This is a genomic window from Listeria marthii (assembly GCF_014227425.1).
GTDB lineage: Bacteria > Bacillota > Bacilli > Lactobacillales > Listeriaceae > Listeria > Listeria marthii.
Genome location: NZ_JAASWB010000002.1, coordinates 461002 through 503820, shown reverse-complemented (window position 1 = coordinate 503820; position 42819 = coordinate 461002). Strand labels below are relative to the sequence as shown.

At 39.6% G+C, this 42819-nt stretch carries 52 protein-coding genes (1 of these 52 only partly in view); 47 read left to right on the top strand and 5 right to left on the bottom strand.

Annotated elements, in window-relative coordinates; genetic code table 11:
* On the top strand, positions 1-720 hold a 720-nt coding region (locus tag HCJ55_RS05360), incomplete at its 5' end, for a LapB repeat-containing protein (RefSeq protein WP_185517350.1).
* A 44-nt stretch (positions 721-764) separates the two neighbouring features.
* On the opposite strand, the gene HCJ55_RS05355 is transcribed toward HCJ55_RS05360, so the two are convergent.
* From HCJ55_RS05355 to HCJ55_RS05345, 3 genes are all read right to left on the bottom strand, one after another.
* On the bottom strand, positions 765-1073 hold the full coding sequence (locus tag HCJ55_RS05355; RefSeq protein ID WP_185517348.1) for a carboxymuconolactone decarboxylase family protein: 309 nt from the start codon (positions 1071-1073) through the stop codon (positions 765-767).
* Between the two features lie 63 nt (positions 1074-1136).
* Entirely contained in the window at positions 1137-1952 is an 816-nt protein-coding gene (gene pdxK, locus HCJ55_RS05350; protein ID WP_008947086.1) for a pyridoxine/pyridoxal/pyridoxamine kinase, read from the bottom strand.
* Between the two features lie 25 nt (positions 1953-1977).
* A complete protein-coding gene (locus tag HCJ55_RS05345; protein ID WP_185481577.1) occupies positions 1978-2844 on the bottom strand; it encodes a Cof-type HAD-IIB family hydrolase in 867 nt (288 codons plus the stop codon).
* A gap of 173 nt (positions 2845-3017) precedes the next feature.
* Between HCJ55_RS05345 and HCJ55_RS05340 the strand changes: the two genes are divergently transcribed.
* The 10 genes from HCJ55_RS05340 (at position 3018) to HCJ55_RS05295 (ending at position 9776) form a co-directional block, all read left to right on the top strand.
* Complete coding sequence (locus tag HCJ55_RS05340; RefSeq protein WP_185517346.1) at positions 3018-3581, top strand: maltose acetyltransferase domain-containing protein; 564 nt, start codon at positions 3018-3020, stop codon at positions 3579-3581.
* Positions 3578-3841: a DUF5327 family protein gene (locus HCJ55_RS05335; RefSeq protein WP_185517344.1), complete on the top strand. Its 264-nt coding sequence runs from the start codon at positions 3578-3580 to the stop codon at positions 3839-3841. Before HCJ55_RS05340 ends, HCJ55_RS05335 begins: the two co-directional genes overlap by 4 nt.
* Positions 3842-3850: 9 nt before the next feature.
* On the top strand, positions 3851-4228 hold the full coding sequence (locus HCJ55_RS05330) for a DUF423 domain-containing protein (RefSeq protein ID WP_008947090.1): 378 nt from the start codon (positions 3851-3853) through the stop codon (positions 4226-4228).
* A 114-nt stretch (positions 4229-4342) separates the two neighbouring features.
* The gene (locus HCJ55_RS05325; RefSeq protein ID WP_185504391.1) at positions 4343-5278 is read left to right on the top strand and encodes an ABC transporter ATP-binding protein; all 936 of its coding nucleotides are present in this window, start codon (positions 4343-4345) and stop codon (positions 5276-5278) included.
* Positions 5271-6041 (top strand): ABC transporter permease, encoded by a 771-nt coding sequence (locus HCJ55_RS05320; RefSeq protein ID WP_185517342.1) that lies wholly within the window; start codon positions 5271-5273, stop codon positions 6039-6041. The genes HCJ55_RS05325 and HCJ55_RS05320 overlap by 8 nt, the downstream gene beginning before the upstream one ends.
* Before the next feature lie 256 nt (positions 6042-6297).
* Positions 6298-7182: an SDR family oxidoreductase gene (locus tag HCJ55_RS05315; RefSeq protein ID WP_185517340.1), complete on the top strand. Its 885-nt coding sequence runs from the start codon at positions 6298-6300 to the stop codon at positions 7180-7182.
* An 18-nt stretch (positions 7183-7200) separates the two neighbouring features.
* On the top strand, positions 7201-7374 hold the full coding sequence (locus tag HCJ55_RS05310; RefSeq protein WP_008947095.1) for a DUF2188 domain-containing protein: 174 nt from the start codon (positions 7201-7203) through the stop codon (positions 7372-7374).
* A 784-nt stretch (positions 7375-8158) separates the two neighbouring features.
* Positions 8159-8524 carry a hypothetical protein gene (locus HCJ55_RS05305; protein WP_185503184.1) on the top strand — a complete coding sequence of 122 codons (366 nt, stop codon included), beginning with the start codon at positions 8159-8161 and terminating at the stop codon, positions 8522-8524.
* Positions 8525-8816: 292 nt separating this feature from the next.
* Positions 8817-9227, top strand: a complete 411-nt coding sequence (locus HCJ55_RS05300; protein ID WP_185517338.1) for a DUF805 domain-containing protein — start codon at positions 8817-8819, stop codon at positions 9225-9227.
* A 147-nt stretch (positions 9228-9374) separates the two neighbouring features.
* On the top strand, positions 9375-9776 hold the full coding sequence (locus HCJ55_RS05295) for a DUF805 domain-containing protein (protein ID WP_185517336.1): 402 nt from the start codon (positions 9375-9377) through the stop codon (positions 9774-9776).
* A 38-nt stretch (positions 9777-9814) separates the two neighbouring features.
* Here the strand turns inward: HCJ55_RS05295 and HCJ55_RS05290 are convergent, their stop codons facing one another.
* Positions 9815-10024 carry a lmo0673 family protein gene (locus HCJ55_RS05290; protein ID WP_003721793.1) on the bottom strand — a complete coding sequence of 70 codons (210 nt, stop codon included), beginning with the start codon at positions 10022-10024 and terminating at the stop codon, positions 9815-9817.
* Between the two features lie 18 nt (positions 10025-10042).
* Positions 10043-10963 (bottom strand): motility genes transcriptional repressor MogR, encoded by a 921-nt coding sequence (gene mogR, locus HCJ55_RS05285; protein WP_185504390.1) that lies wholly within the window; start codon positions 10961-10963, stop codon positions 10043-10045.
* Positions 10964-11334: 371 nt separating this feature from the next.
* On the opposite strand from mogR, the gene HCJ55_RS05280 reads away from it, so the two are divergent.
* The 36 genes from HCJ55_RS05280 to flgB all read left to right on the top strand — a co-directional run.
* On the top strand, positions 11335-11649 hold the full coding sequence (locus HCJ55_RS05280; RefSeq protein ID WP_008947102.1) for a hypothetical protein: 315 nt from the start codon (positions 11335-11337) through the stop codon (positions 11647-11649).
* Positions 11642-12409, top strand: coding sequence for a flagellar type III secretion system pore protein FliP (locus HCJ55_RS05275; RefSeq protein ID WP_010989542.1), 768 nt, complete (start codon positions 11642-11644; stop codon positions 12407-12409). Before HCJ55_RS05280 ends, HCJ55_RS05275 begins: the two co-directional genes overlap by 8 nt.
* A 12-nt stretch (positions 12410-12421) precedes the next feature.
* Positions 12422-12694 (top strand): flagellar biosynthetic protein FliQ, encoded by a 273-nt coding sequence (locus tag HCJ55_RS05270; RefSeq protein WP_003718817.1) that lies wholly within the window; start codon positions 12422-12424, stop codon positions 12692-12694.
* 2 nt (positions 12695-12696) lie between these two features.
* Positions 12697-13458 (top strand): flagellar biosynthetic protein FliR, encoded by a 762-nt coding sequence (locus HCJ55_RS05265; RefSeq protein ID WP_008947104.1) that lies wholly within the window; start codon positions 12697-12699, stop codon positions 13456-13458.
* Positions 13459-13474: 16 nt separating this feature from the next.
* Positions 13475-14521 (top strand): flagellar type III secretion system protein FlhB, encoded by a 1047-nt coding sequence (gene flhB, locus HCJ55_RS05260; protein WP_185517334.1) that lies wholly within the window; start codon positions 13475-13477, stop codon positions 14519-14521.
* 46 nt (positions 14522-14567) lie between these two features.
* Positions 14568-16643 (top strand): flagellar biosynthesis protein FlhA, encoded by a 2076-nt coding sequence (locus HCJ55_RS05255; RefSeq protein WP_003721800.1) that lies wholly within the window; start codon positions 14568-14570, stop codon positions 16641-16643.
* Positions 16644-16664: 21 nt separating this feature from the next.
* Positions 16665-17888 carry a flagellar biosynthesis GTPase FlhF gene (gene flhF / locus HCJ55_RS05250; protein ID WP_185517332.1) on the top strand — a complete coding sequence of 408 codons (1224 nt, stop codon included), beginning with the start codon at positions 16665-16667 and terminating at the stop codon, positions 17886-17888.
* Positions 17885-18664, top strand: coding sequence for a flagellar basal-body rod protein FlgG (locus tag HCJ55_RS05245; RefSeq protein ID WP_185517330.1), 780 nt, complete (start codon positions 17885-17887; stop codon positions 18662-18664). The genes flhF and HCJ55_RS05245 overlap by 4 nt, the downstream gene beginning before the upstream one ends.
* A 28-nt stretch (positions 18665-18692) precedes the next feature.
* Positions 18693-19481 carry a CheR family methyltransferase gene (locus tag HCJ55_RS05240; RefSeq protein WP_185503190.1) on the top strand — a complete coding sequence of 263 codons (789 nt, stop codon included), beginning with the start codon at positions 18693-18695 and terminating at the stop codon, positions 19479-19481.
* Between the two features lie 24 nt (positions 19482-19505).
* Positions 19506-19841, top strand: a complete 336-nt coding sequence (locus HCJ55_RS05235) for a DUF3964 family protein (RefSeq protein ID WP_008947110.1) — start codon at positions 19506-19508, stop codon at positions 19839-19841.
* Positions 19842-19867: 26 nt separating this feature from the next.
* Positions 19868-20719 (top strand): flagellar motor stator protein MotA, encoded by an 852-nt coding sequence (motA, locus tag HCJ55_RS05230; protein ID WP_003730247.1) that lies wholly within the window; start codon positions 19868-19870, stop codon positions 20717-20719.
* A complete protein-coding gene (locus HCJ55_RS05225; RefSeq protein ID WP_008947111.1) occupies positions 20679-21506 on the top strand; it encodes a flagellar motor protein MotB in 828 nt (275 codons plus the stop codon). Before motA ends, HCJ55_RS05225 begins: the two co-directional genes overlap by 41 nt.
* A gap of 9 nt (positions 21507-21515) precedes the next feature.
* On the top strand, positions 21516-22016 hold the full coding sequence (locus HCJ55_RS05220) for a hypothetical protein (protein ID WP_185517328.1): 501 nt from the start codon (positions 21516-21518) through the stop codon (positions 22014-22016).
* Positions 22017-22038: 22 nt separating this feature from the next.
* Complete coding sequence (gmaR, locus tag HCJ55_RS05215; protein WP_185517325.1) at positions 22039-23952, top strand: transcriptional anti-repressor GmaR; 1914 nt, start codon at positions 22039-22041, stop codon at positions 23950-23952.
* A gap of 12 nt (positions 23953-23964) precedes the next feature.
* Positions 23965-24873, top strand: coding sequence for a chemotaxis protein (locus tag HCJ55_RS05210; RefSeq protein ID WP_003721810.1), 909 nt, complete (start codon positions 23965-23967; stop codon positions 24871-24873).
* A 237-nt stretch (positions 24874-25110) separates the two neighbouring features.
* A complete protein-coding gene (locus tag HCJ55_RS05205) occupies positions 25111-25974 on the top strand; it encodes a FliC/FljB family flagellin (protein WP_003721811.1) in 864 nt (287 codons plus the stop codon).
* 274 nt (positions 25975-26248) lie between these two features.
* Complete coding sequence (locus HCJ55_RS05200) at positions 26249-26608, top strand: response regulator (RefSeq protein WP_003721812.1); 360 nt, start codon at positions 26249-26251, stop codon at positions 26606-26608.
* Positions 26609-26627: 19 nt separating this feature from the next.
* Positions 26628-28484 carry a chemotaxis protein CheA gene (locus HCJ55_RS05195; RefSeq protein WP_185503194.1) on the top strand — a complete coding sequence of 619 codons (1857 nt, stop codon included), beginning with the start codon at positions 26628-26630 and terminating at the stop codon, positions 28482-28484.
* A 12-nt stretch (positions 28485-28496) separates the two neighbouring features.
* The gene (locus tag HCJ55_RS05190; RefSeq protein WP_185517372.1) at positions 28497-28796 is read left to right on the top strand and encodes a flagellar motor switch protein FliN; all 300 of its coding nucleotides are present in this window, start codon (positions 28497-28499) and stop codon (positions 28794-28796) included.
* Between the two features lie 18 nt (positions 28797-28814).
* A complete protein-coding gene (locus tag HCJ55_RS05185; protein ID WP_003733761.1) occupies positions 28815-29225 on the top strand; it encodes a hypothetical protein in 411 nt (136 codons plus the stop codon).
* Between the two features lie 15 nt (positions 29226-29240).
* A complete protein-coding gene (gene fliK, locus HCJ55_RS05180) occupies positions 29241-30287 on the top strand; it encodes a flagellar hook-length control protein FliK (protein ID WP_185517323.1) in 1047 nt (348 codons plus the stop codon).
* A gap of 1 nt (position 30288) precedes the next feature.
* Entirely contained in the window at positions 30289-30711 is a 423-nt protein-coding gene (locus tag HCJ55_RS05175) for a flagellar hook assembly protein FlgD (RefSeq protein ID WP_008947117.1), read from the top strand.
* 19 nt (positions 30712-30730) lie between these two features.
* The gene (flgE, locus tag HCJ55_RS05170; RefSeq protein WP_185517321.1) at positions 30731-31966 is read left to right on the top strand and encodes a flagellar hook protein FlgE; all 1236 of its coding nucleotides are present in this window, start codon (positions 30731-30733) and stop codon (positions 31964-31966) included.
* Positions 31967-31979: 13 nt separating this feature from the next.
* Positions 31980-32216 (top strand): flagellar motor switch protein FliN, encoded by a 237-nt coding sequence (locus HCJ55_RS05165; protein ID WP_008947119.1) that lies wholly within the window; start codon positions 31980-31982, stop codon positions 32214-32216.
* 20 nt (positions 32217-32236) lie between these two features.
* The gene (gene fliM, locus HCJ55_RS05160; RefSeq protein WP_003721820.1) at positions 32237-33229 is read left to right on the top strand and encodes a flagellar motor switch protein FliM; all 993 of its coding nucleotides are present in this window, start codon (positions 32237-32239) and stop codon (positions 33227-33229) included.
* A 2-nt stretch (positions 33230-33231) separates the two neighbouring features.
* Entirely contained in the window at positions 33232-34776 is a 1545-nt protein-coding gene (locus HCJ55_RS05155) for a flagellar motor switch protein (protein WP_185517319.1), read from the top strand.
* Between the two features lie 5 nt (positions 34777-34781).
* Entirely contained in the window at positions 34782-36185 is a 1404-nt protein-coding gene (locus HCJ55_RS05150) for a hypothetical protein (RefSeq protein ID WP_185517370.1), read from the top strand.
* A gap of 22 nt (positions 36186-36207) precedes the next feature.
* Positions 36208-37374 (top strand): hypothetical protein, encoded by a 1167-nt coding sequence (locus HCJ55_RS05145; protein WP_185517317.1) that lies wholly within the window; start codon positions 36208-36210, stop codon positions 37372-37374.
* 106 nt (positions 37375-37480) lie between these two features.
* Positions 37481-37945 carry a YaaR family protein gene (locus tag HCJ55_RS05140; protein ID WP_003721824.1) on the top strand — a complete coding sequence of 155 codons (465 nt, stop codon included), beginning with the start codon at positions 37481-37483 and terminating at the stop codon, positions 37943-37945.
* Between the two features lie 9 nt (positions 37946-37954).
* Positions 37955-38383, top strand: coding sequence for a Myocilin (locus HCJ55_RS05135; protein ID WP_185517315.1), 429 nt, complete (start codon positions 37955-37957; stop codon positions 38381-38383).
* A 19-nt stretch (positions 38384-38402) separates the two neighbouring features.
* The gene (gene flgK, locus HCJ55_RS05130) at positions 38403-39923 is read left to right on the top strand and encodes a flagellar hook-associated protein FlgK (RefSeq protein ID WP_185517313.1); all 1521 of its coding nucleotides are present in this window, start codon (positions 38403-38405) and stop codon (positions 39921-39923) included.
* An 11-nt stretch (positions 39924-39934) separates the two neighbouring features.
* Entirely contained in the window at positions 39935-40810 is an 876-nt protein-coding gene (locus HCJ55_RS05125; protein WP_185502380.1) for a flagellar hook-associated protein 3, read from the top strand.
* 11 nt (positions 40811-40821) lie between these two features.
* Positions 40822-42111, top strand: a complete 1290-nt coding sequence (locus HCJ55_RS05120) for a flagellar hook-associated protein 2 (protein WP_185396311.1) — start codon at positions 40822-40824, stop codon at positions 42109-42111.
* Positions 42112-42129: 18 nt separating this feature from the next.
* Positions 42130-42516, top strand: a complete 387-nt coding sequence (locus HCJ55_RS05115) for a flagellar export chaperone FliS (RefSeq protein WP_009924584.1) — start codon at positions 42130-42132, stop codon at positions 42514-42516.
* Complete coding sequence (locus HCJ55_RS05110; RefSeq protein WP_185517311.1) at positions 42488-42769, top strand: hypothetical protein; 282 nt, start codon at positions 42488-42490, stop codon at positions 42767-42769. The genes HCJ55_RS05115 and HCJ55_RS05110 overlap by 29 nt, the downstream gene beginning before the upstream one ends.
* A 20-nt stretch (positions 42770-42789) precedes the next feature.
* A protein-coding gene (gene flgB, locus HCJ55_RS05105) for a flagellar basal body rod protein FlgB (RefSeq protein ID WP_008947131.1) crosses the window boundary here: on the top strand, positions 42790-42819 show its start. 372 nt of this gene lie beyond the right edge of the window; only the first 30 of its 402 coding nucleotides appear in the window; the start codon lies at positions 42790-42792; the stop codon falls past the right edge of the window.

The following is a 42819-nucleotide window of genomic DNA, read 5'->3' as shown; positions in this document are numbered from 1 at the left end:
ACTTTGCAAGCGGTGAATGAAGATGGTGTGGCAGCAGAAGCGAAAACGTTTGTAGTGCATATTTTGAAAAGTCCAGCACCAATTATTACGGTGGACCCAGAAATAACCTATCCTAAAACAATGACAAAAACGGAAGCCGAACTCCTACATGAAGTTAACGCTAGGACGAACGATGGCTCCCCGCTAGTTTCTGATATGGATGAGCAAGTAAAATGGGGCGTGCCGGGTGATTACGAGGTCACTTTGCAAGCGGTGAATGAAGATGGTGTGGCAGCAGAAGCGAAAACGTTTGTAGTGCATATTTTGAAAAGTCCAGCGCCGATTATTATGGTAGATCCAGAAATCACGTATGACACCACGATTATAAAAGACGAACAAGATCTATTGCGAGATGTCCGTGCTCGAACGAATGATAATTCTGTGATAACATCTGACGCGGCAACTAAAGTGAAATGGCGGACGCCGGGAAGTTATACCGTGACTTTAAATGCGGTGAATGAAGACGGAATTCCAGCTAAAGCCGTGCAATTTACTGTGAAAATTGTGGAAGCTGAGAAAGCGGCAATTGTTGTTGCGGAAAATCCTGGAGTAACACCCAAGCCAAAAAGGGAAGAGGAGTTAGTGATAAGGAAACTCCCGCTAACTGGTGACACGACTTCAAAAGCGATATTCGTTGGGCTTCTTTGTTTGGGAACTTGGCTTCTAGTTAGAAAAAAATAACAGTAAAAAAAGATAAGTGGGTTCACTTATCTTTTTTTAAGTTACTATTCTTCATCAAAAGCATCAATGGCTACAGGTAAAGCACTTATCACTGTGTTGCCGACCGCGGGCAGGCCAACGAGAATGGCGCTAATAATTTCATCTCGTGTCGCGCCATTTGATTTCGCCATTTTCACATGGAAGGGTAGTCCGCTTTCTAGGCGGGTGGCGGCCAAAACGGCAATGTATGCAAGTTCCTCTGTTTTCTTATCGAGCTTGCTTGCAGTATCTAATTTATGTACAGTTTCCATCCAAGCTGTTTGTACTTCAGGAGCTTCTTTTGCGAATACTTCGAATGATTTACTTACTTTCACTAAAATTCATCTCCTATAGATTATTATAATAAAAAACCGCCCAAACACTGGGCGGTTTTTGTATTATCTGTTTTCTGCTTTATTATAAGCACCATGCCAAACAGGGCCGATGAATTCGTTTAATGCGAATCCACCTTTGATAGCTGCTGTGACAAAGTCTTTTGCTTTTGCGACAGCTTCTTCTACAGTTAAACCTTTTGCAAGGCCAGCTGTAATTGCTGCTGCGAACGTACAACCAGCGCCGTGATTGTGGCTTGGGGAAATTTTTTCTACTTCATAAATAGTGAATTCTTTTCCATCGTAAAGTAGGTCGATTGCTTTGTCGCTTTCTAGAGCTTTTCCGCCTTTGATAACAACGTATTTAGCGCCTAACTCGATGATTTTTTTCGCAGCTGCTTTCATATCGTCTAATGTAGTTAATTTGCCAAGACCGGATAATTGGCCAGCTTCGAATAAATTTGGTGTTGTGATTGTTGCTTTTGGCAATAATAAGTCGCGAATAGCTTCAGCGTTTTCTGGTTGGATTAGTTCGTCTTCGCCTTTACAAACCATTACTGGGTCAATAACGACATTTTTTAAATCGTATTTATCAATTGCTTCGCGAGTTGCTTTAATGATGTCAATCGAACCAAGCATGCCTGTTTTCATTGCGTCAACTGGGCCGCCAGAAAGGATTGTTTTTAGTTGTTCGCGAACTAGTTGCGCATCAATTGGAGTAACTCCGTGTGCCCAGTTGTTGTCTGGGTCCATTGTTACGATGGTTGTGATTGCGCTAAAACCGTACGTGCCGTATTCTTCAAATGTTTTTAAATCGGCTTGTAGACCGGCGCCGCCACTTGAATCAGATCCTGCAATAGTTAATGTTTTTTTGATTGTCATTCGTGTTTCCTCCTAAAAATAAACTTTAGTCATTTGTTTCTAACATTTTATAAATGGCTGCTGCAACGCCGTGTTCATCATTGGAAAGTGTAACGTGTTTGGATAATTCTTTGACTTCTTCTTCGCCGTTACCCATGGCTACGCTATAACCGGCCATTTTCAACATCGAAATATCATTCATATTATCTCCAATTGCAAACGTTTCATCAAGTGTTACGCCTAATTTTTCTACATAATATTGTAAGGAAATACCTTTTTGTGCCTCGCGGTGGGTGATTTCAATATTATCGGAAAAAGAAGAGGTGACAGATAGCTCGGAATCTTTTTCAAGCTTTTGTTTAGCTTTTGCAAGTACATCTTTATCAGAAGAGAAAGAGATGAATTTTAAAATAGTTAAATCTTTATTGCCTAAAATGCGCTCTACATCAGGGATTTCATGGACATCTTTGGATTCGAAACGTTCTTCTACTTTGTCCATGATTGTTTCTGCTGGTACGTCTGGGTGGATGCGTTTGTGCATTTCAATCATAAATTCTTTGCCACGAGCTTTATCAGTTGTAATTGGGCCCATGTCAGTGAAAAATTCGGTATACATTCCTAGTTCAGTCAGGGTGTTATAAGTGTTACGCGCTAGGTTTTTATCAATCGGATGCTGCAAAATTATTTTGCCGTGTTCGTCACGAATTTCTGCACCATTCATACAAATCGCCGGTGCGTATAAATTGGCTTTGTTAATCAAACCCATTGCATCGTCATACATACGTCCAGTACAAAGAACGAAATGAATTCCTTTGGCGCGAGCTTTTTCGATTGCCTCGACGTTTTCTTGTGCAATCTCGATATCAGAGTTAAGTAGTGTGCCATCCATGTCTGAAGCAATAACTTTAATCATAATATTTAATTCCTCCCCAATTTTACCTACTTCACTAGAATATCATTTTTTTAAGAAAAATGCACAAAAGGTAGCTGCGCGTAGTTTTTTGAGTGGTGCGATTACTTTACTATATTTCTGTCTTTCATTTGGTTATAATGGATAAGAATAAAACGTGGATAGGATGTGTCAGGATGAAAACAGAACTAGAAAAGATGATTGCAGGAGAAATGTATGATCCTAGCGACAGAGAGCTTGCACACGGAAGAAATCGTGCGCGTAAGTTCTGCAGAGAGATTAACGATACAATGGATTCAGCGTCCCGTTCCAGTGTGTTAAAACGTCTTTTTGGTGGCACAAAAGAAAATGTTTATGTCGAACCAGATTTTCGTGTAGATTACGGTTCTAATATTTATGTTGGCGAGAATTTTTATGCTAATTTTGATTGTGTAATTTTAGATGTGTGTGAAGTACATATTGGTGATAACTGCATGATGGCGCCAGGGGTTCATATTTATACGGCAACGCATCCGCTTGATCCGGTGGAACGTAATAGCGGCTTAGAGCTTGGGAAACCAGTTAAAATTGGCGATAATGTCTGGATTGGCGGACGAGCAATTATTAACCCTGGTGTGAAGCTTGGAAATAATGTCGTTGTTGCGTCAGGCGCAGTTGTTACGAAAAGCTTTCCGGATAATGTCGTTGTTGCTGGAAACCCAGCGCGTGTTATTAAAACAATTGAGGTTGAGGAAAAATGATTATTTCAGATTCAAAGATTTTTGAACAAATGGAAAGTGAATTAGCGAAAGCAAGAGCAGCGACAACAAAAGCGAGCCAAGATAAGCATTTGCATGGCTTAATGCTACTTGTCCAGCTTGCGAAAACAGGCGACGAGAGAAGCGTGGAAGTAGAACCGACCTCTATTCCAGCAGCGGAACCGGCGCAGATTGCAAGTATGGATGGCAAGAAAATAGAGTTAGAAGACGGCGCGAATGGAGATTCATTGCTTGATTTTTAGGGGGTAACTATGAGAAAAACAATTATTACTGGAGCCATTTTTGCGGGGTTAGCAGTTTTACTGGGGGCTTTTGGGGCGCATGCTTTAAAAGATATGCTCGGAAGTTACGCGAGTACTTGGGAAACCGGCGTTCAGTATCAAATGTTTCACGCAGGTGGTATTTTAGTAGTGGGGTTATTAATGGAGAAACAAGCTAGTCGACTTTACACGTGGGCAGCGATTTTATTTGCGGTCGGAATTGTCTTTTTCTCCGGCAGTTTGTATGTTTTAAGTATTTCCAAAGTGGCTGTTTTAGGTGCGATTACGCCTATCGGTGGCGTTTGTTTTATCGTTGGTTGGTTCTTGCTTATTTTAGGAGTATCAAGAAGAACGATGAGCAGATATTAATGGGAAAATAATCGTCTTTTCGCGCTTATTTAAGTGGAAAGACGATTGTTTTTTCTTATTGGCAAATAAGTGATAAAATATAGGAATGACAATTTATAAGGAGACAGCAATTACATGACTTATGCACTTGAAATAAAAGGGTTAAGAAAAATCTATTCCACTGGAGTCGAAGCATTACGCGGTGTTGATTTGACGGTAGAAGAAGGGGATTTTTATGCGCTACTTGGTCCTAATGGCGCTGGGAAATCAACGACTATCGGGATTATCACGTCGCTTGTTAATAAAACATCTGGTCAAGTGAGCGTATTTGGTTACGATCTGGATACAGATATCGTCCGGGCAAAACAGCAAATCGGTCTTGTTCCGCAAGAATTCAATTTTAATCCATTCGAAACGGTTCAACAAATCGTAGTTAACCAAGCTGGATACTACGGTGTTTCTCGGAAGGAAGCTTTTAAACGTAGCGAAAAATATTTAAAACAATCGAATTTATGGGAGAAACGTAATGAACGTGCGCGGATGCTTTCGGGTGGGATGAAACGCCGCTTGATGATTGCGCGTGCTCTGATGCACGAACCTAAGTTGCTCATTTTAGATGAACCGACTGCTGGGGTGGATATTGAGCTTAGACGTGAGATGTGGACGTTTTTAAGAGAGTTGAACGAAAGTGGTACGACGATTATTTTGACGACGCATTATTTAGAAGAAGCTGAGATGCTCTGTCGTAATATCGGTATTATTCAATCCGGGGAGTTGATTGAGAATACTAGCATGAAATCATTGCTTGCTAAATTACAATTTGAAACGTTTATTTTTGATTTAGAGCCATATGAAGGTTCTTTTGAAATAACGGGCTATAATCATGTGTTTGAAGATAAGCAAACCTTGTCAGTAGAAGTGGAACGTGATCAAGGGGTTAATCATATTTTTGAACAATTAAGCGAGCACGGCATCAAAGTGCTTTCGATGCGCAATAAATCTAATCGTCTCGAAGAACTATTTTTGAAAATTACAGAAGAAAAACATCAAGTGGGGGAGAAACATGTTTAATCTATATTTTACCGCGTTAAAAAGTCTGGCGGCGAAAGAAACCAATCGTTATATGCGAATTTGGATTCAAACGTTAGTGCCACCAGTCATCACGACTTCGCTTTATTTTATTATTTTTGGGAAAATGATTGGTAGCCGCATTGGCGATATGAACGGCTTTTCTTATATGGAATACATTGTGCCCGGGCTGATTATGATGTCCGTTATTACGAGTTCTTATGCCAATGTGTCATCTTCGTTTTTCTCGCAAAAGTTTCAGAAGAATATTGAGGAAATTCTCGTTGCGCCAGTGCCAACGCATATTATTATTTGGGGCTTTTTAATTGGCGGGATTGGTAGAAGTATTCTAGTTGGCGCGCTTGTTACGCTTATTTCGATGGTGTTTGTGCCGTTACACATTCACTCATGGTCGATTGGGATTATTACCTTTTTAATGACGGCAATTTTATTTTCACTTGCGGGACTTATTAACGGGATTTTCGCTAGATCATTTGACGATGTATCGATTGTGCCGACCTTTGTATTACAACCGCTCACCTATTTAGGTGGCGTATTTTACGCGATTTCGATGCTACCACCAATTTGGCAAGCTATTTCTAAAGTGAATCCGATTGTCTATATGATTTCTGGATTCCGCTACGGTTTCCTAGGCGTTAGTGATGTGCCAGTAGCCGTTTCGCTGTCGATTCTTGTGTTATTTATCGTCGTGCTTTATTCAATTTGTTGGTATTTGATTAGTAAAGGCCGCGGACTTAGAAGTTAATAGGGATTTTTGAAGAGAGAGCGGGTTGCCGTTCTCTTTTTTTCATGTTTACTACAATTCTTTTTCAATTCGATGTTAGACGTTTTAGCGAAAGACACGAGGGAAAACATAAAGTAACGAGGGGGATGAACATGGGGAATAAAAAAGTGAAGCGAAAACTGGGCGCTAATATTTGGTGGATACTTATATTGGCTATTTTAATTATTTTCGTAGCCTATTTAGTCATGGGTTACGTCGCAAAAATATAGGAGGTTTTATGATGAATAAAGAAAATCCATTAAACAAATATCATACAGGGAAATTTGAAAAGCAACGGCAAGATTATCCTGGTTTGCAAAGTAAAATGACGCCTGTTCCAGATACGGGTGAGTCGAGCTATCAAGGTGCGAATAAATTAACCGGGAAAAAGGCTTTTGTTACGGGTGGCGATTCCGGAATTGGACGAGCTGCTGTTATAGCTTATGCGAGAGAAGGCGCCGATGTGGCGATTAACTACCACCCAGATGAAGAGTTTGACGCGCAAGAAGTGAAAAAGGCTGTGGAAGAAGCTGGACAGAAATGTATCTTATTGCCAGGCGATTTACGTAAGGAAGGTTTCGCGAAAGAAGTCGTGAAAAAAGCGTACAACGAGCTGGGTGGGTTAGATATACTTGTACTCAATGCAGGTTTACAACAGTACCAATTCGATATCCAAAAACTCCCAGCGGAACAATTGCGCGATACGTTTGAAGTGAATGTATTTTCGGTAGTTTTTGCCATTCAAGAAGCACTCAATTACTTAAAAGCAGGCGCGAGCATTATTTTAACTTCCTCCATTCAAGGTGTGAAACCGAGCGCGCACTTGGTTGATTACGCAATGACAAAAAGTAGTTTGATTTCATTAACGAAAAGTTTAGCCGCGCAACTAGGAGAAAAAGGTATCCGCGTTAATGCAGTTGCGCCAGGACCAATTTGGACCCCACTTCAAATCTCTGGCGGACAACCACAAGAAAGCATTCCAGAATTCGGTCAGAACCAACCATTAGGACGAGCAGGGCAACCAGCAGAACTCGCGAGCGCTTATGTATTACTAGCATCAGATGAAGCAAGTTACACAACAGGCCAAGTATATGGAATCACAGGTGGAGCTCCGATTAACTAAAAAACGAGGTGGAAAGCTATGCCATGGACCAAAAATAATTACCCGGATTCTTGGAAAAATCTAAGAAAGCTGGAACGCGAAAAGGCAATCGAAATCGGTAATGCATTATTGAAGGATGGCTATTCAGAAAGCCGTGCCATCCCTATTGCGACATCGAAGGCGGAAGAATGGTATAAAAATCATAAAGAATAGTAAGCTGAAAACCGCACTTGGGATGAAATAGTTTCCGGGTGCGTTTTTTGTAATCGTTTATACTATAGGGTTTGATTTCTGTTGCATTTAAGTTAAATTCGTCATCTAATTTTAATACAAAAAAAGGGTTTGGATTGCGTGAGACGGGTATTATATAACCATAAGCAATGACAATGCCATTACTTTTTCTCCCTTTTTTGTAGTGGGTTGTCTTACTTACCTTAAACTCCCTTTTATACTCTTTTGTGGTTGTGTAGCAACCCTTTGGAGTATTTTTTTTGGAAATTTATTTTAGTTTATCTGTAATTTAGCGAATAATTATACTATTTTATTCACTAGGTAATAATAAGAAATGATAATTAATCAAATAAATAAGGGGATTTTTATATATAAGTAACGTATATTAATAGGGAATATGTATTTTTTGTGATATTTAAAAATAGCCTTGCATAAATTGTGAATAATTGCTGTAATTTGCGTGTGATTTCGTTATTTTAAGCTCAATATCATGCAAATCATGTAAGAATAAATCTAAATTAGCTTTACTTTTATTCGTTCGCGACAAGAATCGGCCATTTCATTACATTTTTTGTTATACATCGACTTTTTATGATACACTCTTTTTAAAACCTAAATTATTATACAACAGGGAGAGAAATGCGCTTATGAACAAATATGTTTTAAATGATATGACAGCACCAATATTTGGTGGATTTTTGGTAGTAACTTCGAGTACCCATGTATCTGAAGCCGTACTAAATAAAATGAAAAGAGAGTTAATAGCATGAAGAAAAAATGGTTGATAGTAATATTGTCAGTAATAGTTCTTTGCGCTGTGGTTTTCGGGGTAAAGTGGCTGTTATATAAAGATAACCTTGTAGGAATGGTGCAAGTTGACAACGTTTTATATATAGTGACGTATGAACCTGCTAATCAAGAAGATGCTTTAGAGAAGATTGGCGAGGTAGAGAATAGAATTCGGCATTACCGAATACCAGATGAAGATTTCAGCTCTAATTATTTAAGTGAGGGCACAGAACTTTACGCAACCAAAGACGAGAATGAGTTTTCAAGAACTATTTTGTTTAAAGAGGACGGCGAATATTTTATTGCATCAGAGGCCGTGGGGCAACCTAATCAAAAGCAATAGAATGGGAAATATTTTAAAGGCATGTTTAACAGCATGCTTTTTATTATTTCATGAGTAGCATTTGGAGTACTTTTTTTGCAATCAAAAAGGGGCTTTATTTATGTAAAGTTTTATCCTTGATAAAGGAAATTTATAGGGATTTAAAGGCTTTAGGACCTATGACTATTGGCATGTTTTTCCTTGTGATTTGAAATGTGTCTATTTTATGAATCTTTCTATTATAAGCTTGTATAATGCAAAAGCGATGTATATTCTTAGAGCTAGGGCAAAATTTATTTACATAGGAGGAAATATGGGGTTTTTAGAAGCTTATAAGTCATTTTGGAAGAATTATGTCAATTTTAGTGGTCGTGCGCCAGGTTCAGCCTACTGGTATGTATGGGTTTGGAACACGGCAATTTGTGTGGGCTTTTATTTACTGGCTTCTACTATTGGCGTGTCAATAATGGGAGGCGGGGGGAGCCTTGCTGGTGGAGTTATGGCAATATTTTTTGTAATTGTGATGTGGTTGTATTCAGCAGCTATTATATTACCTACACTTAGCCTTATTGTAAGACGTTTACATGATACAGGGAAAAGTGGCTTTTTCATTTTCCTTGGTTTAATTCCAGTCGTTGGTTCCATTATTATTTTAATATTTATGAGTCTTGAAAGTGATGGACCAAACCGATATGGAGATGTCTATAAGAAATCGGATATTTAAATAAAAAAATGAGCTAAGGTCAACACTTAGCTCATTTTTTAAAATGTATATGTTTATTTTATCCCTCTTTCTACGATAAGCTTGTTTTAAGCTAGCGGTGTCGCATATTCTAGAAAAATAACATAATTTTATTACACAGGAGGAAATATGGGATTTTTAGAAGCTTATAAGTCATTTTGGAAGAATTATACTAATTTTAAAGGGCGTGCTCCAGGTTCTGCATTCTGGTATGTAATAGTTTGGAACATGATAATTAATGGGCCTCTGCTTGTTATGTCAAAAATTTTTGGTGTTTCAGAAATATTATTTGGAGTTGGTGGAGGGATTGCGCTCTTTTTTGGAGGTTTACGGTTTTTGTATTGGTGTGGCTCTATAGTTCCACTAACGAGCCTTATTGTAAGACGATTACACGACACTGGGAGAAGTGGTTATCTTGCTTTCCTTGCTTTAATTCCAGTCGTTGGATCCATTATTATTATAATATTTATGTGTTTTGAAAGTGATGGACCAAACAAATATGGAGATGTCTATCAAAAATCAGAGGTTTAAAAGAAAAACGAGCTAGGATCATCTCCTAGCTCGTTTTTTTAATGGATTCCTTCACTCACAAGGAACCAATTCACTTGGTTGGTATTAATAAAATAAGTTAAGTCGTATTTTGTTAACTCGATACATTTTTCGTTAAAAAGGTTTTTTAAATCTGCTTTAGATAATTCGTGGATGCTGATGTTGTTGATTTTTGCGTCGTCGTCAAGGCGAATAGATTCACCATTTACGGTATAAATTTCGATATACATCGTGCCACCCTTTCTAAATTACATTTGTTTATAGTTTTCTTTGAATACGCCAAGTTGGTTAAGCGTTACTACGAGTTGCTGGCTGAAAAGTGGTAGTGCTTGGATTTGGTCTAAGTCGTTGGCGTAAGCGAAATCAGCTACTTGTAACACGAGTGTATGGAACGAGTCTGTCATTGTTTCGTTTTGTTGTTTTAAATAAGAATTTTCTTGTTCCAGTTCTTGGCATTTGGTTTGTAAATCTTGGTATTTTTTGTCGAGTTCTTCTTTTTGGACGGCAAGGGATGACAGGGAGTAAATGCTTTTGAGTAAGTCATATACGTTGTTTTCTTCGCCTTGGTTTTCGCTTAAAAGCTGCACGTTGCTTTTAACGCCGGATAGTAAATCCACCAGGTTTTTTTCGCGTGATTTGTCGTAGCTGATTTGTTCTTTGATGGATGTTGGTGCTTTGAATTCAGCTGGTACGACTTTTCCGAAAATGTTGGTTTTTTCTTTTTTCGTATTTTTTTGTGTTTTTCTTTTTCGGCCTGGCTTGTTTTTAGGAATATCTTCTACTTGGATAAGCTCTTTTTTTAGTTTGTAGTAAGTGTTTTGTAGCTGGCTTGGTGTCTTTGGAAAAATCCGCAAATCGTTTAGGCTGAGCATTTCAGAGATATCAAGGACTTTCATATCTTCTAAAATAGCAATTTGGTAACATGCGGAAAGTAGTTCTAATTCGATTTTTAACCAACTAATGTTGGAATGCATATATTTTTCGATTCCACCGTGTTCTTCAACGGCTTGATAAAATTCAGTGAGTAAATGGTAGATTTCTTCGGCAGTTTGTTCGTCAATGCCAGCTTCTGAAGCCATTTTTTTAATTTCAGTAGTAGATGAATTCCCCGGATTATCTACTTGTTTTTTGATTTCTTGAAGTAATTTTCTTATTTCTGATTTAGGCATACAATCACATACCTCTCTATCCTATAGTATTATTGATTTTCTGTTTATTTTTATAATAACAATATATGTTAGTTGTGTAAAGGGAACGCGAGTAGGTCAAAAGGATTGGGTATGAAGAACCTTTTTTCGAGTTAAATAGAAAAATATAAATCGAATAATGAGAAGTTTTCCTTTGATACAGCTGTTACACTGGCTGTTTTTTTATTTTTACACACAATTTCATTTTTTAAAAAAAGTATAGATTTTTTCTGGAATTGGTGTAAAATTTTATATTGCAGTTACAAAAAACACTTTATTGATATATATTTTGAAAAAATGATTTATTTTTGTAATCTGATGAAGGGAGTGAAAGGTGAATTTACCTTACTTGAATGGAATATTTTTTGTCACTTTTAAAAATTATTGTACTTTTGGCAGTACTTGCGGGAATTTCTTATTTTTTAGTTAAGAAAAACAAGCAAGCGAATCGCACGAGAAAAAGCGAAAATGATCTTATAAAGTTGAAAGACACTCTTTTAATCTCTCATCAGTTACGTGCAGTTCTTCTGGAGGCAGACGGGGAAAAGGTGCTGGCGATTATTTCTAATAATGATATTCGAACGGTGTCATTAAAAGGAAAAAATGACCAAAATGAAAAACTTTTCCGAGAATTACTTTTGAAAGAGGAGACTAAGGAAAATGCGTAAAATAACTTCTAGACGAGTATTTCAAGTATCTTTTATTGTTATTTTTGCAATTTCATTGGTTGTTTTTTGGCCGGGTGTGAATGTGCATGCCGAGAGTTGGATGGATTCGCTTGGTGTAAATGGTACGGACGGGGTTAATTCTAGTGTGGCGCTGTTTGTACTAGTTACGGTTCTTTCTTTGTCTGCGTCGATTGTATTAATGTTCACACATTTTACTTACTGTATTATCGTTCTCGGTTTAACGAGGCAGGGTCTTGGCGCGACGAATTTGCCGCCCAACCAAGTGCTTGTTGGACTGGCACTGTTTTTATCTTTGTTTATGATGCAGCCGCTGATTACTGCTTGGTATGACGATGTGTATAAACCTTCGCAAAAAGAAGAGTGGAGCGCGTCGAAAGTTTGGGACGAAACGCAGCCGCTTTTGACAAAATATGTTGCGGAAAATACATATAAGCATGATATTAACATGATGTTAAAAGCAGAAGGAGAAGATCCGGTTACAAAAAAAGAAGATGCACCGCTTATGGCTTTAATGCCTGCTTTTATTTTGACACAGATTACCCAAGGATTTTTAACTGGGATGTTTATATACTTGGCGTTTATTTTTATAGATTTAATTGTTAGTACGTTACTGATGTATCTTGGAATGATGATGGTGCCGCCGATGACCATTAGCTTACCGTTTAAGATTCTTGTTTTTATTTTCATTGGCGGGTACGGACTGATTACCAACATGATTTTTCAAACAATTCACTTTTAAGGGAGTAGCAAAATGAATTTAACGCCGATTACGCAAATTTTTCAAGATTTTTTCTATAGTGGGCTGGCGCTAATTTTGCCGGTATCGCTCATTTGTATCGTGGTAGTAATTGTGGTTGCGATTTTGATGGCGATGATGCAGATTCAAGACCAATCGCTGACGTTTTTGCCGAAGATTATTGCTTTTGTAGTGGCGCTCTTTATTCTTGGACCGTGGATGTTTGAACACATGACGGATTTATTTGTAGGAATCTTTTCCAAATTACCCCTGATGATTAGGGTGTAAACATGGAGTTTGAATTTTTTCTTGCTGTAGTGATTGTTTTCAGCCGAGTTGCCAGTTTTTTATTTTTCTTTCCACTTTTAAAAGGTCGTAACATTCCGAACAGTGTCAAAGTGGTGTTTGGGATGGCGATATCTATTCCGGTTGCAACGTGGGTGGATGTTTCTGGTATTACGACGCTACCTGATTTGCTGCTCCGGGTCACATCTGAGGTGGTATTTGGGCTAGCGCTTGCAAAGCTGGTGGAGATGATTGCGGTCATCCCGAAAATGGCTGGTTTTATGATTGATTATGATTTAGGGTTTTCGCAGGTGAACTTGATTGATCCGTCTTATGGGACGCAAAACTCGATTACGGCTGCGATTTTAGATACCTTTTTTGTAGTGATATTCTTGTCACTGCAAGGAATGGATTACTTAATTTATTACTTAATGAAATCGTTTGAATTTACGGCTTCGGTTTCGATTTTATTTGAAAAAGGGTTTATAGATTTATTGCTCGGGACGCTTGGTTTTGCGCTTGCTTCGGCGGTGTCAATTGCGCTTCCGATTATGGGTAGTATTTTTATCGTTAATATTATTCTTGCTTTTATCTCTAAGAGCGCGCCGCAAATTAACATTTTTATGAATGCGTTTATTATAAAAATTACGTTTGGGATTTTCATCCTTGCGTGCGCGGTTCCTATCTTGAGTACAGTTTTTAAAAATTTGACAGATGAGATGATTCAACAATATGTGTCGTTTTTTGATTATTTACTGAAAAAATAGGGAGGAGAACAAAAGCTTGGCAAAGGATAATAAAACGGAAAAAGCAACGCCGCGCCGCATTAAGAAAGCTCGAAATGAAGGTAATGTGGCGAAAAGTAAAGAACTGAATAATGCTTTTTCACTGCTGATTGTAGCTGGGCTTCTTTATTTTTTTGGAGAGATGTTTATTAAAAACACAATTCAAGCATTTGTTGCTCTTTTGAAACAGCCGCCAAAGCTTGCGAACATGGAAAGTTATAGTTTGTTTTACTTAATGGAATTTGGCAAAGTGCTACTGCCAGTTATGATTATGGTCGTGATTTTCGGTTTGATGAACTACGGGGTGCAAGTCGGGATTTTGTTTTCCGCGAAAGCAGTGAAGCCCCAGTTTAAACGGCTGAATCCAGCGAACTACTTTAAGCGAGTGTTTAGTGTGAAGGGGCTTGTCGAGGTTGTGAAAGCGCTACTGTTGATTACGCTGCTTTCATACGTGGCTTATATCGGCTTTCGGGATCACTTAGATACGCTCATTAGTTACACTGGGCAAAATTGGCTTTACTCACTCGGGCAAATTTTCACGTTATTTAAAAATGAATTTCTGGCGCTTTTCCTCGTTATTGCAGTAATTGGGCTGCTCGACTTCTTTTACCAGCGCTACGATTATAAAAAAGGGCTGCGGATGTCGAAGCAAGAAATTAAAGACGAGATGAAAGATTCGGAAGGGCGACCGGAAGTGAAACAGCGCCAAAGAAGCATTGCGCGGGGGCTTCTCCAAGGTTCGATTACGAAAAAAATGGCGGATGCGACTTTTGTGGTGAACAACCCGACACATATTTCCGTTGTGATGCGATATGACAAAACGAAAGATCATGCGCCGAAATTGCTCGTTAAAGGGGAAGATGAGCTGGCACTTTTTATTCGTCAGGTGGCGGATACAGACGGGGTGCCGATGATTACGAATAGACAGCTGGCGCGGAGTATTTACTATACGACCAATCCAGATGAATACATACAGGAAGATTTATATAAAGACGTTATTGAAGTGATGAAAGAATTGATGGACGCAGACAAAATCAAGTTCTAACAACATATGAGCGACCTTTCTAAATTTAGAAAAGGCAGGTTTCAAAATGGGGAATTTAGGTGCTATAAAAAAATATTTTGCTATCTTGATTGCGGTCTCGTTTGTTATTGCACTTATTGTGCCATTACCTCCATTTGTGTTGGATTTAGTGCTTGTGACGATCTTGGCGTTCTCAGTTTTAGTTTACATGCGTGCCACATCAATTAAAGATTGGAATGAATTAAAGTCATTTCCTTCTTTACTGCTTTTGATGGGGATATTTCGTGTTTCTATCAATATTTCGACAACGCGGGCGATTTTAACGACGGGGGATCCGGGGCAAGTAATTAAGCAATTCGGGAACTTTGTAATTGGTAGTAATTTTGTTGTCGGGATTGTTATTTTCATCATTTTAATCGTCTTTCAGTTTATTGTGGCAAATGGTTCTTCTCGGACGGCCGAGGTGGCGGCGAGATTCACGCTTGATGCTTTGCCTGGTAAACAAATGGCAATTGATGCGGATTTGAATCAACGGTTGATTACAGAGCCGGAAGCCAAAGAAAAACGCGCTTACTTGAATATGGAGACCGAATTTTACGGTGCAATGGACGGCGCTGGGAAATTTGTAAAAGGGGACGTTCTTTTTACCGTTTTGCTCGCTGTTGTTAATATCGTTTTTGGTTTAATTGTCGGAATGGTTCAAGGCGGGCTTTCATTTGGGGAAGCCGCGGTGAAATATACCGAGTTAACAATCGGGGATGGCATCGTGAGCCAAATTGGTTCGCTTTTAATGGCGATGTCTGCTGGGGTTATTGTTACCCGGGTATTTGATGGTTCGGATGATAACGTTGCGGTCGGGATTTTCAAAGAATTAATGCAAAACTCGGTGGTCGTTTATACGCTCGCTGCGATGTTTATTTTAATGGGTGTATTTAGCCCGCTGCCAACGATTCCGTTTGTCGGGATTGGCGTAGTGCTGGGAATTATCGGCTATCGTACGCAATTCAATTTAAAGAAAAAAGAGCAGTTGGAACTGGAAAAAGAAATGGAACTGATTCAGTCGGAAACAAATTCGGCTGAGGCGGAGCACAATCAAGCATTTGGCGCGGCACGAGAGAAATTTCCGGTTGTGGTCGAACTTGGTTTAAACATTGCCGCACTCGTGAAGCAAAAAATGAACGGTGAAACGGCGAAGGATAAAGTCGTCTTAATGCGGAAATCAATTTTACAAGATTTAGGTATTGGCGTTCCAGGGATTAATTTTAAAGATAATACAAGTTTTCAGCCGCGCGGGAAATATGAAATTAAAGTGAAGGGCGTGGCGGTTGCGAGTGGCGTTTTAAAAGCGGGGCATTTACTGGCTTTGAAAACACCGGGTGTGATGATGGATCTTGATGCCGAACCTACCAAGGATCCAATTTTCGGGGAAGATGGTTATTGGATTTTGCCAGGCGAGTTAGAAGATGCGCAAATGAAGAACTATCAAGTGCTTGAGCCGCTGAGTATTTTGATTACGCATTTGGATGTTGTGCTTAGAAAGAACTTACATGAACTACTGATGCGCCAACAAATTAAAGATTTAATTGATGGTCTTGCTGATGAAAACCAAATTTTGATTGATGAAATTAAGAAAAAGGAAATCGATTATTCGCTCATTCAAGGAGTGCTAAGACAGCTCTTGAAAGAAGGGATTTCGGTTCGTGATTTGCCAACGATTGTCGAAGGGATTATTGACGGACAAACGATTTATCCAAATGACCTTGACGGGATTACGGCGTTTGTTAGGGAGCGGATTTCGAAAGTCATTTGTGAACAAGCGAAAAACCAAGATGGCAAAATTTACGCGCTGCTTTTACAGGATTCGATTGAAATGGATACGGAAATTGTTAACACGCCGTATTATGGCTACGCGCTTAACTGGGCGCTCGACAAGGAACTGCCAATCATTCAAAAAGTAAGAGATACCGTGAATAAAGCGCAACTCACTGGGCGCGAACCCGTCATTTTAACAAGGCGGAAAGATTTTCGTTTTGGCTTTGTACGAGTTTTAGAAAGATATCAATTGGATGTGCCGGTGCTATCCATTAGCGAACTGTCGCCGGAAACAGAAGTGGAGCAAATCGCACTGATTGAACCAACTTGATGAGGGAGGTAATCCGTAGCAATGGGAAAACATTTAGTAGAAAAGATGGAAATTTTTAAGGGGAATTCGAAACGTGAAATACATAAAAAAATTCAATTAGTAACGAATGAGCCATATAAAATTACGGATGAACGTGTCACAAAGCTTGGAATTTTTAAGAAACAGTATGAAGTGACGGCGGTCATTATGAGTGAAGTGGCGATTGCGGATGGACGAATGGACTTCCAAGAAACCTTCCAAAAATCAGTTGTCAAAAACAGGCCGAAAACAGATGACTTATTAAAAAAAGAAAAATTACTCGAAATGCTTGCTGCGGGGGCGGAACTTGCGCAATCAACGCCGCTTCTCGAAGAACGCAAAACACAGGAAGAAGAACTGTCGACGATGCGTCTGGAACTGGCGGCTTTAAACCGCGAGCTAGCTGTGAAAATGCGCGCCGAACGTGAGCAAAACAGTGATTTCGTGAAATTTTTGAAGAGTCGCGGGATTAGTGATACTTACGTAGCGGATTTTATGCAGGCGGGACGGAAGCAGTTTAAACAAGTGGAAACGGCGCATTTGGACGATATTGCGGATTGGTTTGTCCCGTATTTATCAGGAAAATTGGCGGTGGAAGATTCGTTTGATTTAAGCAACCACCGGATTATTTCGTTGATTGGGCAAACGGGGGTTGGGAAAACGACCACGCTTGTGAAACTTGGATGGCAACTTTTAAAACAAAATCGCACAGTGGGTTTTATTACAACGGATACTTTCCGGTCAGGGGCGGTAGAGCAGTTTCAAGGTTATGCCGATAAACTTGATGTAGAGCTTATCGTTGCGACGAGCCCTGCGGAACTGGAAGAAGCCGTGCAGTATATGACGTATGTTAACGGAGTCGACCATATTTTGATTGATACGGTTGGAAGAAATTATTTAGCCGAAGAATCGGTGAATGAGATTGCCGCGTACACCGATGTGGTGCATCCAGATTTAACTTGTTTTACGTTCTCATCAGGAATGAAAAGCGCTGATGTGATGACGATTTTACCAAAATTAGCAGAAATTCCAATCGACGGTTTTATTATTACAAAAATGGATGAAACGACTCGGATTGGTGATTTATACACCGTGATGCAAGAAACGAATTTGCCAGTGTTATACATGACGGACGGGCAAAATATTACAGAAAATATTTTCAGACCAAAAAGTCGTTGGTTAGCGGAACGGTTTGTTGGGACGGATAGGAGGCAGGTGCTGGAATGAAGGGATTATATATTGGGGCAGCTGGGATGATGAACTATATGCAACATATTCAAGTACATTCGAATAACGTGGCCAATGCGCAAACGCCGGGTTTCAAATTTGATCAGCTTACAAGTGAAGTGATTTCGAGAAACAAAGTGAACTATCAAAACGGGCCTGTTGCAAGGCAAGTTGGGACGATTGATTACGGGGTTCGACCTGCAGCAACGCATATTAATTTAACAGCTGGTTCTAGTTACATTACAAACCGAGACCGAGATTTCTTTATGCAAGATACCAACCCAACACTAGGAAGCAATTTTTTCATCACAGCTAAAAATGGCGAAATTTCGCTTTCACGTGGTGGGCAGTTTCATTCTGACCAGTTCGGTTTTCTGCGGACAGCAGATGGCGCCAATTTGCTCAGTGCGACTGGGGAAGCGATTCAAGTGGGTCAAAAAACTTCGATTCGCGCCGAGGCAAACGGCGATTTGTACAATGCCGAAACTAATCAATACCTCGGACGTCTTGGAACAAAATTTGTTTCAGCCAACCAAGCGGATAGTTTGGTGAAAGACGGCGAAGGACGACTGCATGTAAATGGCGTAAACACAATGAATTTACCAGCTGGACAAGGGATTATCCAAAATGGTGTTATCGAAACGTCGAATGTTGATTTAGGCGTTGAAATGGTGCAATTAATGGATAACCAGCGTATGGTACAAGCTTCGAAAAATGTCGTCAATATGTTTGATAAAGTATACGACAAAGAAGCAAGCGGATTAATTCGTCAGTAACGGCCTAGCTAAGGGGAGGGGAAAAAGAATGATTCCAGATTTGGAAAAGGATTATCTTTACTTTACTCGTGTCGTCAAAAGGGACTTAGGTTTAGATTTAGCGCTTTATAAAGAAACGCAAATGAAACGGCGGATTTTGTCTTTTATTGTGAAGAAGAAATATATTACTTTTGGGGAATTTTTCAAACATCTTAAAAAAGATGCCGTGCTGTTGGATGAGTTTATTAGTTTGATTACCATCAATGTGTCGTCGTTTTTCCGTAATCGTAATCGCTGGGATGCACTGGAAAAACAAGTGATTCCAAGGCTGCTTGAAGATAGTCGCGGGAAGCTTCGGGTTTGGAGTGCGGCTTGTTCTTCGGGGGAGGAGCCGTATTCGCTGGCAATCATGATGGAACGTTCAGTCGGGACAAGACATTATGATATTTTAGCAACGGACCTTGAACCAGCTATTTTAAAGCGCGCGGTCATCGGGGAATATCAAAGTCGTCAAATGGAAGAACTAAGCGAACAAGAGCGACAAACGGCATTCACCGAAAAAGGGGATACATATCAGATTTTACCGGCCTATCGAAAGTCAATTCGTTTTAGACGTCACGATTTGTTGACCGATTACTACGAAAAAGGTTTTGATTTAATTGTCTGCCGCAATGTGTTGATTTATTTCACGGCAGAAGGAAAGCACCAAGCTTACCAAAAATTTGCAGATTCACTAAGACGTGGCGGTGTCCTTTTCATCGGTGGTTCAGAGCAAATTTTGAACCCAGCTGATTACGGGCTGGCCACATTAAATAATTTTTTCTACATAAAAACCTAGCAAAAATGGAATGGAGTTGGTTAGATGGGACGAATGGAAAACATTAAAAATTTAGCGTTTTTTGAGGATAAACCTGGACTCGCAGAACAAATCCTCATGCTTGAAAAGAAAGAACAACTTTTTTTACCAAATGAATTTGAAATTAGACAAACAGTGGGCTATCAAATCGGGGATAAAGAAGTCATTTTAGGTCGACTCGAGTCATTTTATTTTCTCGCTTTAAAAGGTGTCGATGAAGATAATTACCGCTCGCAAGCATTTGCCAGTGAAGCGGATGCCAAAGCGTTTTTCGTTCATTTACCAGAAATGGAAAACGAGTTAGTTGCTTTTTGGTTAAATGAAGTGGAATTAGTTCGCTGAAATAAGTAGGTGGGAGATGAGGTAACGTGGAAATAACAACGATTGTAGGGCTTGTTTTGGCAGTGATAGTCATTGCGGGTTCATTCATGATTCAAAATATATCACTGGCGATGTTATTTAGCGCTGAAGCATTAATTGTCATCATTCTTGGGACAATTACGGCTGTTATGATGGCGCACCCATGGAGTGATGTAAAAGTAGTACCGAAACTATTCAAAATTCTTTTCACAAAAGAGAAGATGCCGGACAAAGTGGACGTGCTCGTGCAATACAAAGAATATGCAGATGAAATTAGGCGTAGCGGGGTACTTGCGCTGGAAGATTCTGTCGATGAAATTGAAGATCCATTTATGAAACGAGGCATGCGCTTAGTTGTAGATGGACAATCTTCCCCAGAATTTTTACGGGATGTTTTGGAAGAAGAAGTAGCGAGCATGGAAGAACGTCACGCTGCTTATGCCAAGATTTTTGCATCAGCTGGAGCATATGCGCCGACGCTCGGTGTACTTGGAGCAGCGATGGGACTCATTCATGCGATGGGCGAAATGTCGAACCCGGACAAACTCAGCGAAGCGATAGCCGCGGCGTTTGTTTGTACCATTTTCGGTATTTTCACCGGTTACGTACTTTGGACACCATTTGCCAATAAATTAAAAGTGAAATCACAAAAAGAAGTGCATTTGAGATATATGATGATTGAGGGAGTCGTCGCGCTTCAAGAGCGAAATGCACCACGAGTTGTGGAAGAACGTTTATTATCTTTTTTAAGTCCAAAAGAGAAAGATGTGCTGCGAAATGGAAAAGGGAAGAAAACGAGAGAAGTGGAGGAAATTGAGCGTGGCCAAGCGTCGCAAGAAACCGCAGGAGGAACACGTTGATGAAACGTGGTTAATTCCATATAGTGATTTGCTGACACTTTTACTTGCTCTATTTATCGTTCTGTTTGCCTCCAGTTCAGTTGATGCAAAAAAATTCGAACAAATGGGAAATGCGTTTAAGAAAATTGTGGAGGAAGGCGCGGCAGGCAACCAAGCATATGTATCAAAAGAAAAAGGACCAGATGATCCAAATGTGAATGCAGTCTTGAAGGCGATGGAAGAGCAAGATAAAAAGAAAGAAGCAAACGAACAAGAGAAAGCCAAAAAAGCAGCAGCAGCCTTACTTAAAAAGCAAAACGAAGAAAAGATTGAAGCCTTTAAAAAACAAATTGATAGTTATATTGCAGCAGAGAATTTAGGAACGAAAATGACGACGAAGTACTCGGATGAAGGGCTTCTGATTACTATCCGCGATGATATTTTATTCCAGTCGGGTAGTGCAGAATTATCAGCTGGGAAACGCGAAATCGCCAAGGAAATCGGTGAACTTTTTGCGCAAGGTAAGGGAACGATGGAAGGGATTGTTTCTGGGCATACGGATAATGTGCCAATAAGTACCTCGATTTATTCTTCCAACTGGGAACTAAGTGTCGCCCGTGCCGTTAATTTCATGGAAGCAATCATTCAAGAAAACAGCGAAGTAAACCCAGGCGAGTTTAGTGCTCGTGGCTACGGCGAATTCAGACCCGTCGCCAAAAATGATATCGCAGTAAATCGCGAAAAAAATCGGCGTGTAGAAATCATGGTACGGCCAATTAATCGCGATACGCTAGATGAAGATGAGTAGGTGATTTGATTGCAACTTTTTTTAAGCGGTTCGCATACGTTAACCGATTATGACAAACAAGAAATACAAGCATATCTCGAAAAATTTGCACCCGTGAACCACATTCACTTGCTTTGTTATAAGTCGATTGAAAATGAAGTATTACAATTTTTTCTAAAAAAAGAGCATTTAGCTCCACGCTTGTCGATTTACACTTTTGCACCAAAAGAATGTTTGCCAGAGCCGTTTTTATCCGCGATAGACTACTTGGAACGCTTAGGAAGTAGCTATCAATCATTTGGGTATTTCGATACGGTAATTGCCAAGCCGACTTATGAGAAATTCTTAGCACAAATTGTTAGTAAAATGGATTTGATTTGTTGTTTTTATAACGGGGATAAGCCGACTGATGTGATACCAGTCGATGTTGCGAAAGCGTTCGATGTGCAAAGTATGATTTATGATTTGCCAAAAGCGAAGAAGCATCTACTACACCGAGCGAGCAGCGATAAAATAAAATTAGTGAATTAATTGATAGAAAGAGGGAAGATTCATGCGGCCGTTAATTTCGATTTGTATGATAGTCAAAAATGAAGCACATATTTTACGACAAAGTTTAGCGTCTTTTAGAAAATTTACGGAAGAAATCATTATTGTAGATACAGGTTCCACTGACGAAACCAAGGAAATCGCACAAGAATTCACTGATTTTGTCTATGACTTTGAATGGACAGGCAACTTTTCTGATGCAAGAAACTTTGCGGCCAAACATGCAACGGGAAAATGGATTTTAGCGATTGATGCAGATGAATGTTTGGAAGAAGAAAGTTATCGCAAATTAGAAAAACAGTTGAAATCACCAGTCGAACCAATTCAAATGGCGCAAATCATTAGCTTTACAGGGGAAAAAGGGCGAGTGACAACAACAAACCAAATGGCGCGGGTTTATAAAAATGACGGCACAATTTGCTTCCGCGGTGTGATCCATGAACAACTAGAAGCAATCGACAAACGCCCGATTGCAGCCGGTTTTGCAGAAGTGAAGATTTATCATTATGGCTATATGTCGGAAATTGTCGAAAAACAAGATAAATCAGACCGTAATTTACGTTTGTTAGAAAAAGAAGTAAAAAATAATAAAAATAGCGGCTTCGTCCACTTCAATATTGGCCAAGAAATGAATCGCCTTGGCAAGAAAAAAGAAGCGCTAAAAGAATTCTCCGAAGCATTCCGATTGCGCGATCACAATCACTACATTTGGGCGAAACTAAGCGCTTATCATATTTCCGAACTACTAGAGCAAGAAAAACGCTACGATGAAAGCTTAGCAATTATCGAGGAAGCAAGAGTCATTTGGCCAAACGTACCAGAATTCCCACTTAAAAAAGCCAACATTTTATATGTCAATCATCAACTCGAAGATGCGAAAGAAATTTATCAAAGTTTGCTAGAAAATGCCGCAATTGATTACCAACCAATCGTGTTGTACGAAGCAACGAATTTCATGCCACACAAAATGCTCGGAACGATTTACTTAGAAGAAAAAGATTATACACGCGCGATGACTCATTTTTCTAAAGCTTATGCGGAAAATAGTTCTGATTACGGTGTGATGTTCCAAATGATTATGCTGCTCAGCAAATTCCACCAACCAAAAGAAATTTTCGCGTTTATGGAACGTCATAACTTTATTGCTAGCACAGAAACGGGCTTGCGTTTGCTTTCGATGACAACTCAACAAGGTTACGCAGAACTATCTGAACTCATCGTTCAATCACTAACCGATGTATATCCACCAGTCGCAGAAGCTACTGAGGTGAAAATCGCAACGATCCGTAACGTCTTCCCGGTAATTAGCGAATCTGCTATTTTATTCGGTATTAAAGAAGAGTTGATTGATGCGGCTGATTTATGTTTGTGGCACTATGAAAATCCGCAATTACCAATCGAAAACGTCATGAAAAATAGCGATGTTGGCGACATTTACGATTTTATCTTTGAAAATGGTCCGCAAATTAGCAAGAAACGCTATTTGTTTGTATTAGAACGGGCGATTGCACTTGGAAAAGGTGAGTTTGCTGATTACTTATTGGCGCTTCGAAACGTTTACCATGATAGCATTAATAGCCATATTGCCGACTTGTTTTTCCAATATGATTTTGCGGATATCGCGCTTGATTTTTACAATATCGTCGACGCAGACGAGGTGACAAAACAAGGCTACATCAACCTCATCAATTACTTGGTAGACGCTGATGTACTGGATGAGGCGCTTGCGATTGCAGAACGAGGCATCGATAATTTTAGTACAGATTTCCGTTTTTACCTTTGGGCAATCAAAATTGATACTGAAAACCGTGCGAATCGGATTAGCGAAGCAATGGACGAATTCCCGAATAATCGCTATTTAGCAAAGCTTTTGGATGAAGTTACCATGCTTCAAGACACTGTTACAAACAATCGATAGGAGGCCAGTAATATGACAGAAGAAAAAGGAATTTTACTACAAAGTGGAACAAATGAATTAGAAATTGTTACATTTACCGTTGGCGAAAACTTATTTTGTATTAACGTTTTAAAAGTGAAAGAAATTATTCATCCGCTCGAAGTGACGCCTGTACCAGATTCGAACCCGGCAATTGAAGGCGTTTCCCAAGTCCGCGGTGAAATCATGCCAGTCGTGAATCTTGCTCGCGTGATGAAACTGCCAGAAATAGAACCAGAAAACACGAAATTCATTATCACTGAACTAAACCAAATGAAAATCGTTTTCCGTGTCGACGAGGTTCATCGTATCCAACGTATTTCATGGGAACAAATTGAAGAACCAGAAAAACTATCGATTGGTTTGGAAGAATTAGCGGTTGGTATCGTGAAACTAGACGGCAATCTAGTGCTCTTGCTTGATTATGAAAAAATCATTTATGAAATTAGCGGAAATGCCGATTTTGCTGTGACTGGCGAAGACCGTATAGCACGAAAAGTAAACCGTGAAGAGAAGACTATCTTTATTGCCGAAGACTCACAAATGCTGCGTCAACTGCTTGAAGATACGCTTCATGAGGCAGGTTATACGAATCTGCAATTCTTTGCTAACGGCCGCGAAGCCCAAGAACACATTTTCAAATTACTCAAAGAACAAAAAGAGCAAACCTTTGAAAATGTTAATTTGTTAATCACGGATATTGAAATGCCTCAAATGGACGGACACCATTTAACAAAAGTAATTAAAGAAGATGAAATTGGCCGCGAATTGCCAGTTGTTATTTTCTCATCACTTATTACCGAAGATCTAGAACACAAAGGTGCGGGTGTTGGTGCCGATGCACAAGTAAGTAAACCAAATATTCACCAACTGATTAATATTTTAGATGAGCTAGTTTTATAAAAAGAAGTGTTTGGACAAACTTTTCTGTTCAAACACTTCTTTATTTTATTTAAAAAAATAATTTACAAAAACGTAAAAACGTTGATACAAAGGCTTTTATTCATTTTTTTATAAATAAAAACAACTTATTTTTATATTTTTAACAAAAAACATTTGATTTTTTAAAAAAATGAAGATATAATAAAGCATATAGAGAAGAGCAGTCTTTTCTAAACCGAATGTAGGAGGGAAACACAAATGAAAGTAAATACTAATATCATTAGCTTGAAAACACAAGAATATCTTCGTAAAAACAACGAAGGCATGACTCAAGCACAAGAACGTTTGGCATCTGGTAAACGTATTAACAGTTCTCTTGATGACGCTGCTGGTCTTGCAGTTGTTACTCGTATGAACGTTAAATCTACAGGCTTAGATGCAGCAAGCAAAAACTCATCCATGGGTATTGACTTGTTACAAACAGCGGATTCAGCTCTTAGCTCCATGAGTTCAATCTTGCAACGTATGCGTCAATTAGCAGTACAATCTTCTAACGGTTCATTCAGTGACGAAGATCGTAAACAATATACTGCTGAATTCGGTAGCTTGATCAAAGAACTTGATCACGTTGCTGACACTACTAACTACAACAACATTAAATTGCTAGATCAAACTGCTACAGGTGCTGCTACTCAAGTAAGCATCCAAGCGTCTGATAAAGCTAATGACTTAATCAATATTGATCTTTTCAACGCTAAAGGTCTTTCTGCTGGAACAATCACTTTAGGTAGTGGTTCTACAGTTGCTGGTTATAGTGCATTATCCGTTGCTGATGCTGATTCTTCTCAACAAGCAACTGAAGCTATTGATGAATTAATCAATAACATTTCTAACGGTCGTGCGCTTCTAGGTGCTGGTATGAGTCGCCTTAGCTACAATGTATCTAACGTGAACAATCAATCCATCGCAACTAAAGCATCTGCTTCATCCATTGAAGATGCAGATATGGCTGCTGAAATGTCCGAAATGACTAAATACAAAATTCTTACACAAACATCTATCAGCATGCTTTCTCAAGCAAACCAAACACCGCAAATGTTAACTCAATTAATTAACAGCTAATAACATATCAAATTCATTTATCGAACATTGTTTACCCTTAGCCTCTCGTCACCCCGGACGAGGGGCTTTTCTTTTGATTTATAAAAATATTTTTCAATTATAAATGGGACATAGAGCCAATGTTAAGTTGGTTAACTATTTTTTAAATAATTTTATTATAAAAAACGGATATTTTTTAAGAAAAAGGTAGAAATTGTCCTATTTTTATTATAAAATGATATTATGCGATTTTTTTAAAAAATATTTATAGGTATAGGAATGGGAGTTGTATTTTATGTTGAAGTTGTTGATTGTCGACGATGCGATGTTCATGCGTACGATGATTAAGAATATCGTGAAAGATAGCGATTTTGAAGTAGTTGCAGAGGCGGAAAACGGACTGGAAGCAGTGAAAAAGTATGATGAAGTAAAACCAGATATCGTGACACTAGATATTACGATGCCAGAAATGGACGGTTTAGAGGCACTTGCGCAAATTATGGCGAAAGATCCATCTGCAAAAGTAATTATGTGCTCGGCGATGGGCCAACAAGGCATGGTTGTAGATGCAATTAAAAAAGGTGCGAAAGACTTTATCGTAAAACCTTTCCAAGCGGACCGAGTTTTAGAGGCGTTAGAAAAAGCAGCTAAGTAGAGAAATGGAGGTGGATAGCATGACTACAAATATGTTAGACCTGTTTATAGAAGAAGCTTCAGAACATTTACAGGCGCTAAATGATAATCTGTTACAGCTTGAGAAAGACCCGACGAACGGTCAGTTAGTAAGTGAAATTTTCCGTTCAGCACATACGTTTAAAGGAATGTCCGCAACGATGGGCTTCCAGCAGGTGGCTGATTTAACGCATGCAATGGAAAATGTACTAGATGAGGTACGCAATAATCGATTGGCTGTAACAGAACATTTGGTAGACATTATTTTTACATGTACATCTCATTTGGAAACAATGGTTTCGGATATCCAGCACGGCGGACAAGGCGCTGCGGATATTACGAAAACAGTGGCTGACTTAGAGGCACTTTTACATCCTGAACAAGAAACAGATGCAGCAATTGAAAAGACGTACCGCATTCAAGTTCAAATTGAAGAAGCGGCCATTTTGAAAGCAGTGCGGGCAGTAATGTGTTTAGAACGACTTGCGGAAATTGGGATTATTTCAGAAACAATGCCAGACAGAGAAGCGATTGAGCTAGAAGAGTTTGAGCAGACTTTCGAAGTAGTTCTAGAATCGGCACAAACGAAAGAAGAAATCGAAGCAGTTATTCTCGATATTTCTGAAATCGAAAAAGTGACAGTCCAAGAAGAAGTGGAAGAAGTTCAGATCGTTGAACCAATCAAAAAAGCCGCAAAACAAACAACCAAACGATTAGAAAATAAAACCATTCGTGTACAACTTGAAAAAATCGAAAAGCTAATGAACGTTTTTGAAGAAAGCGTCATTGAACGGGCGAGAATTGACGAAATCGCAGAAAAAACCAATAACAAAGAATTGATGGAGCATCTTGGACGATTCAGCTCCATTTCCAAAGAAATCCAAAACGGCTTACTGAATATGCGGATGGTGCCAGTGGACAGTGTTTTCAATCGCTTTCCAAAAATGGTGCGCACGCTAGCTAAGGAATTAGGAAAGAAAATCGATTTAGTGATTGAAGGCGCAGACACGGAAGTCGATAAAATCGTCATTGATGAAATTGGCGATCCACTTGTTCACTTAATCCGTAATTCGGTTGATCACGGTGCGGAAACAGTTGAAGTGAGACGCAAAAACGGGAAAAATGAAACGGCGACAATTAGCCTAAAAGCATTCCATAGCGGCAACAATGTCGTGATTGAGATTGCTGATGACGGCGCGGGAATTAACAAACGCAAAGTTTTAGAAAAAGCGATTGCGAAAAATGTCGTTACACGAGCAGAATCAACCAAAATGACTGACTCGGAAATTTTTGATTTATTATTTGATTCCGGTTTCAGTACCGCGGATCAAGTATCAGATCTTTCCGGACGCGGCGTTGGCTTAGACGTCGTTCGTAATACCATTCTTAAAATTGGCGGGAAAATCAGCGTGGAATCAAGCGAAAACGCTGGCTCGACTTTCCGAATTGAGATTCCGCTAACATTATCCATTATCCAATCGATGCTCGTTGCAACATCGGAACGCCGCTATGCTGTACCACTTGCAAATGTGGCAGAAGCAATTACGATTAATCCAGCGGACATTCAACACGTTCACGGCAAAGACTTAATCAACTACCGTGAAACTATTATCGAAGTACTCGACTTAGGCGAATGCTTCCACGAAACAGCTTTAAAAGACACAGACGAATTACTTTTACTTGTTGTCAAAAATGCCAAGCGAACTTTTGGACTTATTATTAAAGATATTATCGGTCAACGGGAAATTGTTTTAAAAACACTTGGCGGCTTTTTCAGCGAAAGTCAAATTGCTTTTTCAGGGGCAACGATTTTGGGCGATGGCCGTGTCGTATTAATTTTAAATTTAGAAACATTTTAAGGAGGGACCATGATGGAACAAGTATTTCAAGTAGAACTTCCTGAATGGGAACCGAAAGAAACGCCCCAAGAAGGACGCGAAAAAGGCTCTATTCGCCAAGTTGACAATATTGGCGTTAATTTAATCGTCCGTCTTGGGAAAAAAGAAATGCCGGTAGGGGATATCGCTGGATTAAGCATTGGCGATGTCCTCGAAGTGGAAAAGAAACCTGGCCACAAAGTCGAAATTTTCCTCGATGAAAAGAAAGTCGGCATCGGTGAAGCTATTTTGATGGACGAGAACTTCGGGATCGTTATTTCAGAAATCGACTAAAGAAAGAAGGCAAGTGATTTGAAGCAAGAGGCTTATAACGCAGTGAAGATGAAAGTGGACCAAGAGAAAACGGCCATTTTAAAGGAATTACAATTACTATTATCCAAACGGGGAAAAGTCACAGAAAAATTAGCACACGAAAAAGAAGTTTATTACTCAAGAACGAAAAAAGAAAGACTCCAAGTAGCGGTATTAGCCGGAAGCATGCAACTCGATGCCTTTTCACCAAGCCGCATTCAACAAATGGAGCGCGAAATCACTCAAATTAGCCAGTACATTAAGAGCAATGAACAAATCTTAGAACAACTCGAGGAAAAAGGGAAACAGGCCAAAAAAATGTACGATGACACACGAAAAAAATGGCAACAGCTTGAAAATAAAAAAGAAGAACAAACTTTACGCGATTTAAAAATGGTGCTATTAAAGTAAAAGGGAGGAAAAGTCATGCTAATCCCAGATAATTTGCTACAACCACTGATTGAAAAAAAACAAATCGAACCAAAAGAAAAGTTAGCAGAAGAATTAGTAGAACTACCTTTTATTTCACTTTTAATGGAAAATAGCCCTGCGCCGCTCTTAAAGGGAGAAGCGGACGACGCGGAACAAGCTACAACACCGTTAAAAGAAATCGCTCAACCACTCGTTTCAGCAAAACTACTCGACAGCGAACCAGAAACCAAACTGCCAAGCGCACCACTTGAGTTGAAAGAAGTTAAAGAAACACTTGCGGCAATCGCCAAACAAGCTATCGACCAACCAAAAATAGACAACGCCCCGCAAGTAGTGCAAACTCCTGAAACGAACACACCGAAAGAACCCACAAAAAATATCACCCGAGAGCAACAACCGCCACCTGAACTTATCATGCCTACAAAAGACTCACCTAAACTAGCCGAAAACGTAGCTAAAAACCAACCAGCCCTTGCCAAATTACCTCAAGAAAAAGAAGCCGTACAACTTTTCAAAGCGAGCATTAAAGAACCGCTAACAGCGAAAGAAGAAGTCGCCGTCAAAAAGCCCGCGGAATCAAGCAACATTTGGCATGACACAACGAAACAGCTCACACCAGCTGCCAAAGTCGAAGTCCCAGTCACACTAAAACAACTCGATAAAACCATCACCGACCAAATCGAACAGCTGCAAAAATTCCAAGTAAAACAAAATAAAGCCTTTTTCGCTATTCAACCAGAATCGCTCGGAAAAGTGGAAGTTTTACTTAAAAAAATGCCCGATAAAATATTTGTACATATCGAATATCAGGAACAAACGGCGAAACAAAAACTCGAACAGATGGCGCAAGATTTACATAATCGCTTCCGGGATCGCGGCGTAGAAGTTGCCGTGACAATGACCGAAAAACAAGCGCCGAAAGAGAACGGTCAAGGTTCAGAAGGTCGACACCAAGGCGAATCTAAAAAAGAAAAAGAACGCGAAAACCCACAGCAACAAAGACCTAAACAACAAGTATTTGATTTAGAGGAGGAAACGTAATTTGGACGGAATTAGTAGTTTATCAGGTGCGAACCAGAATGCAAACAACGCAGTGACATCGAGCGTATCGAAAACACTTGGCAAAGATGACTTCATGAAGCTATTTTTAACAAGTTTGCAATACCAAGATCCATCGAGCCCGCTTGATACGAATGAAATGATGTCGCAAATGGCGCAACTTTCTTTAATGGAGCAAGTTGCCAATATGACAACGGCCGTAGATAAGCTTTCTGAACAAGCGCAAAACTCCGCCTTACAATCCGCGGTCAATTTCATCGGTAAGGATATAAAAGGTGTTTCACTAAACGGCGAAGTAATCAGCGGGAAAGTCGAAAGCGTTCAACAAACGACAAACGGCGTCATGCTGAAATTAAAAGATAATGATAGCCTCGTGCCAATGACTTATGTAACAGAAATTAATTAAAAATTTGGGAGTGTGAATTATGAATCAAACTATGTATACAGCTATTTCTGGGATGAATGCGTTCCAACAAGCATTATCCGTGACGTCAAATAATATTGCCAATGCCAACACGACGGGATATAAAAAACAAAGCGTCGTTTTCAATGATTTACTTTACCAAAACACAATGGGATCTGTTGCAGGCGGACTATACGCTGGAACAAACCCAATGAGCTTCGGTTCCGGTTCGAAAATTGGTGCGATTTTAACCGATTATACAGCTGGCTCGCCGACATCAACTGGCAGAAACAAAGACGCAGCACTACAAGGTCGCGGCTTTTTCATCGCTGGTGACAACGCAGGCGGGAATATCGTTTACACGCGTGACGGCAGTTTTGCAGTATCTGATAACAATTATTTAACAACCCAACAAGGGAAATATGTAATGGGTTATGCAACAGACAAAAATGGTAACGTTTTAAACGGTAATTTACAACCAATCCAAATCCCTCTAAATAGCGCAATTCCAGGGGAAGCAACAAAAAATGGTAGCTTAAGCGGTAACATACCACTTGATTGGAGCGAAAAAGATATGATTTCTTCCGAGCTTTCTGTATATGATAATGCTGGCGGAAAACATAAACTTCAAGTCAATATGAAAGCTGCTACACCAGACGCGAGCGGCAATGTTTCCTACGAATATGAAATTCAAATGGACGGAAAAGCATTAACGCCTCCAGTGACAGGAACGCTAAATTACAATGCGCAAGGCGAGCTAACAAACCCTGACGCACTGAAAAATATCCAAATTAATTCTACTGTTAACGGCAAACAAGTCAACATGGGCTTAAACCTAAGTGGCTTAACAAACTACGGAACGAACCAAGTATTCTCACCAACTTCTGACGGAAAAGGCGCTGCAACAGTAAAAGACTACGCAGTAACTGATGCTGGCTACATCGCAGTGAGCTACTCAGACGGTACGGTTATCCCGGTTGCCCAACTAGCGGTCGCTACTTTCTCCAATGAAGACGGCTTAGTTAAAATGGGAAATGGCGAATATCTTCCAGGATTATCTTCTGGAGATGCAGTCTACGGCGTCGCTGGCCAAAATGGTGCTGGCGGAATTAGTGGCTCTTCATTAGAAGGTTCCAACGTAGATTTATCGCGCGAATTCGTTAACTTAATGACGTATCAAAGTGGCTTCCAAGGAAATACAAAAGTTATTCGTGTTGCGGATGACGTGATGAAACAAATTGTGAACTTGATTCAGTAGGGAGTTTAGCTAAATGAAAATTAATCATAATATTCCACTCAGAATCGACTTCGAGCTAGGACGCACGAAACAGCCAGTCGGTAGTTTGCTAGATGTAAAAAAAGGGACCGTTTTTCGGTTAGAAGATTCCACAGCTAATGTGGTCAAAATCACTATTTCCGGCAAATGCATCGGTTACGGCGAAATTTTGACAAAAGACGGCAAGATGTTTGTCAAAATAACCAAATTAGGAGAGGGAAGTTCTTCATGAGAGCTAGGGAGTGACAAAAAATGAGCGATAAATTAAGTCAAGAACAAATTGACGCCCTGCTTTCCCAAATGAGTGAAGGTAAGGTAGTCGATGAAAGTACGGAAATTGGCGACTTTGGGCGCTTTCATCCCTATGACTTTCATAAACCAGAGAAATTTGGTGCAGAACACCTCGAAAGTTTAAAAACGATTGCATCCGCCTTTACGAAAAAAAGTATGGAGTTTGTTTCCCAGCGTATCCGGATTCCGATTCATACCGAGGCAACTTTGGCGGATCAAGTTTCTTTTGCGAGCGGTTATATCGAAACAATGCCGAATGATAGCTATATTTTCTGCATTATCGACCTTGGCAACCCGGAGCTAGGCCAAATTATTATTGAACTCGATTTAGCTTATATCATTTATATCCATGAATGTTTATCCGGCGGGAATCCAAAACGAAAATTAAGCGAGCGTAGACTTTTATCCGTTTTTGAAGAGTTGACGTTGAAATCTATTTTAGAAAAATTTTGTGAAGCACTTAAAGATAGCTTTAAATCGGTGCATCCAATCTCACCAGAAATCGTTAATATCGAAACCAACCCAGCACTTCTGCGCGTCACATCACCAAATGACATGATGGCGCTTGTCAGTGTCGATATTAAATCGGAGTTCTGGATTAGTACAATGCGCATCGGCGTGCCATTTTTCTCGGTGGAAGAGATTATGAATAAACTAGAAAACGTCGTCGAATATACATTTGATAAACGGCGGAACTTTGATGCAGAAGTCGAGCAAGAATTGCATCAAGTCGAAAAAGAAGCGCGCATTCGTGTGGGTGAAATTAAAACAACGTGGAAAGAGCTCAACAAACTTGAAGTAGGCGACGTCCTTCTAACAGAAACACACATACGCGATACACTCAAAGGCTATGTCACCGAAAAATGGAAATTTGAATGTTATATGGGAAAAAGTGGTAACCAAAAAGCCGTTAAATTTATGCGTCATACAGGGCGGACAGAGCAGGAGAGGTAGAAGTGGAGCAATTACTAGAGAAAAATATCACGCAAATGGAACTAGATGTGATAGGAGAAATCGCCAATATTTCGTTTGGCTCAGCTTCTACGGTCTTATCTGATTTACTACACCAACAAGTCACAATTTCAACGCCAAAAGTAGAGATTGTTGATTTATATAATACGAAAGACATTGATATTCCACATGTCGTGTTAGAAGTGAATTTTCATAAAGGAATCGAAATGCGGAATTTATTTGTTCTGCAATCAGAAGTGGCTGCGGCTATCGCGGACTTAATGATGATGGGCGATGGCAACATTGATCCAAACGAAGAACTTTCGGAACTTCATCTTAGCGCCGTGCAAGAAGCAATGAACCAAATGATGGGCCATTCCGCCACCGCGATGAGCAATATGTTTGGCGAAATGATTGATATTACGACACCAGACATTAAAGTAATTGCGCTAAAAGAACAATTAGAAGACACAAACGACCAAACCATGATAAAAGTAGGCTTTGATTTAATTATCGGCGACTTAATCACATCCAATTTAATGCAACTTATTCCCATTGATAAAGGGCGCGAACTTGCGAAAAGGTTGCTTGGCGATGCAATTCCAGAATCAGATCCTGTCAAAGAAGAAATCAGTTTAACCGCCGAAGAATTAGATGTGTTTTTAGAAGTGTGTAATATCGGGATTGGTTCGGCTTCAACGGTTTTATCGAAATTACTTAATCGTAAAGTATCGCTGCAAATCCCGACAGCACGTGTGATTGATAGCAAAGAATTCGAGTTTAATGAACGACCTTGCCTTGTAACGAGCGTGGAATTTGTCGAAGGACTACGCTCAAGCAACACCTTTATCATTAGCAAAAATGCCGCGTTAATCATGGCGGATTTGATGATGATGGGGGATGGCATTGTTCAAGAAGATGCAGAGTTGACCGAACTTGAAGTTAGCGCCGTGCAAGAATTAATGAACCAAATGATGGGCTTTTCAGCAACAGCGATGTCAGAAATGCTCGGAACAAAAATTGACATTAGCCCGCCAACGATGGAATTCTGCAATTTTGGCGATACGATGATTCAAAAAAACATCGAGGAAGGAAAAACGGTCGAAGTTATCTTCCCACTCGAAGTAGACGGCTTACTAAAAACGCCAATGTACCAAATTTTTAATCCAGCAGCCGCTAAAGAAATGGCGCAATTAATGCTCGCGATTCAAGCGAAAGAAGTCGCGGAAAAAGCAACGCCACCTGCAGAAATAATCGAGCCTGAAAAACCAGCCGAACCAGTGCAACCAATCGTGGTGGAAGAGAAAGAAACACTTTCCGAAATGGAACAAATTTTAGAAGATATTCCGGTAACGCTGGAAGTTGTATTCGGTACGGCGAAAGTAAAACTAGAAAAATTTATCTCATGGTGTGAAAAAGACGTGATTATCCTGAAAGAAAGCATGAACGAACCGCTTGTCTTAGCGCTGAATGGCGTGACGATTGGTAAAGGGATTTTAGTTCGCGTGGATGATCATTTTGGCATACAAATGACTGAGTTAGTAAGGTGAAAAATGTGCGGAAACTTGGACTAGTGACAATTTTATTTTGGATGTTTTTTTCGGTTCAAGTTTTCGCAGCAGAACCGGAACTCGCTACAATCTCGCTTGAAAAGGAACAGCGGATTTTTACGTCTGGGGAAGTGGTTTCGTTTGAAATCAAAAACGCCGCAGACTTAAAAATTGTCTTAGTAAATGAGCAGGGGCAGAGAAGAGTGCTGGACGGCGAATCATATACGGTAACGGACTGGGATTTGGACGGGATCTACCGGGCGGAATTATATCAAGCGGATATTTCGAAACCGATTGCTAGTGTAGATGATTTATTCGAAGTGAAACAACTTGGAGATCTTGCAAAGGATGAAACGGCGCCTAGTTTAAAAGCGATTGAGTTTACGCATGAAGATGATGTTTTGCTGGCGAGTGTGCTACGTGTGTCAGCGGATTTGGTCGATGCGGAATCAGGCGTGAAAACTGCCACTTTGCTCATCCATAGTGATTCTAATGAAGCGGAAGTCAAACTCACGCAAAATAACTGGACAGGGAAATTTGATGGGGAACTTCCTTTAGAAAAATATCAACCGGGTGAAAAACTCACTTTCCAACTGAAATTAGTTGATTTTGCGGGCAATGAAACCACGCTGGACTTAGAAAAGACTGTCCAAATTTATCAGCCAATCGCGCCAGTTTTAAGTTATGACGGAAGCGATATTACGAATAAGCCACGGAAAATCGGCCAAATTGGGAAGCAAATAGAGCTAACTCTCGACAAATACACCACCGAATTTCCCGAACTCGAAACAGAAAGCGGCAAGACAATCCCGTTAAATTGGCAAAAAACAGCGACTGAATGGAAGGGAAGTCTTACTTTACCGAAAGAACTAGTCGGTGAAATTATCCATATTCAAGGAACAACACAAGCTATACTTGTTCGTGCCACTGGCGAACCTTTTAGCAATATTCAGCTAGTAAATAACAGTCTTTTAACAGGAATAATTAATCCGGATTTTGCGGTAATTTCTGGATTATACATCGAAGTAAATGGTCAAAAATTCCCGGTTAAGCGCACGGATAATAGCTTTACAAGCGCAGAAATCACAACAACCGGCAAAATTACATTGTACTGGACGGACTGGGACGATGAGGTTTATTCCAAACAACTGGATCAAGAAATCAAACCAATCATTCTACCACCAGACAAAGAAACAATCGCGCCGCCGCAAGTAATACCAAACGAAAACGAGCCAATACTGACAACACCAGCCCCTAAACCAGCTGTTGAATCACACGAAAATGCACCGAAAAAGCAGGCAAAGAAAGAAACCTCAACTAAAAACAAATCAAGCGGTATCCCGTTTTGGATTCCAGCGCTTATGATTATCGGCGTTATTATTTTTTCGGGTAATAGAGCAATGAAATAAAAGCAGAAGTGAGGTGGACGGAATGAAAATAGATGGCATTCAAGAATCCGCAGAAAATCGTAATCAACTAGAACGGGAACTAATTAAACAAAATCCAACTGCAAAAGAAGGCACAGTTAAAGCGCAAATGAATACAGAAGTCGCTGTACCAAAAACGCCGCCAGTATCCTTTTCTTTTAAAGAACTAAGCAGCTTGCAATTAAATGGAACAAGTACAGCGAGCCTAGAATTATATATGAAATTAATGATGAACAACGCTAAAAAAGCGAATGACTTAATCTTTTATGTCATGCGCGCGGGCATAAAAAATCCAACTGACTCCACTAAATGGCAAACAGTCAGAAACGAAATCAGCAGCCAATTAAGCACCATTTTAATGAAACAGCATAATTTTGAAGCATACTTTTCCGAAAATCCAGCCAATCAAAAACTGTTTTTAGCCAATCAAAAAATCATGAATGAAATATCCTTTCTATTAAAAATGTTGCCAACTTTGACGTTTGAAACAACTGGTAAATATGATTTCTTGCGGATGATGCAAATTGCTTCGGGTAACATGGAAACAGGTATCCAAATGATGCGTGAATTCCAAGGACATATCGAACACGCGACCAGACTGGACCCCATTGTCGACGCTAAACAAGAAACCAACTGGATGATTAAAGTATTACGCGAATTTGGCAATATGTTCCAATCGCGCCACTTATTACCATATGAATTGCAAGCAGAAAACATCAATATTTGGAAATTAGGCAGCGAATACTTAAAACTGATGAACCAACTATTACCGCAAATTGGCGCATTTCCGAATGGCAATATCAAAATTTTTCACCAACAAGCGACGAAACCATTAACTGAACTTTTCCAAGAACTGCAACGATTGGCGGATGGACAAATGACGCAAGGTGGAATCGCAGTTATTTTAGACCGGATGCAAGGCCAACTCACACGATTAGCACAACTGTTTCAAAAAATGGAAATCGAAGCAGGCTTTACAGATGCGGAACGGATTTTAGGCAGTGTCGATGCAGAGTTTGCAAGCGATATGACGAAAATGATGCTACTCGCACAACAAGAAATGTCATTTTTTGATTTATTAGTAAAAGATTTCCGCAGTGTCTCCAAACAACCAATATTTTTCATGATAGTTGCTATATTTATTATTTTATTATTAATTATTTTATTTTAAAAAATATATTTTTTGAAAAAATATATACTTTTTCAGGTTGTTTCAGTATAATTAAATAGAAAAATAAGGTTTAGAAAGCGAAAATGAGTTTTTCGGGGGAAAAAGGATGAATAATGTTTCAATTGGCCAAATTTCGCAGTCCAAACAGACGAATGTAGTTAGGGGAATACAAGAATTAAATCAAACACAACAACTTTATTTTGAACAAATGAAGGCGAATGGCAAGAAACAAACTCCTTCCCTGACTGAAATTAATGAACTAATTACGAATGTAACTGATAAAAAGTCACTCGTTGAAATGGATATGACGGTAGACAACGTTTTAAGTTATAAAAAAGCAGTCCAGACATTTTTGAATTTTTATGTAAATAATGTAATGGATTACGATAATATCGAAAGCCGCCATCCAAAATACGGTTTTTCACAAAAAATGACGATTTTAAAACAAGTAGAAAAACAAACGAATGAATTAGATGATGTAATGAATTTAATCGACACAAAAACTGGACATTTAGATATGCTAAACCGTATTGGTGAGATTACTGGCATGATTCTCGATGTCGTATTGTAGGTGATGGGAATGCAAAACGAATTAATCAAGCAATTAGAAAGCTTAATCGAAAAAAATGTCAAAGCAACCGTTGAAGCAAATTTATTAGGTGAATTATTGCAAGCTGAAAATTGGATAGAAGCAGAAGAACGCCAATTAGGACTGCAACGCGAACTTGCCGCTTTACAAAAAGAATACCAAGCGCTAAAAACAATCATTGGTGAAAAGAACACGCTTCGGAATCTTCAAAAATCATGGACAGCGGCAGAAAATGCTTTGATTGATGATCGCAAAAAAATGCTACTTGAAAAAGAAAACCTTTTACGAGTAAGTGTTGCAGAAAATCAAGTGAGGACAGAAATGCAATTAGCTTTTTCGGAACATATGGTGGATGTTATTACCGGACATCACGCGGAAACACAAGCAGAAAATAATATGATGATTAACGAGACTTTTTAAGTAAACGGAGGGATTTTTTGTGCGTTTAAGTGATTTTAATACGTCATTATCGGGCATGTCAGCGGCGCAAATCGCTAATATGGTCGCTCAGCAAAATATTAGTAATATGAATACGCCGGGGTACATTAGGCAAGCCGTGGATCAGACAGCTGTTTACGGTGACGGAGGCCTTCTTGGCGGGAAACAAACGGGTTACGGGGTCAAAGTAACGGATATTAAACGGCTGACCAATACGGCTCTAACGACACAATATAATAATCAAATCGCCAAACAATCTGCTTCGTTATACCAAAGTGGGGCACTGAATCAAGCACTTAATTTATTTGGTACACCGGGGAAAAATACGCCAAGTGATAATCTGGATAACTTTTTCACCGCTTGGGCTGCTTTAGCAAAAAATCCCGATCAAGCAACGAACACAACGGCACTTTTATCGAGTATGTCGATTTTTACCGACCAGTTAAATCAACTTCATTCAGGCTTAAAAGAACTAGAAACGACGATTGCAGCAGATACAGACGCGGCAATTCAAGACTTGAATTCATTAATTAAAAAACTAGGCAGCATCAATAAAGCTATTGGAAATGCCGGCTCTAACCCGCCGAACGATTTGCTGAATCAACGTGATCAACTACTTAGTACGATGTCTGGCTATGCGGGGATTTCCGTTAGCGCGCACCCAAATAACCCTGATGTATACGATGTGACAATCGGCGGGCGTCTCGTTGTCCAAGGCGACGAAACAACCGAAATCACTTCAACGCGAACGGCGACGGGCTTCGAATTCTCCGTGGACGGTCAAAAACTCAACATGCCAGAAGGTTCGATTATTGCTTCTGTTCGTGTTAACCAAAACGAAATTAAATCTTACCAAGAAAAAATCGAAACTTTTTCAAATGGCCTAGCAAAAGCACTCGACGATATCCAAGTTAAAAACGTTAATAAAACAATGGACGATTTGCAAAAAATCAATGACGCACTCCAAGCCAATCCTAATGACGAAAAACTACTCAGCAATCGCGATGAACTTTTACGTCAATTGGAAAAATTTCCCGGCGTGACACGTTCAGGGGATACGCTGACAATCGGCGGGGTGGATCATTCCATCGATACGCTTGGTACGAGTACATATGTCACCGATGTGAGTGATTTTTCGATTCCAATTTTCACCCAAAGCTCTGGCAAATGGATTCTGAATCCTGCGATTACAAGCAATGCTGATAATAAGCCATTTCTAGGTGTTATCGCCGCGGACATCGCTTCATTAAAAACAGATAAAAACATTCAAGGCACAACTTTCCCGAGTTTTATGGACGGAATTATTACCGAAGTAGCGACTGATGCGAGTAAAAGTAGTGCAACTTCGACAGCTGATACGCAAGCATTAAATTCTCTTTCTGAGTCGAAATCATCGCTAGAAGGCGTCAAAATCGATGAAGAAATGACGAATATTATGCAATATCAAAGTTACTATGTCGCCAATACGAAAGCGATGAACACGGTGAACGATATGATGAAAGCACTTTTAGCAATGTTATAAGGAGGAAAATGATGCGAATTTCAACCAATCAACAAGCAAGTTCAATAATTAACCAGTTGAACAATGTCTCGGGAAACCTAGCTAAATACCAACTTCAAGTATCTTCTGGGAAAAAGTATGAATCCATGAGCGAGAACCCTGGTGCTACAGCGCAAATTTTATCCTATAATCATGTGCTTAGTCAGCTGAATCGAGAAAAAACAGACGTAACCGAAGCGAAATCGTTGCTTAATACGGCGGAAACTTCTCTTTCGTCCATGTCGACATCGATGAACCGAGTAAACGCCTTGGTGCTTCAAGCAATCAATGGAACGAGCGATAAAAACAATATGTCACAGTCAGCTGAAGAAATTAAAGGCTTGCTGGATGTCCTTGTTTCTGTTGCTAACGCAGAAGACGATGGCAGATACGTTTTTAGTGGCTCAAGTACAAGCGTGAAGCCATTTACAACAGATAAAACGACCGGTGAAATCATCTATAACGGTACAACTGAAAATAAAAATTTCCGTGTAACAGATACGTTAGAAGTAGAAGTTTTCCACGATGGCAGCGCGCTAACAGACGTTTTTAATAACATTCAAAAAATCGTCGACGCAATGAAAAGCGGCGATAAGGACGCTTTGTCTGCCCTGCAAGAAACCAATAGCCAAAACATCGAAATTATCACGAATTCCATGACCAATATCGGTGGACAAAAAAATGGTGTTTCCGCCTACGATAACGTACTTTCTAGCAAAATAACCGACTTTGCAGAGCGAAAATCTAATGTCGAAGAAGTCAATATGCCAGAAGCCGTAAGTAATTTAAATAAAACATCGATCGCGTACCAAGCCGCACTACAATCCAGTGTGATGGTACAAAAATTAAGCATCCTAAATTATATGTGAGGTGAAACCAAGTGGGAAGTTCGATTGCAAGCAGTTTAATGGACCCAACGCAATATTATTCGCAATTTATCAGTCTTCAAAAAGCCAGTTTAGAAAAGGCAAAAACGCCATATCAAAACCAAATTTCCAGCTATCAATCACGTATTGACCTGTATGCTAGCTTGAAAAACGCGTTATCTGATTCGCTGAAAACGATGAGCTCTTTCACTACCTACGAAAGTAAGACGAAACTCGCGACCTCTTCGAATGAAACAAGTTTTACCGTATCCTCGACTAGTAGCTCCGTCAATGGTAGCTATTCCATCGAAGTGCAAAACCTCGCAACTGCAGATACTTACAACAAAGCTGTACCCGATATCGAGGCGAAAATCGGCGTTAGTGGTACTATCAAAATCAACGGCAAGGAAATCAAAATCGATGCAGACAGCTCGATGAAAAATGTGATGAATTCGATTAATAGCGCCGGCGCAAAAGTAAATATTTATACGCTAGGCGAAAATATGGTCGTAACTGCTGCAACCACTGGTGTCGAAAATAGTATTAAATTTGAAGGTGACTCGGCTGTTCTCGATGCACTTGGTTTAGTCCAAAATTCACCCGACCATTTAGCCGCAGAAGATGCTAAACTCCGCATCAATGGCGCGACCGTTACAAGCGCCACCAACAAAGTAACTAACTACATCCCAGGTGTGACCATCAATCTCAAAAAAGAAACAACTGGCGCTGAAAAACTAACCATCCAAGATCAAAGTGATGAAAAAGCAGCCAGCATGATTACTAGTTTTGTAAATACATACAACGCGCTAACAAGCACAATGAAAACCTACACGGGAAAAGGAACCATTTTACAAGCATCTGCTGCCGACCTGGAAGCAAATCGCGCCCTAAACAACGTATTCCAACATAAAAAAGACGGAAATACATTATTCGATTTTGGCATAAGCGTCGATAAAGAAGGCGTGTTAAAAGTCGATGAAACGGCAATGAAAAAAATGGTAGCCGAAGACCCAACCGCCGTAGAAAGATTTTTCTTTGGCATTGGTGGAATCGGCGACGAACTATATCAATCTTTGAACAAAACATTTGGCTCGACTGGCTTTATCAGTGATGAAACGACCTCGATGACGAATGAAATCAATAAATTAAACTTAAAGCTGACCGACATAACTAGCCGAAATAATACATTACTAACGAATATTACCGATCAATACAACAAATGGCTCGAAATGATGCAAGCGATGCAAAGCGACGCCATGACACTAGATGCACTCATCGACGGCATGAACAGTTCTAATAAATAAAAATGGTAGGTGAAAAAAATGCAAGCTTGGAAACGATACACCCAAAATGAATTAAATACGAGCAACCCCATTAAAAACACCATTTATATATACGAACGCTGTATTATTGAATTTAAAAAATTAGACAAAGCACTTGCACAACTACATTTTTCCGAAGCAGACCTAATCCTCGATAAAATGGAAAAAATCTTTGAAGAACTAAAATTACAATTAAATCCAGAAGCCGGGCAAGAACTTTACGATAATATTTTTGGCTTATACGAATGGATTTCCGAACAAATCCGTCAAATGCAATTACTCAAACAACCAGTAAATATTGATACGATCATTCATGTCATCACGCAGCTCAAAGAAGGCTACGAGGGAGTGATGAAACATGAATCAAGCAAAGACACATTTGGCTGAACTAAAAGCACTGTTTCACTCGACGGGACAATTAAACGTTAGCCTCGAAGAATACCAAGCAAAACTAAATGAACTACTAAAAAGCACCGAACATTTGCCGAAAGAGACAAAAGAAGCGATTTTAAAAGAAACAAGAGAAGTGATTAATAAAGGTATTCTTTTCACCGAAAAACAATTAGAATTCACTGAAAATGCCTTTTCTGAAAATAAAAGTCGCAATGCTGCCAACATGAATTATGCGAAATTTTTCTAAAAGAAAGAAGGAAATGACAAGTGGAAAATTATACCACGCATATTGGCAAT

Bases quoted from the DNA above. Each gene is read 5' to 3' on its own strand.
- HCJ55_RS05340 (WP_185517346.1), top strand. From the start codon at position 3,018: ATGAAAACAGAACTAGAAAAGATGATTGCAGGAGAAATGTATGATCCT.
- HCJ55_RS05275 (WP_010989542.1), top strand. From the start codon at position 11,642: ATGCGTAAAATAACTTCTAGACGAGTATTTCAAGTATCTTTTATTGTT.
- HCJ55_RS05190 (WP_185517372.1), top strand. From the start codon at position 28,497: ATGGAACAAGTATTTCAAGTAGAACTTCCTGAATGGGAACCGAAAGAA.
- HCJ55_RS05270 (WP_003718817.1), top strand. From the start codon at position 12,422: ATGAATTTAACGCCGATTACGCAAATTTTTCAAGATTTTTTCTATAGT.
- HCJ55_RS05325 (WP_185504391.1), top strand. From the start codon at position 4,343: ATGACTTATGCACTTGAAATAAAAGGGTTAAGAAAAATCTATTCCACT.
- HCJ55_RS05280 (WP_008947102.1), top strand. From the start codon at position 11,335: ATGGAATATTTTTTGTCACTTTTAAAAATTATTGTACTTTTGGCAGTA.
- HCJ55_RS05245 (WP_185517330.1), top strand. From the start codon at position 17,885: ATGAAGGGATTATATATTGGGGCAGCTGGGATGATGAACTATATGCAA.
- HCJ55_RS05125 (WP_185502380.1), top strand. From the start codon at position 39,935: ATGCGAATTTCAACCAATCAACAAGCAAGTTCAATAATTAACCAGTTG.
- HCJ55_RS05115 (WP_009924584.1), top strand. From the start codon at position 42,130: ATGCAAGCTTGGAAACGATACACCCAAAATGAATTAAATACGAGCAAC.
- mogR (WP_185504390.1), bottom strand. From the start codon at position 10,963: ATGCCTAAATCAGAAATAAGAAAATTACTTCAAGAAATCAAAAAACAA.
- HCJ55_RS05235 (WP_008947110.1), top strand. From the start codon at position 19,506: ATGGGACGAATGGAAAACATTAAAAATTTAGCGTTTTTTGAGGATAAA.
- flhF (WP_185517332.1), top strand. From the start codon at position 16,665: ATGGGAAAACATTTAGTAGAAAAGATGGAAATTTTTAAGGGGAATTCG.
- HCJ55_RS05140 (WP_003721824.1), top strand. From the start codon at position 37,481: ATGAATAATGTTTCAATTGGCCAAATTTCGCAGTCCAAACAGACGAAT.
- HCJ55_RS05165 (WP_008947119.1), top strand. From the start codon at position 31,980: ATGAAAATTAATCATAATATTCCACTCAGAATCGACTTCGAGCTAGGA.
- HCJ55_RS05135 (WP_185517315.1), top strand. From the start codon at position 37,955: ATGCAAAACGAATTAATCAAGCAATTAGAAAGCTTAATCGAAAAAAAT.
- HCJ55_RS05320 (WP_185517342.1), top strand. From the start codon at position 5,271: ATGTTTAATCTATATTTTACCGCGTTAAAAAGTCTGGCGGCGAAAGAA.
- HCJ55_RS05200 (WP_003721812.1), top strand. From the start codon at position 26,249: ATGTTGAAGTTGTTGATTGTCGACGATGCGATGTTCATGCGTACGATG.
- HCJ55_RS05210 (WP_003721810.1), top strand. From the start codon at position 23,965: ATGACAGAAGAAAAAGGAATTTTACTACAAAGTGGAACAAATGAATTA.
- HCJ55_RS05335 (WP_185517344.1), top strand. From the start codon at position 3,578: ATGATTATTTCAGATTCAAAGATTTTTGAACAAATGGAAAGTGAATTA.
- flgE (WP_185517321.1), top strand. From the start codon at position 30,731: ATGAATCAAACTATGTATACAGCTATTTCTGGGATGAATGCGTTCCAA.
- HCJ55_RS05255 (WP_003721800.1), top strand. From the start codon at position 14,568: ATGGGGAATTTAGGTGCTATAAAAAAATATTTTGCTATCTTGATTGCG.
- HCJ55_RS05195 (WP_185503194.1), top strand. From the start codon at position 26,628: ATGACTACAAATATGTTAGACCTGTTTATAGAAGAAGCTTCAGAACAT.
- HCJ55_RS05110 (WP_185517311.1), top strand. From the start codon at position 42,488: ATGAATCAAGCAAAGACACATTTGGCTGAACTAAAAGCACTGTTTCAC.
- HCJ55_RS05295 (WP_185517336.1), top strand. From the start codon at position 9,375: ATGGGATTTTTAGAAGCTTATAAGTCATTTTGGAAGAATTATACTAAT.
- HCJ55_RS05330 (WP_008947090.1), top strand. From the start codon at position 3,851: ATGAGAAAAACAATTATTACTGGAGCCATTTTTGCGGGGTTAGCAGTT.
- HCJ55_RS05240 (WP_185503190.1), top strand. From the start codon at position 18,693: ATGATTCCAGATTTGGAAAAGGATTATCTTTACTTTACTCGTGTCGTC.
- HCJ55_RS05315 (WP_185517340.1), top strand. From the start codon at position 6,298: ATGATGAATAAAGAAAATCCATTAAACAAATATCATACAGGGAAATTT.
- HCJ55_RS05345 (WP_185481577.1), bottom strand. From the start codon at position 2,844: ATGATTAAAGTTATTGCTTCAGACATGGATGGCACACTACTTAACTCT.
- HCJ55_RS05145 (WP_185517317.1), top strand. From the start codon at position 36,208: ATGAAAATAGATGGCATTCAAGAATCCGCAGAAAATCGTAATCAACTA.
- HCJ55_RS05265 (WP_008947104.1), top strand. From the start codon at position 12,697: ATGGAGTTTGAATTTTTTCTTGCTGTAGTGATTGTTTTCAGCCGAGTT.
- HCJ55_RS05310 (WP_008947095.1), top strand. From the start codon at position 7,201: ATGCCATGGACCAAAAATAATTACCCGGATTCTTGGAAAAATCTAAGA.
- fliM (WP_003721820.1), top strand. From the start codon at position 32,237: ATGAGCGATAAATTAAGTCAAGAACAAATTGACGCCCTGCTTTCCCAA.
- pdxK (WP_008947086.1), bottom strand. From the start codon at position 1,952: ATGACAATCAAAAAAACATTAACTATTGCAGGATCTGATTCAAGTGGC.
- HCJ55_RS05300 (WP_185517338.1), top strand. From the start codon at position 8,817: ATGGGGTTTTTAGAAGCTTATAAGTCATTTTGGAAGAATTATGTCAAT.
- HCJ55_RS05205 (WP_003721811.1), top strand. From the start codon at position 25,111: ATGAAAGTAAATACTAATATCATTAGCTTGAAAACACAAGAATATCTT.
- fliK (WP_185517323.1), top strand. From the start codon at position 29,241: ATGCTAATCCCAGATAATTTGCTACAACCACTGATTGAAAAAAAACAA.
- gmaR (WP_185517325.1), top strand. From the start codon at position 22,039: ATGCGGCCGTTAATTTCGATTTGTATGATAGTCAAAAATGAAGCACAT.
- HCJ55_RS05305 (WP_185503184.1), top strand. From the start codon at position 8,159: ATGAAGAAAAAATGGTTGATAGTAATATTGTCAGTAATAGTTCTTTGC.
- HCJ55_RS05290 (WP_003721793.1), bottom strand. From the start codon at position 10,024: ATGTATATCGAAATTTATACCGTAAATGGTGAATCTATTCGCCTTGAC.